The sequence below is a fragment of the Streptomyces sp. NPDC008121 genome, assembly GCF_042957155.1.
GTDB lineage: Bacteria > Actinomycetota > Actinomycetes > Streptomycetales > Streptomycetaceae > Streptomyces.
On record NZ_JBIBHT010000007.1, the window covers coordinates 226,087 to 283,757 of the forward strand.

The 57,671-nt window shown below is 73.7% G+C and carries 43 protein-coding genes (2 of these 43 only partly in view); 25 read left to right on the forward strand and 18 right to left on the reverse strand.

The features are described 5' to 3' along the window. The 3 genes from ACFZBD_RS23720 to ACFZBD_RS23730 all read right to left on the reverse strand — a co-directional run. Nucleotides 1–781 carry the 5' portion of a serine hydrolase gene (locus tag ACFZBD_RS23720; RefSeq protein WP_391142706.1) on the reverse strand. 380 nt of this gene lie to the left of the window's left edge, so only the first 781 of its 1,161 coding nucleotides appear in the window; its start codon is at nt 779–781; its stop codon lies beyond the left edge, outside the window. 90 nt (nt 782–871) lie between these two features. Then, a complete protein-coding gene (locus tag ACFZBD_RS23725) occupies nt 872–1,339 on the reverse strand; it encodes an NUDIX domain-containing protein (protein ID WP_391142709.1) in 468 nt (155 codons plus the stop codon). 69 nt (nt 1,340–1,408) lie between these two features. Then, nucleotides 1,409–1,957: an HPP family protein gene (locus ACFZBD_RS23730; protein WP_391142710.1), complete on the reverse strand. Its 549-nt coding sequence runs from the start codon at nt 1,955–1,957 to the stop codon at nt 1,409–1,411. 312 nt (nt 1,958–2,269) lie between these two features. On the opposite strand from ACFZBD_RS23730, the gene ACFZBD_RS23735 reads away from it, so the two are divergent. The 5 genes from ACFZBD_RS23735 (at nt 2,270) to pepN (ending at nt 11,600) form a co-directional block, all read left to right on the forward strand. Continuing rightward, nucleotides 2,270–2,812, forward strand: a complete 543-nt coding sequence (locus ACFZBD_RS23735; RefSeq protein WP_391142712.1) for a CGNR zinc finger domain-containing protein — start codon at nt 2,270–2,272, stop codon at nt 2,810–2,812. Nucleotides 2,813–3,007: 195 nt separating this feature from the next. Beyond that, a complete protein-coding gene (locus ACFZBD_RS23740; protein ID WP_391142713.1) occupies nt 3,008–6,328 on the forward strand; it encodes a S8 family serine peptidase in 3,321 nt (1,106 codons plus the stop codon). Between the two features lie 161 nt (nt 6,329–6,489). Continuing rightward, nucleotides 6,490–7,506, forward strand: a complete 1,017-nt coding sequence (locus ACFZBD_RS23745; RefSeq protein ID WP_391142716.1) for an aspartate-semialdehyde dehydrogenase — start codon at nt 6,490–6,492, stop codon at nt 7,504–7,506. A gap of 145 nt (nt 7,507–7,651) precedes the next feature. Continuing rightward, nucleotides 7,652–8,971, forward strand: a complete 1,320-nt coding sequence (locus tag ACFZBD_RS23750; RefSeq protein WP_391142718.1) for a TerD family protein — start codon at nt 7,652–7,654, stop codon at nt 8,969–8,971. A 52-nt stretch (nt 8,972–9,023) separates the two neighbouring features. After that, nucleotides 9,024–11,600 carry an aminopeptidase N gene (gene pepN / locus ACFZBD_RS23755; RefSeq protein ID WP_391142721.1) on the forward strand — a complete coding sequence of 859 codons (2,577 nt, stop codon included), beginning with the start codon at nt 9,024–9,026 and terminating at the stop codon, nt 11,598–11,600. A gap of 77 nt (nt 11,601–11,677) precedes the next feature. Here the strand turns inward: pepN and ACFZBD_RS23760 are convergent, their stop codons facing one another. The 5 genes from ACFZBD_RS23760 to ACFZBD_RS23780 all read right to left on the reverse strand — a co-directional run bounded on the left by ACFZBD_RS23760 (nt 11,678) and on the right by ACFZBD_RS23780 (nt 17,606). After that, nucleotides 11,678–13,426 carry an FG-GAP-like repeat-containing protein gene (locus ACFZBD_RS23760; protein WP_391142724.1) on the reverse strand — a complete coding sequence of 583 codons (1,749 nt, stop codon included), beginning with the start codon at nt 13,424–13,426 and terminating at the stop codon, nt 11,678–11,680. Nucleotides 13,427–13,522: 96 nt separating this feature from the next. Further along, the gene (gene alc / locus ACFZBD_RS23765; protein WP_391142727.1) at nt 13,523–14,656 is read right to left on the reverse strand and encodes an allantoicase; all 1,134 of its coding nucleotides are present in this window, start codon (nt 14,654–14,656) and stop codon (nt 13,523–13,525) included. 65 nt (nt 14,657–14,721) lie between these two features. Continuing rightward, nucleotides 14,722–15,636: a LysR substrate-binding domain-containing protein gene (locus ACFZBD_RS23770; protein ID WP_391142730.1), complete on the reverse strand. Its 915-nt coding sequence runs from the start codon at nt 15,634–15,636 to the stop codon at nt 14,722–14,724. A gap of 10 nt (nt 15,637–15,646) precedes the next feature. Next, nucleotides 15,647–16,600 carry an EamA family transporter gene (locus ACFZBD_RS23775; protein WP_391142732.1) on the reverse strand — a complete coding sequence of 318 codons (954 nt, stop codon included), beginning with the start codon at nt 16,598–16,600 and terminating at the stop codon, nt 15,647–15,649. Between the two features lie 25 nt (nt 16,601–16,625). Further along, nucleotides 16,626–17,606, reverse strand: coding sequence for an EamA family transporter (locus ACFZBD_RS23780; protein ID WP_391142735.1), 981 nt, complete (start codon nt 17,604–17,606; stop codon nt 16,626–16,628). Nucleotides 17,607–17,731: 125 nt separating this feature from the next. Between ACFZBD_RS23780 and ACFZBD_RS23785 the strand changes: the two genes are divergently transcribed. After that, nucleotides 17,732–18,241, forward strand: a complete 510-nt coding sequence (locus ACFZBD_RS23785) for a MarR family transcriptional regulator (protein WP_391142738.1) — start codon at nt 17,732–17,734, stop codon at nt 18,239–18,241. Nucleotides 18,242–18,345: 104 nt separating this feature from the next. On the opposite strand, the gene ACFZBD_RS23790 is transcribed toward ACFZBD_RS23785, so the two are convergent. The 3 genes from ACFZBD_RS23790 to ACFZBD_RS23800 are packed head-to-tail and all read right to left on the reverse strand — an operon-like array spanning nt 18,346 to nt 21,074. After that, nucleotides 18,346–18,573, reverse strand: coding sequence for a hypothetical protein (locus ACFZBD_RS23790; protein ID WP_361966042.1), 228 nt, complete (start codon nt 18,571–18,573; stop codon nt 18,346–18,348). Between the two features lie 20 nt (nt 18,574–18,593). Continuing rightward, nucleotides 18,594–20,792 carry a 4-alpha-glucanotransferase gene (malQ, locus tag ACFZBD_RS23795; RefSeq protein ID WP_391142740.1) on the reverse strand — a complete coding sequence of 733 codons (2,199 nt, stop codon included), beginning with the start codon at nt 20,790–20,792 and terminating at the stop codon, nt 18,594–18,596. Nucleotides 20,793–20,843: 51 nt separating this feature from the next. Beyond that, the gene (locus tag ACFZBD_RS23800) at nt 20,844–21,074 is read right to left on the reverse strand and encodes a hypothetical protein (protein ID WP_391142743.1); all 231 of its coding nucleotides are present in this window, start codon (nt 21,072–21,074) and stop codon (nt 20,844–20,846) included. A gap of 192 nt (nt 21,075–21,266) precedes the next feature. On the opposite strand from ACFZBD_RS23800, the gene ACFZBD_RS23805 reads away from it, so the two are divergent. Beyond that, entirely contained in the window at nt 21,267–24,287 is a 3,021-nt protein-coding gene (locus ACFZBD_RS23805; protein ID WP_391142746.1) for a beta-N-acetylglucosaminidase domain-containing protein, read from the forward strand. Nucleotides 24,288–24,332: 45 nt separating this feature from the next. Here the strand turns inward: ACFZBD_RS23805 and ACFZBD_RS23810 are convergent, their stop codons facing one another. After that, a complete protein-coding gene (locus ACFZBD_RS23810) occupies nt 24,333–24,896 on the reverse strand; it encodes an HNH endonuclease (RefSeq protein ID WP_391142748.1) in 564 nt (187 codons plus the stop codon). 248 nt (nt 24,897–25,144) lie between these two features. Between ACFZBD_RS23810 and ACFZBD_RS23815 the strand changes: the two genes are divergently transcribed. The 14 genes from ACFZBD_RS23815 (at nt 25,145) to ACFZBD_RS23880 (ending at nt 44,353) form a co-directional block, all read left to right on the forward strand. Beyond that, complete coding sequence (locus ACFZBD_RS23815; RefSeq protein WP_391142750.1) at nt 25,145–26,212, forward strand: mechanosensitive ion channel domain-containing protein; 1,068 nt, start codon at nt 25,145–25,147, stop codon at nt 26,210–26,212. A 252-nt stretch (nt 26,213–26,464) separates the two neighbouring features. Continuing rightward, nucleotides 26,465–27,679, forward strand: a complete 1,215-nt coding sequence (locus ACFZBD_RS23820; protein WP_391142753.1) for an ROK family protein — start codon at nt 26,465–26,467, stop codon at nt 27,677–27,679. Nucleotides 27,680–27,756: 77 nt separating this feature from the next. Beyond that, entirely contained in the window at nt 27,757–29,094 is a 1,338-nt protein-coding gene (locus ACFZBD_RS23825) for an extracellular solute-binding protein (protein ID WP_391142755.1), read from the forward strand. 20 nt (nt 29,095–29,114) lie between these two features. Further along, nucleotides 29,115–30,113 carry an ABC transporter permease subunit gene (locus tag ACFZBD_RS23830; RefSeq protein WP_391142758.1) on the forward strand — a complete coding sequence of 333 codons (999 nt, stop codon included), beginning with the start codon at nt 29,115–29,117 and terminating at the stop codon, nt 30,111–30,113. Between the two features lie 3 nt (nt 30,114–30,116). Then, a complete protein-coding gene (locus ACFZBD_RS23835) occupies nt 30,117–31,001 on the forward strand; it encodes an ABC transporter permease subunit (RefSeq protein WP_391142759.1) in 885 nt (294 codons plus the stop codon). Nucleotides 31,002–31,005: 4 nt separating this feature from the next. Next, nucleotides 31,006–32,271, forward strand: a complete 1,266-nt coding sequence (locus ACFZBD_RS23840; RefSeq protein ID WP_391142762.1) for a 6-phospho-beta-glucosidase — start codon at nt 31,006–31,008, stop codon at nt 32,269–32,271. Continuing rightward, on the forward strand, nt 32,262–33,242 hold the full coding sequence (locus ACFZBD_RS23845; protein ID WP_391142765.1) for a BadF/BadG/BcrA/BcrD ATPase family protein: 981 nt from the start codon (nt 32,262–32,264) through the stop codon (nt 33,240–33,242). Before ACFZBD_RS23840 ends, ACFZBD_RS23845 begins: the two co-directional genes overlap by 10 nt. A 228-nt stretch (nt 33,243–33,470) precedes the next feature. After that, a complete protein-coding gene (locus tag ACFZBD_RS23850; RefSeq protein WP_391142766.1) occupies nt 33,471–34,892 on the forward strand; it encodes a hypothetical protein in 1,422 nt (473 codons plus the stop codon). A gap of 11 nt (nt 34,893–34,903) precedes the next feature. Beyond that, nucleotides 34,904–35,956, forward strand: coding sequence for a transporter substrate-binding domain-containing protein (locus tag ACFZBD_RS23855; protein ID WP_391142768.1), 1,053 nt, complete (start codon nt 34,904–34,906; stop codon nt 35,954–35,956). Between the two features lie 15 nt (nt 35,957–35,971). Further along, nucleotides 35,972–37,270 (forward strand): hypothetical protein, encoded by a 1,299-nt coding sequence (locus tag ACFZBD_RS23860; protein WP_391142769.1) that lies wholly within the window; start codon nt 35,972–35,974, stop codon nt 37,268–37,270. A 41-nt stretch (nt 37,271–37,311) separates the two neighbouring features. Then, nucleotides 37,312–39,957: a tetratricopeptide repeat protein gene (locus ACFZBD_RS23865; RefSeq protein ID WP_391143336.1), complete on the forward strand. Its 2,646-nt coding sequence runs from the start codon at nt 37,312–37,314 to the stop codon at nt 39,955–39,957. 2 nt (nt 39,958–39,959) lie between these two features. Then, on the forward strand, nt 39,960–41,558 hold the full coding sequence (locus tag ACFZBD_RS23870) for a protein phosphatase 2C domain-containing protein (RefSeq protein ID WP_391142772.1): 1,599 nt from the start codon (nt 39,960–39,962) through the stop codon (nt 41,556–41,558). A gap of 183 nt (nt 41,559–41,741) precedes the next feature. Beyond that, nucleotides 41,742–43,088: a VWA domain-containing protein gene (locus ACFZBD_RS23875; protein WP_391142774.1), complete on the forward strand. Its 1,347-nt coding sequence runs from the start codon at nt 41,742–41,744 to the stop codon at nt 43,086–43,088. A 44-nt stretch (nt 43,089–43,132) separates the two neighbouring features. Then, nucleotides 43,133–44,353 (forward strand): FHA domain-containing protein, encoded by a 1,221-nt coding sequence (locus ACFZBD_RS23880; RefSeq protein WP_391142776.1) that lies wholly within the window; start codon nt 43,133–43,135, stop codon nt 44,351–44,353. A 15-nt stretch (nt 44,354–44,368) separates the two neighbouring features. Here ACFZBD_RS23880 and ACFZBD_RS23885 read toward each other — a convergent pair whose 3' ends face one another. Then, on the reverse strand, nt 44,369–45,349 hold the full coding sequence (locus ACFZBD_RS23885) for a methyltransferase domain-containing protein (RefSeq protein ID WP_391142779.1): 981 nt from the start codon (nt 45,347–45,349) through the stop codon (nt 44,369–44,371). 142 nt (nt 45,350–45,491) lie between these two features. Here ACFZBD_RS23885 and ACFZBD_RS23890 point away from each other — a divergent pair, with 142 nt between their 5' ends. The 4 genes from ACFZBD_RS23890 (at nt 45,492) to ACFZBD_RS23905 (ending at nt 52,682) form a co-directional block, all read left to right on the forward strand. After that, nucleotides 45,492–45,896, forward strand: a complete 405-nt coding sequence (locus ACFZBD_RS23890; RefSeq protein ID WP_391142782.1) for a globin — start codon at nt 45,492–45,494, stop codon at nt 45,894–45,896. A 167-nt stretch (nt 45,897–46,063) separates the two neighbouring features. After that, nucleotides 46,064–48,904: an FtsX-like permease family protein gene (locus ACFZBD_RS23895; protein ID WP_391142785.1), complete on the forward strand. Its 2,841-nt coding sequence runs from the start codon at nt 46,064–46,066 to the stop codon at nt 48,902–48,904. Continuing rightward, nucleotides 48,904–51,708, forward strand: coding sequence for an FtsX-like permease family protein (locus ACFZBD_RS23900; RefSeq protein WP_391142787.1), 2,805 nt, complete (start codon nt 48,904–48,906; stop codon nt 51,706–51,708). The genes ACFZBD_RS23895 and ACFZBD_RS23900 overlap by 1 nt, the downstream gene beginning before the upstream one ends. Further along, the gene (locus tag ACFZBD_RS23905; RefSeq protein ID WP_391142789.1) at nt 51,705–52,682 is read left to right on the forward strand and encodes an ATP-binding cassette domain-containing protein; all 978 of its coding nucleotides are present in this window, start codon (nt 51,705–51,707) and stop codon (nt 52,680–52,682) included. Before ACFZBD_RS23900 ends, ACFZBD_RS23905 begins: the two co-directional genes overlap by 4 nt. Nucleotides 52,683–52,720: 38 nt before the next feature. Here the strand turns inward: ACFZBD_RS23905 and ACFZBD_RS23910 are convergent, their stop codons facing one another. From ACFZBD_RS23910 to ACFZBD_RS23930, 5 genes are all read right to left on the reverse strand, one after another. Further along, nucleotides 52,721–53,221: a hypothetical protein gene (locus tag ACFZBD_RS23910; protein ID WP_391142792.1), complete on the reverse strand. Its 501-nt coding sequence runs from the start codon at nt 53,219–53,221 to the stop codon at nt 52,721–52,723. A 231-nt stretch (nt 53,222–53,452) separates the two neighbouring features. Beyond that, nucleotides 53,453–54,154 (reverse strand): hypothetical protein, encoded by a 702-nt coding sequence (locus ACFZBD_RS23915; RefSeq protein ID WP_391142794.1) that lies wholly within the window; start codon nt 54,152–54,154, stop codon nt 53,453–53,455. Beyond that, a complete protein-coding gene (locus tag ACFZBD_RS23920) occupies nt 54,151–54,573 on the reverse strand; it encodes a thioesterase family protein (RefSeq protein WP_391142796.1) in 423 nt (140 codons plus the stop codon). The genes ACFZBD_RS23915 and ACFZBD_RS23920 overlap by 4 nt, the downstream gene beginning before the upstream one ends. 2 nt (nt 54,574–54,575) lie before the next feature. Then, the gene (gene ettA, locus ACFZBD_RS23925) at nt 54,576–56,240 is read right to left on the reverse strand and encodes an energy-dependent translational throttle protein EttA (protein WP_391142799.1); all 1,665 of its coding nucleotides are present in this window, start codon (nt 56,238–56,240) and stop codon (nt 54,576–54,578) included. A gap of 232 nt (nt 56,241–56,472) precedes the next feature. After that, nucleotides 56,473–57,671: the 3' portion of a Cys-Gln thioester bond-forming surface protein gene (locus ACFZBD_RS23930; protein ID WP_391142802.1), read on the reverse strand. The gene runs 193 nt beyond the window's last position; the window shows 1,199 of its 1,392 coding nt (coding positions 194–1,392); its start codon lies beyond the right edge, outside the window; its stop codon occupies nt 56,473–56,475.

Genomic DNA, 57,671 nt, shown 5'->3' on the forward strand with positions numbered 1-57,671 from the left:
GGATCCGTGCCTCCGCCGGGTCCTGGCCGAGCGTGGAGTAGGCGCGTGAGCTGGGCCGGGGCATCGTCGCCTTCGTCCCGGGGACCGAGGTGCCCCGCAGCTTCAGCGGCTTGATGATGCGGCGCTCGACCTCCTTGCCGTACGGGCGGCCGGTCACCTTCTCGATCACCATGCCGGCCAGGACGTAGTTGGTGTTGGAGTAGTTCCAGCCGGTGCCGGGGGCGAAGTCGGGGCGGTGGGTCATCGCGAGGGCGACGAGCTCGCGCGGGGTCCAGGTGTCGTAGCGGTGCTCCAGGAAGTCGGGGCCGAAGACCTTCTTCTGGAATTCCGGGTCCTCGGTCACGCTGTAGACGCCGCTGGTGTGGTTGAGGAGCTGCCGGACCGTCATCGCGCGGCCGTCGTGGCCGTTGCCGCGGACCACGCCGGGCAGCCACTCCTCGACGTGGTCGTCGAGGTCGAGGCGGCCTTCGGCCTGGAGCTGGAGGAGGACGGTGGCGACGAAGGTCTTGGTGATGGAGCCGACCCGGTAGTGGTCCCGGCCCCCGCGCTCGCCGGCCGTGCCCGTCCAGGCGGTGCCTCCGACGCGGGCCTGGGCGACGGCTCCGGGAACGCCCGCCTCGACCGCCGCGTCGAGGGCCTGCCGGGTGGCGGCGTGCCGGTCCCGGTCCTGGGAGGCGGGCCCCGTCGCCGCTGCCGCGGGTGCCGCGAGCGCGGTGGCGGTGAGCGCGGCGACGGCGGTGGCCGCGAGGACGGTGCGGGCGGTGGTGCGGGCGGCGGACATGTGCGGCTCCCCTGTGTCGGTACTGCGGTCGGGGGAGGTGACCTCGGGGAGGCGCGGGGGGTTGAGCGGGTCCGGGGGGTTGAGCGTGTTTCAGCCGTTCGCGGGGTCGGTGAGCCGGGAGCGTCCGACCGGGGGGCGTTCGCGCCACAGGTCGAGCCCGATGTCGACCAGTCCGACGCGGGCGAGTCCGGGGACGTCGGCGAGGGGGTGCCAGGCGGCGAGGTCGGTGGAGCCGCCGGTCTCGGGGCGCAGGGAGCCGCCGGTGAGGCGGACTTCGTAGAGGATCCGCAGCCCCTGGAAGTCGCCGGGCGCGGAGAGCCGGCGCAGCCAGGAACGGCGGATGGAATCGATGCCGAGAAGGGCGGTGGGCTCGGCGAGGTAACCGGTCTCCTCCTCGACCTCCCGGACGACGGTGTGGGCCGGGTCCTCTCCGTGGTCCATGCCGCCGCCGGGCAGGGTCCATCTCCTGGTGCCGTCGCCGGCCACCCAGCGGGCGAGCAGGATCTCCTCGTCACGGACGCACACGGCGTAGGCCGCCACCCTCAACTCCTTCTTCATGAGCCGAGGTTAGGGGGTGCTCCGGCTCGACCCGGGCGGGATCGGCAGGGCGCCCCCTCCGGGCCGGTGTCAGAACCAGTACGTGGGATACGCGCGTCCGGTGGCGCGGGCTCCGGCGAGGCCGACCGCGACGAGGAGGAGGGCGGCGAGGGCGAGCAGGGCGAGGAAGAGGAGGAACGGCGGGCTCTGCAGGGCGACGATCACGGCGGTCGCGGCGGCGGGCGAGTGCGGGGTGCGGGCCAGCATCATGACGCCGAGCGCGAGGCCTCCGGCGACGGCGGCGCTCCACATTCCGGGTCCGGCGACGGCGAGGACCGCGAAGCCGGTGAGGGCGGAGAGGAGCTGTCCGCCGACGACCGAGCGGGGCTGGGAGAGCGGCAGGTCGGGCGCGCCGGCCACCAGGGCCATGCTCGCGGCGAGCGGCGGGATGAGCAGGGGCTCGTGGAGCACGGCGCCGGCGGCGACGACCACGAGGAGCGCGGTGACGCTGACGGCGGTGGCCAGGGCGACCACCCGGACCCGGGGCCTGGCCGGCGGCCGGGGGCGGGTGGGGGCGGGCGCGGGAGCCGGGGCGGCGCCGGGAGTCGGGGCCGGACCGGAGGGCGGGGCAGTCGTCATGAAGGGTCCTGGGTCAGGGGCGGAGGGGCCGGGGAGTGGTCGGGGGCGGACCATCGCAACGGGGTGGGGAGAAGCCGCGGGTCAGGCCGGTCTGAGGCGGGGGTCGGTGTCGGGGCCGGGCCTGGGGTCGGGGACGAGGCCCGTGCGGTGCCACGGTCGGGGCCGTGCCGGTCGGCGTGTCGGGGCGGGCCGGGGGCGGGTTACCCGCGACGCCGGGGGTAACCGCTCACGGCGAGTTTAGGGGTTAGCCATGGAGAGCGTCAACCGGTCACGTACCCTTGAGGGGTTAGCTCGAAGAGGAGGGCGCCCGCCATGACCGATTCGGATCCCCGGCCGCTCGTCGGCGAGCCGGTCTCCCTCGACCTGCTCAACACCCGGTGGAACGAGGACGGCGTCCGCCAGGATCTGCTCACGGGCACCGACGGCCTCGCGGTCTGGCTCGCCGCCAACGGGCTCGACGACCGCTTCACCGCGGACGCGGCCACCCTGCGGCACACCCTCGCCGCCCGGGACGCCCTCGCCGGCCTCGTGGACCGGCCCGGAGACCCCGTCGCGACCGCCCGCGTCGACGCCGTGCTCGGGCACGGCCGGATCCGCGCCACCCTCACCCCGGAGGGCCCCGGCGAGGAGGCGGAGTTCGCGGACGCGGCCTGGGGCCCCGGCTGGACGGCCGCCCGCGACTACCTCGACCTGCTGCGCGCGGCACCCGACCGCATCCGGGCCTGCGCCCACGACGCGTGCATCCTGCACTTCTACGACACCTCGCGGAACGGCACCCGGCGCTGGTGTTCGATGGCGATCTGCGGAAACCGGGCCAAGGCCTCGCGCCACTATGCTCGTACAAAAGACAACTAGGGCCGACCGGAACCTGCAACTCACCCCGGTTCAGGGCGATTCATCCTTCATGGCGCATGTCCCGCAGTGGCGGATGTGCGCCACGAGCACATCCCGCCGCCGGTTAACTCTCCCCAAACCCCTGTGTCGTACGAAAGGCTGAGCGGTCATCCGGTACCGAAATCCGGACCCTCTTCTTTCACACCAGGGATGTAAATGACCACCCCCGAAACTCAGAGCTCCATACCCGGGCGCTCGACCTCCGGGCACAGACGTGCGGCACGCATCGCCGCCGCCGCCGGACTGGTGACCGCTCTCATCGCGGCCGGTGCTGCTCCGGTCCTGGCCGCCGAGGACCCGGCGACCACTCCCCCGGTCAAGGCGTCCGACGCCGCCGACAAGCTCGGCGCGACCGACGCCCAGCGGCTCTCCGAGGCCGAGGCCACCGGCGAGAAGAACGTCACCGTTCTCGTCGCCACCGCCCCCGGCTCCACCGAGCAGGTCGCGGGCCAGCTCGACGCCGTCCCGGGCGCCTCGGTCGGCAAGCGGGAGGACAAGCTCGGCTACGTCCGCGCCACCCTGCCGACCGCCAAGGCCGCCGCCGCCATCCAGGCGGCCACGAAGCTCTCCTCCGTCCAGTCGATCGACCTCCAGGCCGAGATCAAGCTGGACGACCCGACCCCGGACGCGGGCACCACCGGCGCCGTCGAGGGCACGACCGTCTCCCGGACGTACCCGGCCCCCGGCAAGAACACGCCGGCGAAGAACCCGTACAACCCGTCCCACGAGACGGGCGCGGTCGACTTCGTCAAGAAGAACCCCAAGGCCGACGGCCGCGGGGTGACCATCGGCATCCTCGACTCCGGTGTCGACCTCGGCCACCCGGCCCTGCAGAAGACCACCACCGGCGAGCGCAAGATCGTCGACTGGGTCACCGCCACCGACCCGCTGACCGAGGGCGACGCCACCTGGCGCGCGCAGAACGCCCCCGTCGCGGGCCCGGTCTTCACCGCCTCCGCGCAGTCCTGGAAGGCGCCCGAGGGCTCCTACCAGTTCAGCCGCTTCCAGGAGTCGATCACCGCGGGCGGCGACCCGGCCGGTGACATCAACCGCGACGGCGACACGACCGACTTCTTCGGCATGCTGTACGACCCGGCCGCCGGAACCGTCCGCGTGGACTCCGACCAGAACAACGACTTCACGGACAACGCTCCGATGAAGCCGTACAAGGCCGATCAGCAGGTCGGCTACTTCGGCACCGACGACCCGGCCACCCCGGTCGTCGAGAAGACCCCGTTCGTCGTCGAGATCCGCAAGGACGTCGCGATGGACCCGCTCGGCGGCACCTGGGTCGGCAAGAAGCTCGACTTCGTCAACATCGGCGTCGTCGAGTCCTCGCACGGCACGCACGTCGCCGGCATCACCGCCGCGCACAGCCTCTTCGGCGGCAAGATGAACGGCGCCGCCCCCGGCGCGAAGATCGTCTCCTCGCGCGCCTGCACGTGGACCGGCGGCTGCACCAACACCGCGCTGACCGAGGGCATGACCGACCTCGTCGTCAACCGCGGCGTCGACATCGTCAACATGTCGATCGGCGGCCTGCCCGCGCAGAACGACGGCGACAACGTCCGCGCCCGCCTCTACACCCGTCTGATCGACGAGTACGGCGTCCAGCTGGTCATCTCGGCCGGCAACTCCGGCCCGGGCATCAACACGATCGGCGACCCCGGCCTGGCCGACAAGGTCGTCTCGGTCGGCGCGGCCATCTCCAAGGAGACCTGGGCCGCCAACTACGGCTCGGCCGTATCCAAGGCGTACGCGATGTTCCCCTTCTCCTCGCGCGGCCCGCGTGAGGACGGCGGCTTCACCCCGACCATCACCGGTCCCGGCTCGGCCGTGAACACCATCCCGACCTGGCAGGACGGGGCGGGCGTTCCCGAGTCCGGCTACGCGCTGCCCGCCGGTTACGGCATGCTCAACGGCACGTCGATGTCCTCCCCGCAGGTCGCCGGCGCGAGCGCGCTGCTGATCTCCGCGGCGAAGCAGCAGCGCGTCGAGCTCGACCCGCTCACCCTGCGCACGGCGCTCACCTCGACCGCCGAGCGGATCCCCGGTGTCGCCGCGCACGAGCAGGGCTCGGGCCGCATCGACATCGCGGACGCCTGGGACTCGATCCAGGACGGCGCCACGGCCCACGACTACAAGGTCGAGGCCCCGGTCGACACCGCGATCTTCCCGGCCCCGCACACCGGCACCGGTGTGTACGACCGTGAGGGCGGCCTCAAGGCCGGCCAGAAGAAGACGTACAACGTCACCGTCACCCGCACCTCGGGTCCGGCGTACGGCGTGCGCCACGACCTGAACTGGAAGTACAACGACGGCACCTTCCGCGCCGCCACCGCCTACGACTACATCACGCTGCCGCTGAACAAGCCGGTGACCGTGAAGGTCGAGGCGCTGCCGCGCACGGCCGGCGTCCACAGCGCCATCCTGGAGCTGGACGACGAGCGCACCGAGGGCGTGGACAAGCAGATCCTGTCCACCGTCGTCGTCGCGAGCAAGCTGGCCGCGCCCGGCTTCGGCCTCTCCGCCACCGGGTCGGTCCAGCGCAACAGCCACCGCTCGTACTTCGTGAACGTGCCGGAGGGCGCCAAGACCCTGGAGGTCGCGCTCGGCGGTCTCAAGGAGAAGAGCCAGACCCGGTTCATCGCGATCCACCCGTACGGCGTGGCCATCGAGTCCACCGCCTCCAACGTGTGCTACCCGCACTACAACCCGGGCAACGGCTGCCGCGCCGACCTCCGGTCGTACACCGACCCGACGCCGGGCGTCTGGGAGATCGAGGTCGAGTCGCGCCGTACGTCGCCCGACCTGGACAACCCGTACAAGCTGGACGTCGCGGTGCTGGGCGCCGACTTCGACCCGGCCGTGCAGACCGTCCCCGAGGCGAAGGTCGGCACCCCGGCCGCCGTCGAGTGGAAGGTGACCAACAAGTTCGCCGCGATCGACGGCAAGCTCAAGGGCGGCTCGCTCGGCTCGGCCAAGGTCGAGACGCCGACGATCAAGCACCACGAGCAGCAGACCAAGACCGTCACCGTCGGTGAGGGTGTGGACCGGCTGGACGTGGCCATCGGCAACACCTCCGACAAGGCCGCCGACCTCGACCTGACCGTCCTTCTGAACGGCCAGCAGGTCGGCCAGGCGGCGGACGGCGACTCGGAGGAGGCCGTCTCGCTGGTCAAGCCGGCGCCGGGCACCTACACGATCGTGATCGACGGGTACTCGGTCCAGGCGGAGGGTGGCACGACCTTCGACTACAAGGACGTCTACTACTCCGCCGCGCTCGGCAGCGTCCAGGTGGACGCGGCCCAGCAGGTGAAGCTGGCGAACGGCGCGAGCGCCCAGGTCGGCGCCTCGGTGCTGGTCGCCGGCGCCGCGCCCGAGGGCCGGCAGTTCTTCGGTGAGGTCCAGCTGGTGAACGCGCGCGGCACGGTCGCGGGCTCCGGCAGCGTCGTGATCGGCAAGGTCACGCCGTAACCACCGGTGAATCCCCGCTGAGCGGGTAGGAGGGCGGGCGCCGGAACCGGCGCCCGCCCTTCGCATGTCCCGACCCTTGGACAATGGATTGGACAAGGCGCCGGGTGCCATACGCATCATGGACCGGCAGCACCCCTGCACAAACGTACGGAGGAACCCCCGTGAAGGTCGGAATCGTCGGAGCCACCGGTCAGGTCGGCACAGTCATGCGCAGGATCCTGGCCGAGCGCGACTTCCCGCTCGACGAGCTGCGGCTCTTCGCCTCCGCCCGTTCCGCCGGCACGGTCCTCGACGGGGTCACGGTCGAGGACGCCTCCACCGCCGACTACACCGGCCTGGACATCGTGCTCTTCTCCGCCGGTGGCGCCACCTCCAAGGCCCTCGCCGAGAAGGTCGCCTCCCAGGGCGCCGTGGTGATCGACAACTCCTCCGCCTGGCGCCGTGACCCCGAGGTCCCGCTGGTGGTCTCCGAGGTCAACCCGCACGCGATCAAGGACCGCCCCAAGGGGATCATCGCCAACCCGAACTGCACCACCATGGCCGCGATGCCGGTCCTCAAGCCCCTCCACCAGGAGGCCGGCCTGACCGCGCTGGTCGCCACGACCTACCAGGCCGTCTCCGGCTCGGGCGTCGCGGGCGTCGCGGAGCTGGACGGCCAGGTCAAGGCCGTCGCCGACCGCGCCACCGAGCTGACCCACGACGGCGAGGCCGTCGCGTACCCCGAGCCCGGCGTCTACAAGCGCCCCATCGCCTTCAACGTCCTCCCCCTCGCCGGCAACCTCGTCGACGACGGCTCGCACGAGACGGACGAGGAGCAGAAGCTCCGCAACGAGTCCCGCAAGATCCTGGAGATCCCGGAGCTCAAGGTCTCCGGCACCTGCGTGCGCGTCCCGGTCTTCTCCGGCCACTCCCTCCAGGTGAACGCCCGCTTCGACCGCCCGATCAGCGTCGAGCGCGCCTACGAGCTGCTGAAGGACGCCGAGGGCGTCGAGCTCTCCGAGATCCCGACCCCGCTGCAGGCGGCGGGCAAGGACGCGTCCTACGTCGGCCGGATCCGGGCGGACGAGACCGTGGAGAACGGCCTCGCGCTCTTCGTCTCCAACGACAACCTGCGCAAGGGCGCCGCGCTGAACGCGGTGCAGATCGCGGAGCTGGTCGCGGCGGAGCTGAAGGGCTGACGCCGCTCCCGTACGGGACGAAGGGGCGGCCGCCCGGGTGGGACGGCCGCCCCTTCGGCGTGCCCGTCGTCGTCCCGTGGTCATGGTCCCGACGGAATTCGGACAACGCGTTCGAACCCCGGGCGGCCGGTGACAGGATCCGACCATGACCCAGATACCGAAGGGCGGCGCCGTTCCGGTCCCCGGCCGGGCCCTCCAGGTCGCGGTGGCCTGGCGGACCGGTCTCGGCGTGCCCGACGTGGACGTGTCGGCGCTGCTGATCGGCGCCGGCGGGCGGGTGCGCGACGACGCCGATCTGGTCTTCTACAACCACGGCGAGCACCCCTCGCGGGCGGTGAGGCATCTGGGCAGGTCGGCGCCGGGCGAGCCGGGCTCCCCGGCGGCGGACTGGCTGTGGCTGGACCTCGCGCGCCTGGAGCCGGCCGTGGAGCGCGTGGTGATCGCCGCCTCGGCGGACGGCGGCGCCTTCGGACAGGTGCCGTCCCTGGACATCCGGGTCACGGACACGACGGGCGCCCCGGCGGCGTACTTCGCGATCGGGGACGCGTCGACGGAGACGGCGTTCGTGTGCGGCGAGTTCCGGCGGAGCGGCGGGGGCTGGAGCTTCCGGGCGGTCGGCCAGGGGTACGTCTCGGGCCTGGCCGGCCTGGCGACGGACTTCGGCATCGTGGTGGAGGCCCCGCCGGCCCCCATCCCGGGCCCCGGCTATGTCCCGCCCCCCGCGCCGGGCCGGGGGCGCCTGGTGTCGTCCTGGTACGCCTCGTCCGACTCGTACGCTCCGAACGCCTCGCACGCCCTCTCCGACTCGTACGCCCCGTCGGACTCGTACACCTCCTACACCTCCGACACCTCCACGCTCTCCCTCGTCTCCCCCGCCCCCGCCGACCCGTTCGCCGCCGACCCGTTCGCCGCCGACTTCCGGCCCTCCGTCCACCAGGGCCGCGGCAAGGAGACCGTCGTCTGCGACCCCGCGCTGCCGCCCGGCTGGGCGCTCCTGGAGATCGAGTCGTACCACTCGATCTCCACCACCATCGAGTCCTGCGACGCCCACGGCCGCACCGAGGACTTCCTGCTCGCGGCCTACGAGGACGACGTCCGGGCCCGGACCGTCGCCCTCGTCCCGCCGGACCGGCCCCTGACCCTGCGGGTCGAGGCGGACGCCCCCTGGACCCTGCGCGTCCTCCCCCTCGCCCACGCCCGCCGCTTCGACAGCCACATCGAAGGGCACGCCCACGACCTCGTCGTCTACGAGGGCCCGCCCGGCGTCCTCGACTTCGTCCATCACGGCGAGTCCCCGGTCACCGTCCACCGGCACACCCCGCCGCGGGAGCCCCAGTACGACGCGGAGGACCAGGAGCTGCTGGTCGACGAGCGCGGCGGGGTCCTGGCCAGCGTGCCCCTGGCCGGGCCCGGCCTGCTGCGCATCAGCGGCGACGGGCCGTGGAAATGCTCGGTGCGCCGCTGAGGTACGCCGTGGAAGGATGAGCCAAACGTCACGAAACCGAGGAGTTGACCGGGTGCCTGGCACAAACCTGACCCGTGAAGAGGCGCAGCAGCGGGCGAAGCTGCTGACCGTGGACGCGTACGAGGTCGACCTCGACCTCTCCGGTGCGCAGGAGGGCGGCACCTACCGGTCCGTCACCACCGTCCGCTTCGATTCCGCCGAGGCGCACGCCTCGACCTTCATCGACCTCGTCGCCCCCGCCGTGCACGAGGTCGTCCTGAACGGTCACGCGCTCGACGTCGCCGCCGTCTTCCGGGACTCGCGCATCGCGCTGGCCCATCTGCACCAGGGCCCCAACGAGCTGAAGGTCGTCGCGGACTGCGCGTACACCAACACCGGTGAGGGCCTGCACCGGTTCGTCGACCCGGTCGACGACCAGGCGTACCTGTACACGCAGTTCGAGGTGCCGGACGCCCGCCGCGTCTTCGCCTCCTTCGAGCAGCCGGACCTGAAGGCGACCTTCCAGTTCACCGTGAAGGCGCCGAGCGGCTGGACGGTGATCTCGAACTCGCCGACGCCGGAGCCCAAGGACGACGTGTGGGTCTTCGAGCCGACCCCGCGGATCTCGACGTACATCACCGCCCTGATCGTCGGCCCGTACCACTCGGTGCACTCCTCCTACGAGAAGGACGGGCAGACGGTCCCGCTGGGCATCTACTGCCGTCCCTCGCTGGCCGAGTACCTCGACGCGGAGCACATCTTCGACGTCACCCGGCAGGGCTTCGGCTGGTTCCAGGAGAAGTTCGCGTACGACTACCCCTTCGCGAAGTACGACCAGCTCTTCGTGCCGGAGTTCAACGCGGGCGCGATGGAGAACGCGGGCGCGGTCACCATCCGCGACCAGTACGTCTTCCGCTCGAAGGTGACGGACGCGGCGTACGAGCGCCGGGCCGAGACGATCCTGCACGAGCTGGCCCACATGTGGTTCGGCGACCTGGTCACCATGGAGTGGTGGAACGACCTGTGGCTGAACGAGTCGTTCGCCACCTTCACCTCGGTCGCCTGCCAGGCCTCCGTGGAGGGCACCCGCTGGCCGCACGCCTGGACCACCTTCGCCAACGCGGAGAAGACCTGGGCGTACCGCCAGGACCAGCTGCCGTCCACGCACCCGATCATGGCCGAGATCAACGATCTCGAGGACGTGCTGGTCAACTTCGACGGCATCACCTACGCCAAGGGCGCCAGCGTGCTGAAGCAGCTGGTCGCGTACGTCGGCGAGGAGGAGTTCTTCAAGGGCGTGCAGGCGTACTTCAAGGCGCACGCCTTCGGCAACACGCGCCTGTCGGACCTGCTCGGCGCCCTGGAGGAGACCTCCGGCCGTGACCTCAAGGCGTGGTCGAAGGCGTGGCTGGAGACGGCCGGCATCAACATCCTCCGCCCGGTGATCGAGACCGGCGAGGACGGCGCGATCACCTCGTTCGCCGTCCGGCAGGAGGCCCCGGCGCTGCCCGCGGGCGCCAAGGGCGAGTCGATCCTGCGCCCGCACCGGATCGCGATCGGCTTCTACGACCTGGACGAGGCCGGCAAGCTGGTGCGGACCGAGCGGGTCGAGCTGGACGTCACGGCCACCGAGCTGACGGCCGTGCCGCAGCTGGCGGGCAAGGCCCGCCCGGCGGTCGTGCTGCTCAACGACGACGACCTGTCGTACGCCAAGATCCGGCTCGACGAGGTGTCGCTGAAGAACGTCACGGAGCACCTCGGGGACTTCACCGAGTCGCTGCCGCGGGCGCTGTGCTGGTCCTCCGCCTGGGACATGACCCGGGACGGCGAGCTGGCCACGCGCGACTACCTGGAGCTGGTGCTCTCCGGCATCGGCAAGGAGTCCGACATCGGCGTCGTCCAGTCGCTGCAGGGCCAGGCGAAGGCGGCCCTGGAGCTGTACGCGGCTCCGGAGTGGCGCGAGACGGGCCTGAACCGTTGGACCGAGGCGACGCTGGCGCACCTGCGGGCGGCCGAGCCGGGCAGCGACCACCAGCTGGCCTGGGCGCGGGCGTTCGCCGCGACCGCGCGCACGCCGCAGCAGCTCGATCTGCTCGCCGCGCTCCTCGAGGGCAACGAGTCGATCGAGGGCCTGGCCGTCGACACCGAGCTGCGCTGGGCGTTCGTGCAGCGGCTCGCGGCGACCGGGGTCTACGACGAGCCGGAGATCGCCGGCGAGCTGGACCGAGACCGGACGGCGGCCGGTGAGCGGCACGCGGCCACCGCGCGCGCGGCCCGCCCGTCGGAGGCGGCGAAGGCGGAGGCGTGGGCGTCGGTCGTGGAGTCCGACAAGCTGGCCAACGCCGTGCAGGAGGCGGTGATCGGCGGTTTCGTCCAGACCGACCAGCGCGAGCTGCTCGCCCCGTACACGGAGAAGTACTTCGCCTCCATCAAGGGCGTGTCGGAGACCCGTAGCCACGAGATGATCCAGCAGATCGTGGTGGGGCTCTACCCGACGCTCCAGGTCTCGCAGGAGACGCTGGACGCCACCGACGCGTGGATCGCGGCGAACGACCCGGCTCCGGCGCTGCGCCGTCTGGTGACGGAGTCCCGCGCGGGTGTGGAGCGTGCGCTGAAGGCGCAGGCGGCGGACGCGGCCGCCGCGCGCTGACGCCTCGACAGGGAAGGGCCCCCGGACGGATACCGTCCGGGGGCCTTTCAGCGTGTCTCGCCGGTCTTGCCGGCCGGTCAGCCCAGGGACCTCATCCACTGCCAGCCGCCGCTGCCGATGGTGGCCGGCGTCCCGAGGCCGGTGGTCGCGGGACCCGTGCCGGTCGTTCCGGTCGTTCCGGGCAGGAACTCCAGGTTCTCGGCCGTGCCGGAGGTGCGGGTCGTCCACAGGTCGGGCGTGCCGTCGCCGTTCACGTCGCCCGCCGAGACCGCGAGCCGCCGGTCCGCGACCGTCCACGGGCCGCCGTCGAGGGCCCGGGCCGTGGCGAGGGGCTGCGCGCCCCGGCCCGCGAAGTGCGCGATCGTTCCCGTGGCGCGGTCACGGCCCCAGACGTCGGCGCGGCCGTCGTGGTCGGCGTCGCCGGGCAGGAGCACGTCGTACCCGGCCCACTCCGGCTCGCCGATCCGCACGGCGGCGCGGGCCGCGAAGCCCGGTGTGCCGTCGACGGCGGGCGCGCCGCGGTGCAGCCACAGACCGGTGGCGCTGCGGGCGAGGACGTCGGGGTGTCCGTCGCCGTCGATGTCCCCGGCGCTGACCGGGGTGGCGTGGGACCAGCCGGTGGGCCGGCCGCCCATGGGCAGACGGGCGCCGAGCTCACCGCTTCCGGTGTTGGGGTAGACCCAGAGGGCGTCGCCGATGCGGGCGACCACGTCCTCGCGGCCGTCGCCGGTCCAGTCGCCGCGGTGGCTGACGACGGCGTCGGTCCAGCCGCCGGTGCCGATCTGGCGCGCGGTGCCGAGGCGGCCGCCGCCGGTGCCGGGGTAGAGGCGCAGGTCGCCCTCGTCCTGGACCGCCAGGACGTCGGGGCGGCGGTCGCCGGTCAGGTCTCCCGGCACGCCGGAGCCCGCCCGGGGTTCGGGATGGGCGGCCGCCCGCAGCAGCAGGTGGTCGGAGAGCGGGGCGGTGCCGGCGGGCTGGGGCTCGAAGGCGTCGGCCCGTACGGTGTGGAAGTCCCCGGCGGAGAAGAAGACGTGGTCGAACTTCGGGCCGGCGGGGACCGTCGCCTCGCCCGACTCGCACTCGCCGGCCCCGGCGTCGAGGCACTCCCGGGTGAAGTGGTCGCGGTCGTTCTCGTCCGCCTCGGCGAACCGGCCGGTGCCGGGCAGCCCGGCGCGTACCGGGTCGAGGGCGGCGTAGGCCGGTCCGGCGTTGAAGTCGCCGCCGAGGATCACGGGGACGCCGGCGGCCCAGGTGTCGATGTGGGCCAGGGCCTCGGCGGAGCCGTTGTCCGGCTGGATGTACTGCGCGAGGTGGGTGGTGCAGGCCAGGGTGGTGCGTCCGTCGACGGGGCCGCGCGCGCAGAGCACGGCGCGGGGCTCCTTGCCCGCCGGGACGGTCAGTGCGGCGGTGTACCGCTCGACCGCGGGCGCCTTGACGAAGACGCCGAGGCCGAAGCGCTCGTCGCCGGTGGCGGACCACTTGGCGCAGCCGTTCGAGGTGGTGGTGCTCGTCCACACGGCGGTGTAGTCGGGCTTCAGGGCGTCGCGGAGCGAGGCCCACTGGCCGATGCACAGCTCCTGGAGCATGACGGCGTCGGCGTCCCAGGAGGTGGTCTGCTCCCGGAGTTCGGCCGTCCAGGTCGGCAGGTCGAGCGCGCTCTGGCAGGTGTGTCCGCCGCAGACGTTGTACGTGAGGGTGCGGACCGGCGGCGCGGTGGCCGGGTCGACGGTGTCGGCCGCCGCCCCGGTCACCGTGCCGGTGAGCAGTGCCAGGACGGCGGTGAGCCCGACTGTCCAGCGCCGCAGCGTTCTTCGCGGGTCGTTCATGTGTCGTGTCCCCCCAGGGATCGCAGGTCCGGCCAGCCTAATGATCAGCGGACCGGGCCCCGCGGGCCGGGGCACGGGACCCCGCGCCGCGCGGGTTCAGCCGCCGAGTTCCCGGTGGCGGCGGCGCAGGGCGGCGGCGCCGGCCTCCGTGAGCGTGCCGTGCAGGCGCATCCGGGCCACGCCGCCGTCCGGGAAGGCGTCGAGGCGGACGTGGGTGACGACCGCGGGGGCGGGGAGCGCGAAGCGGTGCGGGGTGTCGGGCTGCAGCCGGGTGCGGGGGATGATCTCGAACCATTCGCCGGTCTCGCCGTCGCGGCCCTGGAGGGCGATCCAGCCCGCCGAGTTGCCCTTGAGGTAGGCGGTGTCGATCTCCACGGCCCGTACGACGCCCTGGGCGGCGAGCCGGAAGCGGACCCAGTCGTTCGTGCCGCGGACTCGGCGGCGCCGGTTCTCCCAGCCGTCGTCCATCTTGCGGGAGGTGCCGGGCAGGATGATCTGCGTGGGCGAGGAGTAGAACCTGTCCGACGCGTCCTCGTACACGCCTCCGTGGAGTACGGAGAGGAGGTCGAGGGTGCCGAGGAGTTCCAGCCACTCGGGGTCGGGCACGACCTCGCCGTGGACGCGGAGGCGGGCGATGCCGCCGTCGGGGTGCTGGCAGAGCCGGACGTGGGTGAAGCGGCGCTCGACGTCGATCGCGAAGCCGTTGGCGGCGTGGCCGCGGACGGGGGTGGGCGGGACGATCTCCTCCCACTTCACGTCGTCGGCGAGGAGCTGTTCCGGGCTCGGCGAGCCGTCGACGGCGGCGGCCTGGACGGAGACCCGCTGGGGGTAGTTGCCCCGGAAGTGGGCGGTGTCGACGATGATCCCGCGGATGACGCCGGGGGCGCCGAGGCGGACGATCGCCCAGTCGTGGTCCTCCGGGGCGGGGAAGACGTTCTCGGCGTCGGCGCCCCGGCGGCGGCGGGTCTCCCAGCCGTCCATGATCTTGCCCTTGTGGCCGAAGTGCTCGGGGTCGAAGACGGCGCGCTCGCGGACGAGGAGGTTCTCGCGTTCGGCGAAGAACTCGTCGTTGGCGGCGACGACGCCGGCGCCGAGGCGGCGGTCGGCCAGATCGACCAGCTCGGTGAAGGGGAAGTCACCGGTGCGGTAGTCGGCGTACGGGTCGCCGCCGCCGTAGGGCGCTGCGTCGTTGGCGTGCGGGTCCTGGTCCGGGTGCGTCTCGAAGGTCATGCGTCGACTGTGCCGCGACTCGAGCATCCCGGTCCATCGAATGTTTTCGACGGGCCTTTTCAGTTCTACTGAACGGTTTCGCGGGCGGCGGCGGCCTGCCGCAGCGCGGCGAGGACCCGTGCGACCGCCGGTCCCTCCTCCGCGCCGCGCCGTACGGCCGCGACGACGTGGCGGCGCGGCTGGTCGGCGGAGAGGACCCGCATGACGACGCCGGAGCGGCGTTCGGCGGAGGCCATCCGGGGCACCAGGGCGACCCCCATGCCCGCCTCGACCATGGCGAGGATCGCGGTCCAGCCCGAGGCGCTGTGAGCCTGTTCCGGGACGAAGCCGGCAGCCTCGCAGGCGGCGGTGGTGATCTCCGACCAGGGGCCGGACCCGCCGAAGATCCAGGGTTCGGCGGAGAGGTCGGCGAGCCGCAGCCCGGGGGCCCCGGCGAGCGGGTGCCCGCTGGGCAGGGCGACGTCGAGGGGGTCGGCGAGGAGCGTGACGCGGCTGAACTTGGGGTCGCGTACGGACGGCGCGTGGGCGGCGAGGGAGAGCGCCAGGCCGACCTCGCCGGCGGTGAGGAGTTCGTACGCCTCCCCGGCCTCGGCCTCCCGGACACGGACGGCGAGACCGGGGTGGGCGGCCCGCAGGTGCTGCACGGCGGGGACGACCAGCGCGGGGACGGCCGTGGAGAAGGCGGCCACCCTGACCTCTCCGGCGTCGCCCCGCAGATAGCCGGCCAGTTCGGCGTCGGCGCGCTCCAGTTGGGCGAAGACGGCCTCCGCGTGGCGCAGGACCAGGTGCGCGGCGTCGGTGAGCCTGACCCGCCGCCCGTGCGCCTCCAGGAGGGTGACGCCGAGCTGGCGGGCGAGGTTGGTGAGCTGCTGGGAGACGGCCGAGGGGGTCATGAGCAGCGCCTCCGCGGTCGCGGTGACGGTGCCGCGGTCGCGGAGGGTGCGGAGGATCTGGAGCTTCTTGATGTCCCACTCGGTCATGGGGCGCAACCTACCGGGCGGCCCGCCCGCCCCCGGCCGAGGCCAGGCACACGCCGCCCAGGATGAGGGCCGTGCAGAGGGCCCCGAGCAGGCCGAGCTCCTCGCCGAGGAGGACGGCGGAGAGGAGGGCCACGCAGACGGGCTGGAGGTAGTAGACGACCCCGGCGCGGGCGGCGCCGATCAGCGCGATCGCCTTGTTCCAGGCGAAGAAGGCGAGGGCGGAGGAGAGGACGCCGACGTAGACCAGCGGCCCGACGGTGGCGACGGAGGGGTCGAAGCCGCCCTGGACGGCGAGGCTGATGCCGTACGCGGGCAGGAGCATCAGCGCGCCGAGGGCGAAGGTGGCGAAGAGGAAGGCCGGTCCGCCGAGTTCGGCGGGCCGGCGCTTGAGCAGGGCGCTGTACGAGGCGAAGCTGACGGCGGCCGCGAGCATCCACAGGTCGCCGGCGGCGAGCGTCGTGGGCAGCGAGCCCCCGCCGATGAGGAGCAGGACACCGGCGCAGGCGATCAGCATGCCGGTGACGCGCCGGGCGCCGAGGCGGGCGCCGCCGAACCTCTCGTACAGCGCCATGAGGACCGGCGAGGCGGCCATGATCATGCCCATGTTGCCGGCGGAGGTGGTGAGTCCGGCCTGGTTGACCAGGGTGTTGTAGACGCTCACGCCGAGCAGGGCGGCGAGGGTGACGAAGCCGAGGTGGCGGCGGATCAGCCGGCGGCGGCGCCAGGCCTCGCGGGCCGCGAAGGGGGCGACGGCGAGGAGGGCGACGATCCAGCGCCAGAACGCGGCCTGGACCGGCGGGACGGAGTCGTGCAGGGCGCGGGAGGCGACGAAGCTGCCGGACCAGACGACCGTGGCGGTGAGCGCCAGGAGAACGCCGAGGCCGGCTCCGCGCGCGAGGTTCTTCGCGGGGGCCGGCTCGTCGGTCGTGCTCGGTGCGGTGCGGACGCGGTCCAGGAGTGCCACGGGGTTCCTTTCGGTGGGATGCCACCTACCGTCGCACCACCGAACCCTCCAGGTCCATCGAAAGTTCCCGACTATTCCTTTCAGTTGAACTGAAAGGTGCAGCCGTGAGCGAAGAGGCGGAGGCAGAGGCGGCGGAGGTGCGGGCAGCGGGGGTACGGCCGCCCAGCTGGCCGGCCAGGGTGGCGGCGAAGGCGATCGCCATGCCGAGGAGCTGCACCGGCCCGAGCGCCTGGCCGAGCGCGGCCCAGCCGATGACGGCGGCGGTGAGTGGCGACAGCGGGCCGAGGAGGGTGACCGAGGAGGCGCTCATCCGCTCGACGCCGCGGAACCAGAGGAAGTAGGAGACGGCGGTGTTGCCGAGGGCGAGGTAGGCGTAGCCGAGCAGGTTGCGGGAGTCGAGGGCCGGCGGGGCGCCTTCGAGCAGGAACGCCACCGGCAGGATGATCAGGCCGCCCGCGGTGAGCTGCCAGCCGGTCAGGGCGAGCGCGCCCACCCCCTCGGGCCGCCCCCAGCGCTTGGTGAGGACCGTCCCTGCGGACATGGACAGGGCGGAGAGGAGGCCGGCGAGGACGCCGATCAGGTCCAGCGCCGCCCCCGCCTTGAGGACGACCAGGCTGACGCCGAAGGCGGCCGCGACGGCGGTCAGCAGGGAGCGCACCGTGGGCCGGTCGCCCAGGAAGAGCGCGGCCAGGCCGACGACGAAGAGCGGGCCGACCGAGGCGACGACGGCGGCGACGCCTCCGGGCAGCCGGTAGGCGGCGAGGAAGAGCAGCGGGAAGAAGGCGCCGATGTTGAGGCCGCCGAGGACCGCGGACTTCCACCACCAGGCGCCCCGCGGGAGCTTCCGGGTCAGCGCGAGGAGCATCAGCCCGGCGGGCAGGGCCCGCATCAGGCCGGTGAAGAGCGGCCGGTCGGGGGGCAGGAACTCGGTGGTGACGAGGTAGGTGGAGCCCCAGGAGATCGGGGCGAGCGCGGTCAGGGCGACGACGGCGGCCTTGCGGGACATGACGGGTCCCCCCGGTTCGGAACGGTGCGGCCGGATTGGCTTGGCGATAAGTAGCTTACCGCTAAGCTACTTACTTGCAAGTGACTTTCTTGCCATCGAGTCCTCGGGGAAGGGACACTGCGGACATGGAGACCTCCGGCCCCGGCGCCCACGACGCCGTCGACGCCATCACCGATCAGTGGGCGGCCGTCCGCCCCGACCTCGACACGCTCCCCATGGCCGTGTTCGGGCGGATCTACCGCCTCGCCGCCGCCATGCGGGGCCGGGTGGACAAGGCGTACGCGCCCTACGGCATGGCGCTCGGGGAGTTCGACGTGCTGGCGACGCTGCGCCGCTCGGGGGCGCCCTACACGCTCTCGCCCCGCGAGCTCACCGCGACGCTGATGATCACCACGGGCGGGATGACGGGGCGGCTCGACAAGCTGGAGAAGGCGGGGCTGCTCAGCCGCAGCCCGGACCCGAACGACCGGCGCGGGCTGCGCGTGACGCTCAGCGAGCGCGGGCGCGAGCTGGTGGACGAGGCCGTCGCGGCCGGACTCGCGCAGCAGCGCGAGGCGCTGGAAGGGGCGCTCGACCCCGAGGAGCGCGAGCAGTTGGCCGGTCTGCTGCGCAAGCTGCTGACGACCACGGTCTGAGGACGGGGCGCCCCGGGAGCGGACGCGCGCGAGGGCGCCGTACGGCACGCGTCACCCGCGTGCCGTACGGCGCCCTCGGAAAGCTGGGGGCTTGAGGCCGGTGGTCAGGCCTTCTTGGACTTGTCGAGCACCATGACCAGGCCGGCGATCACCAGGAACAGCACGATCGGCGCGGCCACGAACAGGCCGAGGGTCTCCACGACACTCAGCTTGGGGGCCGGGTCGTCACCGTCGTCGCGGGTGAGCGCGAGCGCGGGGGACGACATGAGCAGCATCATCAGCGTCGTACCGGCCGCTACAGCACCGGCGCGCAGGGCGTTCTTCTTGTCCACGGTGCAAACGTAGCGAACCCCTAAACAGGGCGCGCGTCCGGGGGTGCCGTACGGGCGCCGAACACGCCGAGGAGGCGGTGCAGCCGCGGCGAGGCGGCCAGGTCCTCCAGGGTCAGCGGCTGCCCGTCCGGTCCGGCCACCGGCAGCCGCCAGTTGGGGTACTGGTCCCAGGTCCCCGGCAGGTTCTGCGGGCGCCGGTCGCCCACCGCGTCCGGCAGCCACACCCCGACCATCCGGGCGGGTGTCCGCAGCAGGAACCGGTGCACCGCCCTGACTTCGGCCTCCTCGTCGCCCGGGCCCTCCGGGAGCAGCCCCAGCCGCTGGAGCAGGGCCAGCCACTCCCGGGTGTCGGCCGCGTCCTGGTTCCGCTCCCGCTCCAGGTCGCCGGTGAGCAGCCCGAGGCGGTGGCGCAGGGCCACGTGGTCGCCGCTGAGGCGGGCGGCCGTGGAGGGCAGGTCATGCGTGGTGGCCGTCGCGACGCAGTCGGCGCGCCACCGCTCGGGCGCCAGCGGGCGGCCCGTGCCGGTCCAGTCCCGCTCGAACCAGAGCACGGAGGTGCCGAGCACCCCGCGCCGGGAGAGCCGTTCGCGCACGCCCGGCTCGACGGTGCCGAGGTCCTCGCCGATGACCAGGGCGCCGGCCCGGTGGGCCTCCAGGGCGAGGACGGCGAGCATCGCCTCCGCGTCGTAGCGGACGTACGTGCCCTCGGTGGGCGGCCGGCCCTCGGGGACCCACCAGAGCCGGAAGAGACCCATCACGTGGTCGATGCGCAGGGCGCCCGCGTGGCGCAGCAGCTCCGCCAGGAGGCCTCGGTAGGGGGCGTATCCGGAGGTGGCGAGCGCGTCGGGGCGCCAGGGCGGCAGGCCCCAGTCCTGGCCGAGGGCGTTGAAGGCGTCGGGCGGGGCGCCGACCGACATGCCGGCGGCGAAGGCGTCCTGCTGGGCCCAGGCGTCGGAGCCCTCGGGGTGGACGCCGACCGCGAGGTCGTGGACGACGCCGACGGCCATCCCGGCCTCCCGGGCGGCCGCCCCCGCGGCGGCGAGCTGCCGGTCCGTCAGCCAGGCGAGCCAGCAGTGGAAGTCGATCCGGTCGAGCAGCCCGGCGCCGGGCCCGGTCTCCGCGCGGACGGCCGCCTCGGCCGAGCGCGGGTCGCGCAGCTCCGCCGGCCACGACCGCCAGTGGTGGCCGTGCCGCTCGGCGAGGGCGCTGTAGGTGGCGTGGTCCTCCAGGGCCCGGCCGCGCTCGGCCAGGAAGTCGAGGTAGTCGGCGCGTGCACCGGGGCCCGGCTCCACGGTCCGCAGGAGCTCCAGGGCGCGCCGCTTGACCTCCCACACCGCGTCCCGGTCGATCAGCGCGCCCTTGCGCAGCACCTTCTCCCGCTGTTCGGCGGCGTCGGTGAGGACGGAGTCCAGCTCGGCGCGGTACTCCGGGGCCACATGGGCGTATGCGGGGATGTCCTCGATCCGCAGATGGACGGGGTCGGGGAAGCGGCGCGAGGAGGGGCGGTACGGAGAGGGGTCGGTCGGCGCGCCGGGCACGGCCGCGTGCAGGGGGTTGACCTGGACGAACCCGGCGCCGTGCGTCCGGCCGGCCCAGCTGATCAGCTCCCGCAGGTCGCCGAGGTCGCCCATGCCCCAGGAGCGGGTGGAGAGGAGCGAGTACAGCTGGACGAGCAGGCCGAACGAGCGCCGCTCGGGCCGGGGCACGCGCGCGGGGGCGACGATCAGGGTGCTCCGTCCGCCCCGGCCGTCGGGGGCCAGGGCGTCGAGCGTGTGGACGCCGAGCGGCAGCAGGTCCCAGTCCGGGTCCTCCGCCTCCTCGCCCGCCTCGGTCGTGACGCGGAGCCGGGTCCCGGGCGGCAGCCCCAGGAAGGCCTCGTCCGCGCGCGGCGGCTCGGCGCCCGCGGAGGTGGCCGCCGGCCCGGCCCCGGCGCGCGGCGGGCCACCGGACCCGGGCTCCGCGCCGGGCGCCGCCGCCGCGTCCCCGTCCGCCGGGTCCGGCGCGCGCCACCGCACCACCGTGGCCGGTAGCAGCCGCTCGCGATCGGCCCGCAGGGCCGCTTCGAGCGAGCGCTCGACCGCCTCCGGCGTGGACGCGTCCACCTCCAGCGCGCCGAGCACCGCCACGACTGTGGCGTCGGGCACGCGCACGGTGACGCCCTCGGAGGGCGCGTACTCGGTGGCGACGCCATGAAGGGCGGCGAGGCGGGCCAGGGTCACTTCACACTCCGAGGGGCTCCGGGGCCGGGGAAGGGACGGCCCGAGGGGGAGTCAGACTCCCGGGGACTCCGTGCCGCCCGCGGTGCCGTGGGCGGTGGGCTCGCTGGTCAGGGGGGCCGCGTCGGTCAGGGGCGGCTCGCTGGTGAGAGGTGCGGCGTCGGCGAGGGGCGGCTCGCTGGTGAGCGGGCCCGGGATCTCACCGGTTTGCGGGCCCGGGATGAAGACCGGTATCCGTTTGGAGCGGGGGGTCGTCACGTCGGAGTGGGGGGTGGTCACGGACATGGGGGCTCCCGTTTCGTGTCTCGTCAGGTGGGACAACGACAGAGCCCTACCCAGCCCACCCCGTTTTACCGGCCGAACTTGGCGAAGGGGTGCCACCTCGCCGGGCAAAGGCGACACATCGACCACGCGCATTGACACCTCAGCCGGACGGGTGGTGGGGTCGTAACCCACTCGTGACAAAAGGAGTCCCTCGTGCACCTCGGGCGCAGGCAGCGGACCGCGTCGGCCGTGGCCGCCGCGGTGATCGGCGGTCTCCTCGGCGGCGGTGTGTCCGGTCCGGCCCAGGCCGTACCGGTCTCCCCCGTCACCGTCCCGGACGCCCAGCGCACGGCCCCCTCGGTGTGGCCACGGCCCCAGTCCCTCAGGGAGACGGGGCCCGCCGTTCCGCTCGGCGCCGAGGTGACGCTCCTCACGGACGCCGACGCGGACCCGTACGCCGTCGCGGCGCTGCGCGAGACGCTGCGGGCGGCGGGGGTGCGGACGGTCCACTCGACCCTGCCGGGCTTCGGGCCCGTGATCCGCGCGGGCTCGGTGTCCGGCGGCGAGGCCCTGCGGGCCCTGCGCGTGCCCGAGCGGGCGGACCTGCCGGCCGGCGGCTACCGCCTGGCGACCGGGAAGCTCCAGGGCCGTGACACGGTCGCGCTGGACGGAGTGGGCGCGGACGGCCTCTTCCACGCCGTCCAGACCCTGCGTCAGCTGACGGGCACCCGCGGCGAGGTGCCGGGCGTGGTGGTCCGCGACTGGCCCGGCACGGCGGTCCGCGGCCTCACCGAGGGGTTCTACGGCCGCCCCTGGAGCCGGGAGCAGCGCCTGGCCCATCTCGACTTCATGGGCCGCACCAAGCAGAATCGCTACCTCTACGCCCCCGGTGACGACCCGTACCGCCAGACGCAGTGGCGGGACCCCTACCCGGCCGACCAGCGCGCGGCCTTCCGCGCGCTCGCCGAGCGGGCGCGCGCCAACCACGTGACCCTCGCCTGGGCCGTGGCGCCCGCCCAGTCCATGTGCCTGGCGTCCGACGGCGACGTGAAGGCGCTGCTGCACAAGATCGACGCGATGTGGGCGCTGGGGGTGCGCTCCTTCCAGCTGCAGTTCCAGGACGTCAGCTACAGCGAGTGGCACTGCGGGAAGGACGCGGACGCCTTCGGGCGCGGGCCCGAGGCGGCCGCGGCCGCCCACGCGCGCGTGGCGAGCGCGGTGGACCGGCATCTGGCCGGACGGTACCCGGACGCCGAGCCGCTGACCGTGATGCCGACGGAGTACTACCAGGAGGGCGCGACCGACTACCGCACGGCGCTCGCCGCCGCGCTCGACGACCGGGTGCGGGTGGCCTGGACGGGCGTCGGGGTCGTCCCGCGCACGATCACCGGCCGCGAGCTGGCCGGGGCGCGGGACGTGTTCCGCCACCCGCTGGTGACGATGGACAACTACCCGGTCAACGACTACGCCCAGGACCGGCTCTTCCTGGGCCCCTACCGGGGCCGGGAGCCGGCCGTGGCGGCCGGTTCGGCCGCGGTCCTCGCCAACGCCATGGAGCAGGCGGCGGTCTCCCGCATCCCGCTCTTCACCGCCGCGGACTACGCCTGGAACCCGAAGGGGTACCGGCCCGAGGAGTCGTGGCGGGCCGCCGTCGAGGAGCTGGCCGGCCCCGACCCGGCGGCCCGTGCGGCGCTGGGGGCGCTGGCCGGCAACGACGCCTCCTCGATCCTCGACCCGACGGGCGAGTCGGCGTACCTCAAGCCGCTGATGACGGCGTTCTGGAACAGCCGGACGGCGGCCGACCCGGCGGCGCGGGAGCGGGCGGCGCGCGAGCTGCGGGCGGCGTTCACCGTGATGCGGGAGGCGCCCGGCCGGCTGACGGCGACGGCCGGCGGCACGCTGGACGACGAGACGCGGCCGTGGCTGGAACAGCTGTCGCGGTTCGGCCTGGCGGGCGAGACGGCGGTCGACATGCTGCTCGCCCAGACCCGGGGCGACGGTGCGGCGGCCTGGCGCGCGCAGCTGCGGCTGGAACCGCTGGCCGACTCCCTGCGGGCGGGCGAGGTGACGGTCGGCGACGGCGTCCTCGAACCCTTCCTCACGCGCGCGGTGGCGGAGTCGGCGGCCTGGACGGGCGCCGCCCGCGACCGGCGGACGGCGCGTACGGCGGACCGCGCGCCGGACTCGTACACCCTCCGGCTCGACCGGTCCCGCCCGCTGGAGACGGTGACCGTGATGACCGAGCCGGCCGCGGCGGGCCGGGACGCGCGCGTGGAGGCGTACGTCCCCGGCGAGGGCTGGCGGAGCCTCGGCCCGCTGGACGCGTCGGGCTGGACGCAGACGGAGCTGAAGGGGCTACGCGCGGACGCGGTGCGGATCGCGTGGAGCGGGTCGGCCCCCGAGATCCGCTCCCTCGTGCCGTGGTTCGCCGACGAGCCGCGCGCCGAGCTGGAGCTGTCCCGCGCCGAGACGGACGCCGAGATCGGCGGGCCCGCGCAGCGGGTGGACGTCCGGCTGGCGGGCCGGCGCGCCGGCGAGGTGCGCGGGGAGCTGTCGGCGAAGGCGCCCCGGGGGATCACGGTCCGGCTGCCGAAGGAGGCGCGGGTGCCGCGCGGCACGAACACGGCGGTCCCGCTGCTGGTCTCGGTGGCGGCGGACGTGCCGGCGGGGTCGTACCGCGTGCCGGTGTCCTTCGCGGGCGAGGAGCGGGTCCTGACGGTCCGCGCCTTCCCGCGCACCGGCGGCCCCGATCTGGCCCGCACGGCGACGGCCTCCTCCTCGGGCGACGAGACCCCCGACTTCCCGGCGGCCTCGGCCCTGGACGGCGACCCGGAGACCCGCTGGTCCTCGGAGCCGGAGACCGGCGCGTGGTGGCAGCTGGAGCTGGCGAAGCCCGCGCGGATAGGGCGGGTGGTGCTGCACTGGCAGGACGCGTACGCCTCCCGCTACCGCATCCAGGTGTCGGCCGACGGCCGGAACTGGCGTACGGCGGCCACGGTCGCCGACGGGCGCGGGGGTCGCGAGTCCGTGCGCATGGACGCGACGGACACCCGCTTCCTGCGGGTCCAGGGCGACGCCCGGGCGACGGAGTTCGGCTACTCCCTCTGGTCGGTGGAGACGTACGCGGTCACCGCGCCGACGGCTCCGGAACCGCCCGCGAAGCCGGCCGTGCCGGCCCCGGGGACCGGGACCCCGGCGGACCCGGACGGGCCCGCCGGGGAGCAGCCGGAGTAGCCGCCCCGGTAAGGGGAGCGGGCAGGCGGACGACGAAGGCCCGGCTCAACCCGTTCTCACGGCCCCCGTGGGGGCGTGCGAGACGGCGTCGATCCGGGCCATCACATCGTCGGCGCCGTACGGCTGGAGGTAGGGCAGCCAGCGCGGGTCCCGGTGGCCGGTCCCGATGATCCGCCACGCCAGGCCGGTGGGCGGCGCCGGTGGGTGGCGCAGGCGCCAACCCAGCTCGCGCAGGTGCCGGTCGGCTTTGGTGTGGTTGCAGCGGCGGCAGGCCGCCACGACGTTGTCCCAGGCGTGCGTACCCCCGCGGCTGCGCGGAACGACGTGGTCGACGCTGGTTGCGACGCCACCGCAGTACATGCAGCGTCCGCCGTCGCGGGCGAAGAGCGCTCTGCGGGTCAGAGGAACGGGCCCCCGGTAGGGGACCCGCACGAACCGCTTGAGCCGGACCACACTGGGTGCCGGAACCACGCGGGTCTCGCTGTGCAGGAAGGCGCCGGACTCCTCGAGGCAGAGTGCCTTGTTCTCGAGGACGAGGACGAGCGCGCGGCGGAGCGGTACGACGCCGAGGGGCTCGTACGACGCGTTGAGGACCAGGACATGCGGCACGGATGCCTCCTATAACGCCGGCGGCGCGTGGCTCGCGCCGGGACGATCTGCTCTCAGTCTCTCCTCATGCCTGGTCGGAGCGCCACCATGTACCGGTAACGGCCTTGGGGTGTTCTCGACCACATCGGCATCCTGCCCCCGTCCTTCCCGGGTGAGGTCCGTCTCTCCCTCGAACAGGACAACGGGAGCACAGTGAATGCCCCGTTAGTGTGGATGTTCTGCGTACGCGATGCCTGGAGGTTTCTGCCGTGTCCTGGTCCGCCCTGGCGACCGCCGCCCCTCCGCAGCCCGTTCCGGTGACCCTGGACGAGGCTGCCGAGAAGGCGACGAACGCCGCAGGCTGGGTGGAGGAGAACTGGTCCACCTGGCTGAACACCGGCCTGCGCATCCTCCTCATCCTGGTCGTCGCCCTGCTGCTGCGGATGGCGATCCGCCGCGCCCTGACAAAACTGATCGAGCGGATGAACCGCTCCGCGCAGGCGGTGGAGGGCACCGCGCTGGGCGGCCTGCTCGTCAACGCCGAGCGGCGCCGGCAGCGCTCCGAGGCGATCGGTTCGGTGCTGCGTTCGGTGGCGTCCTTCGTCATCCTCGGCACGGCCGGTCTGATGATCCTCGGCGCCTTCAAGATCGATCTGGCCCCGCTGCTGGCCTCGGCCGGTGTCGCGGGTGTGGCGATCGGCTTCGGTGCCAGGAACCTGGTGACCGACTTCCTCTCCGGCGTCTTCATGATCCTGGAGGACCAGTACGGCGTCGGCGACTCGGTCGACGCGGGCGTGGCGTCCGGCGAGGTCATCGAGGTCGGCCTGCGGGTGACGAAGCTGCGCGGCGACAACGGCGAGATCTGGTACGTGCGCAACGGCGAGATCAAGCGGATCGGCAACCTCAGCCAGGGCTGGGCGACGGCGGCGGTCGCCGTCACGGTCCGCCCGACCGAGGACCTGGACCGGGTCCGCGCGGTGATCATCGAGGCGACCGAGGCGATGGCCAAGGAAGAGCCGTGGAACGAGCGCCTGTGGGGCCCGGTCGAGGTGCTGGGGCTCGACGAGGTGCTGCTGGAGTCCATGTCGATCCGGGTCTCGGCGAAGACGATGCCGGGCAAGGCGCTGGCGGTCGAGCGCGAGCTGCGCTGGCGGATCAAGCGGGCGCTGGACGCGGCGGGCATCCGCATCGTCGGCGGCGTCCCGGCCGTCGCCGAGGAGACCGCGGCCGACCCGACGGCGGGCATGGCGGCCCCCTCGGCCTTCGCCTCGGCGACCTCCCCGCAGTCGGCGGCGGCGACGCCCCTCCCGCCCTCCTCGCCCAACCTCTCGAAGTAGCCCCCGGGCCGGCCCCGGGGCATTCGCCCTCCCCCGGCCCCCGTTCCGTACAAACCCTTCCGCACCGCCCCCGCGGGTAACGCTTCGGTTGCCTTCGGGGGCTTCGTGCGTCGCCGGGTCTTGACGCCCCGGTGACGGCCGTCCTACCGTCCTCCCACCGAATAGGAAACTTTCCTAACAGTGCAGTTGGGGGAGCGGGCACCGGGGCAGCAGAATGACCCCGACCAGAGCCGAAGGGCAGGTGCATCCGTCATGGCCGGTACGACCCCGGGGACCCCCGGCACTCCGCGCGTCCTGCGTGCCATGAACGACCGTGCCGCGCTCGATCTGCTGCTGGAGCACGGGACCCTGTCCCGGACCCGGATCGGCAAGCTCACCGGGCTCTCCAAGCCGACCGCCTCCCAGCTGCTGGCGCGCCTGGAGGCCGCCGGACTCGTCGTCGCCACCGGCACCACCGCCGGGCGGCCGGGACCCAGCGCCCAGCTGTACGCGGTCAACGCCCGGGCCGCCCACGCCGCCGGACTCGACGTGACCCCGCACCGGATCCGCGCCGCCGTCGCCGACATCACCGGCGAGGTCGTCGGCGAGCACGAGCTGAAGACCACCGGCCGCCCCGCCGAGGGCGTCGTCCGGCAGGTCACCACCGCCCTGGACGGCGCCGTCAAGGACGCCGGCATCACCCGTGCCGAGGTGCACCGGCTCGTCATCGGCACCCCCGGCGCCTTCGACCCGGCCACCGGCCGGCTGCGCTACGCCTCCCACCTCCCCGGCTGGCACTCCCCCACGCTCCTGGCCGAGCTGGCGGCCGTCCTCCCGATGCCGTTCGAGTACGAGAACGACGTCAACCTCGCCGCCGTCGCCGAGCAGCGCCTGGGCGCCGCCCGCGGCCACGAGGACTTCGTCCTGCTGTGGAACGAGGAGGGGCTCGGCGCCGCCCTCGTCCTCGGCGGCCGGCTCCACCGGGGCTTCACCGGCGGCGCCGGCGAGGTCGGCTTCCTGCCGGTGCCCGGCACCCCGCTCGTACGCCAGGTCACCAAGGCCAACTCCGGCGGCTACCAGGAGCTGGCCGGCGTCCAGGCGATCCCCCGGATCGCCCGGGCCCTCGGGATCGAGACCGCCGAGCAGCCCTACGTCCCCACCGCGTCCCGGCTCCTCGCCCACGCCGCCGCCCACCACACCGACGACCCGCGGTACGCCGCCCTCCTCGACCGGTACGCCGAGCGCCTGGCCACCGGTCTCGCCTCGCTCGTCGCCGTACTCGACCCCGAACTCCTCGTCCTCGCCGGGGACGTGAACGCCGCCGGCGGGGAGCCCTTGCGCGAGCGCGTCCAGTCCGAGCTGGCCGAACTCGCCGCCTCCCGGCCCCGGCTCGTCCTCGGAGCCGTCCAGCGGCAGCCCGTGCTGCGCGGCGCGCTCGAACGCGCCCTCGCCGCCACCCGCGACGAGGTCTTCGACACCGCGCGCTAGCCGCCCGGGCGGACGCCCGCCGCACACCCGTCGCCCCACCCCCTTCACCCGCCCCTTCGCCACAGGGAGACTTCGCCATGCCCGTGCGCCCCCGCAGGACCGCGCTCACGCTCGCCGCCACCGCCTCCATGGCGCTCCTCGCCACCGCCTGTACGGGCTCCGCCGGGAACACCGCGGCCGACGACCCGAAGGCCCGGACCACGATCACCTTCTGGCACGGCTGGTCGGCCCCCGCCGAGGTCAAGGCGATCCAGGAGAACGTCGACCGCTTCGAGAAGGCCCACCCGAACATCACGGTGAAGGTCGTCGGCAACATCAACGACGACAAGCTCAACCAGGCGCTGCGCGCGGGCGGTTCGAACGGGCCGGACGTGGCCGCCTCCTTCACCACCTCGAACGTCGGCAAGTTCTGCGCCTCCGGGGCGCTCGCGGACCTGAAGCCCTTCCTGGAGAAGGACAAGGTGGACCTGGACGCGACCTTCTCCAAGGTCCTCCAGGACTACACCCAGTTCGAGGGCAGGCGCTGCTCGCTGCCGCTGCTCTCCGACGCGTACGGGCTCTACTACAACAAGGACGCCTTCGAGGCGGCCGGCATCACCGCCCCGCCGAAGACCTGGTCGGAGTTCAGGAAGGTCGCCGAGAAGCTGACCAAGGAGAAGGGCGATAGCTACGAGCAGCTCGGCTTCATGCCGAACTACCTCGGCTACGAGACCGTCCCGAGCCACTACATGTCGCAGTGGGACCACACGTACTTCGGCGCGGACGGCACCTCGAACCTCGCCAAGGACCCGGCCTTCGCCGAGATGCTGACCTACCAGAAGTCGCTGGTCGACACCCTGGGCGGGTTCGCGAAGCTGGACAGGTACCGCACGACCTTCGGTGACGAGTGGGGCGCCAAGCACCCCTTCCACACCGGGCAGGTCGCCATGCAACTCGACGGCGAGTGGCGGCTGAACTTCATCAAGGACGCCAAGGTCGACTTCGAGGTCGGCGTCGCGCCGCTGCCGGTCGCCGACGACGAGGTGGCCGAGTACGGGAAGGGCTACCTCTCCGGCACGATCATCGGCATCGCCCCGCAGAGCAGGAAGCAGAACGCGGCCTGGGAGCTGGTGAAGTACATGACCATGGACACCGAGGCGGTGGTGGAGTTCGCCAACGGCATCGGCAACGTCCCCTCCACCCTGGCGGCGCTGAAGTCCCCGAACCTCAAGGTCGACGAGCGCTTCAAGGTCTTCCTGGAGATCGCCCGGCACCCCGAGTCCTCCACCTCCGACGGCGCGGTGAACGGCTCCACGTACCAGGACACCTTCCAGGACTTCGCCCAGAAGTACGAGAAGGGGCAGGTCAAGGACTTGAAGAAGGGCCTGGAGGAGACGGCGGCCCAGATCGACCGCGACATCGCCCAGGCGAAGTGACGGGCCGGAGCGCCCCCGTCATGAGCACCGGCACCCTGCCCACGAAACGGCCGGCCGGACCGGCCGCCGCCTCCCCGGACGGACGTCCCACGCTGCGGTCGAAGCGCAGGCGCAACGCACTGCGCACCCTGGCGTTCATGTCGCCCTGGCTGGTCGGATTCGGCGTCTTCTTCGCCTATCCCCTCGTCTCGACCCTGTACTTCTCGTTCATGAGGTACGACGGTCTCAACCCGCCGACCTGGCGGGGCCTGGACAACTGGACGTACGTCTTCGCCGACCTGCCGAAGTTCTGGCCGGCGATGCAGAACACCCTCTGGCTGGCCGTCGTCATGGTCGCCTGCCGGGTGGTCTTCGGCCTCGGCGTCGGCCTGCTGATCACCAGGATCAAGACGGGTACGGGAGTCTTCCGCACCCTCTTCTACCTGCCGTACCTCGCGCCGCCGGTCGCCGCGACCCTGGCCTTCGTCTTCCTGCTCAACCCCGGCACCGGCCCCGTCAACTCCCTCCTGGAGGCGGTCGGCGTCCCCGCCCCCTCCTGGTTCAACGACGCCGACTGGGCCAAGCCCGCCCTCACCGTCCTCGCGGTCTGGGGGGTCGGCGACCTCATGGTCATCTTCATGGCCGCGCTGCTCGACGTACCGAAGGAGCAGTACGAGGCCGCCGAGCTGGACGGCGCCTCCGCCGTCCAGCGGTTCCGGTACGTGACCCTGCCGAACATCTCGCCGATCATCCTCTTCGCGGTCGTCACCGGGATCATCGGCGCGATGCAGTACTACACCCAGCCGATCGTGGCGGCGAAGGTCGCCTCGGGGGTGATGGGCGGCTCCGGGCAGACCTTCGAGCCGGGCTATCCGGACGACTCCACGCTGACCCTGCCGCAGCTGGTCTACAACCTCGGCTTCGGCCGCTTCGACTACGGCGCCGCGTGCGTCGTGGCGCTCGTCCTGTTCGCCCTCTCCATGGCCTGCACCGCGCTGCTGATGCGCAGGCGCGGCGGCCTGATCGGCTCGGGTGACTGATCCGTGACCACCGCATCCGCCTTCGACCGCCGCCCGGTGGGCCCCGCCGAGAAGCGGGCCCGCCGCAGGGCCGCCCTGCACTGGATCGCCGTGCACTCCCTCGGGATCGCGGCCGCCCTCTTCTTCGTGCTGCCCTTCTTCTTCGTCTTCCTCACGTCCCTGATGAGCGACCAGCAGGCGCTCACGCGGGACCTCACCCCGAACTCCTGGCACTGGGACAACTACGTCCGCGTCCTGGAGACCCCCGGCTTCCTCACCTGGTGGCGGAACTCCCTGCTCTACGCGGGGCTCGGCACCGTGCTCGTCGTGGTGTCCTCGGTCCCGGTGGCATACGCGCTGGCCAAGTTCCGCTTCCGCGGCCGGCACCTGTCGCTGCTGCTCGTCATCTCGATGATGATGCTGCCGCCCCAAGTGATCATCATCCCGATGTACCTGTTCTGGGCCAAGCAGATGGACCTCTCCGGCACGCTGTGGCCGCTGATCGTCCCGATGGCCTTCGGCGACGCGTTCGCGATCTTCCTGCTGCGCCAGTTCCTGCTGACGATCCCCGACGAGTACATCGAGGCCGCCCGGATCGACGGGTGCGGGGAGTTCCGCACCCTCCTCAGGATCGTGCTCCCGATGGCCAGGCCCGGCATCGCCGCCGTCGCGCTGTTCCAGTTCTTCTTCTGCTGGAACGACTACTTCGGGCCGCAGATCTACGCCTCGGAGAACCCCGGCGCCTGGACCCTGAGCTACGGCCTGGAGTCCTTCAAGGGCGCGCACCACACCGACTGGAACCTGACCATGGCCGCGACCGTGCTGGTCATGGCCCCTGTGATCCTCGTGTTCTTCTTCGCCCAGAAGGCGTTCGTCGAGGGAGTCACACTGACCGGAGTGAAGGGCTAGACACATGAAGCTCGCTGTCGTGGGGGGCGGCTCCACCTACACCCCCGAACTGATCGACGGATTCGCGCGGTTGCGCGACACCCTGCCCCTCGCCGAACTCGTCCTCGTCGACCCGGCCGCCGACCGGCTGGAGCTGGTCGGCGGACTCGCCCGCCGGATCTTCGCCAAGCAGGACCACCCCGGCAGGATCGTCACCACCTCCGACCTCGACGCGGGCGTCGAGGGCGCCGACGCCGTCCTGCTCCAGCTGCGGGTCGGCGGGCAGGCGGCGCGCGCACAGGACGAGACATGGCCCCTGGAGTGCGGCTGCGTGGGGCAGGAGACCACCGGCGCCGGCGGCCTCGCCAAGGCGCTGCGGACCGTCCCGGTCGTCCTGGACATCGCCGAGCGCGTCCGGCGCGCCAACCCGGACGCCTGGATCATCGACTTCACCAACCCGGTCGGCATCGTCACCCGGGCGCTGCTCCAGGCCGGCCACAGGGCCGTCGGCCTGTGCAACGTCGCCATCGGCTTCCAGCGGAAGTTCGCCGCGCTGCTCGGCGTCTCCCCGGCCGAGGTCCACCTCGACCACGTCGGGCTCAACCACCTCACCTGGGAGACGGCCGTCCGCCTGGGCGGCCCGGACGGCGAGAACGTCCTGCCCCGGCTGCTCGCCGAGCACGGCGACGCCATCGCCGACGACCTGCGGATGGACCGCGCGATCGTCGACCGGCTCGGCGTCGTCCCCTCGTACTACCTGCGGTACTTCTACGCCCACGACGAGGTGGTGCGGGAGCTGGGCACCAAGCCCTCGCGGGCCGCCGAGGTCGCCGCGATGGAGAAGGAACTCCTGGGCCTGTACGGCGATCCGGCGCTCGACGAGAAGCCGGCACTGCTCGCCAAGCGCGGCGGGGCCTTCTACTCGGAGGCCGCGGTGGACCTGGCCGCCGCCCTGCTGGGCGGCGGCGGCTCCCCGTTCCAGGTGGTGAACACGTACAACAACGGCACCCTGCCCTTCCTCGCGGACGACGCCGTCATCGAGGTGCAGGCCGCGGTCGGGGCGCGGGGCGCCGTGCCGCTCCCGGTCCCCGAGCCGGACCCGCTCTACGCCGGGCTGATCGCGAGCGTCACGGCCTACGAGGACCTGGCCCTGGAAGCGGCGCTGCGCGGCGGCCGGGACCGGGTGTTCAAGGCGCTCCTCGCCCACCCGCTGGTCGGGCAGTACGCGTACGCCGACGGGCTCACCGACCGGCTGATCGCCCACAACCGGGAGCACCTCGCGTGGGCCTGAACGGAGTCCTGCTGGCCGTCGACGCCGGAAACAGCAAGACGGACGCGGCCGTCGTCGCGTGCGACGGGACGGTCCTCGGCGCGGCGCGCGGCGGGGGTTTCCAGCCGCCCGTGGTGGGGGTGGAGACGGCCGTGGACGCGCTCGCGGAGATCGTCGGGCGGGCCTGGCGAGCCGCGGGAGGCGCGGGCCTCCCGCCCCGCTTCGCGCACGTCTCCGCCTGCCTCGCCAACGCCGATCTGGCGGTGGAGGAGCGGGAGTTGGAACGCGCTCTGTACGAGCGGCACTGGAGCCGCTCCGTCCGCGTCCGGAACGACACCTTCGCCATTCTGCGCGCCGGCGTCGACGAGCCCCGGGGCGTCGCGGTGGTGTGCGGGGCCGGGATCAACTGCGTCGGGATGACCCCGGACGGGCGGACCGCCCGCTTCCCCGCGATCGGGAAGATCTCCGGGGACTGGGGCGGCGGCAGCGGCCTCGCCGAGGAGGCCCTCTGGTTCGCGGCCCGCGCCGAGGACGGACGGGGCGAACCGACGGCACTGGCCCGGGCGTTGCCCGCGCACTTCGGCCTGGACACCATGCACGCGCTGATCGAGGCGCTCCACCTGGGCCGGATCCCCTTCGAGCGGCGGCACGAGCTGACGCCCGTGCTGTTCCGTACGAGCGCCGGGGGCGATCCCGTCTCCCGTGCGCTGGTGGACCGGCTGGCCGAGGAGGTCGTCGCCCTGTCGACGGTCGCCCTCGGGCGGCTCGGGCTCCTCGACGAGCGGGCCCCGGTGCTGCTGGGCGGCAGCGTGCTCGCCGCGCGCCACCCGGACCTGGACGACCGGATCGCGCGGCTGCTCGCCGCGAAGGCGCCGAAGGCCGAGATCGGGGTCGTCACCGCTCCCCCGGTCCTCGGCGCGGCGCTCTTCGCCCTCGACGAGCAGGGCGCGGACCCCGAGGCCGCCGGGCGGCTGCGCGCGCACTACGCCTGACACGGCTCCCCCGGGGGGGCGCTCGCCGCGCGGCGAGCGCCCCGTTCACCCGTTCGGGGTGGAACCAATCCCCCTCGGCCGACGTATTCAAGAAAGGGGTTCGCCCGCGGGGGTGGCGAAGGCATGGGGCACGATAGGAACAAGATCGAGTCGTTTCCGCTGTGCGGGTGGGGCCCCTGAGGCCATACTGCTGGCCGGGCAGCCGTCGTCGACCATGGGGGAGGTCACGTGACATACCCGCCGAACGCGCCCGCCGCCCCGGCGCCGGGCCTCGCGCCCGCGCGGCCGGACTCCGGCGTGCCCGCGCAGCCGTCGATGGCGCCCGCCGCCCCGCCGCCCGCCGGCCCGAGCCCCTGGGACGAGGCCACGGCACGGCTGCGCAAGGCCGCGACCACCGAGCCCGGCCGGCTGCGGATCCTCGGCGCCGTCCTCGCCCTGCTGGTCGTCGCCTTCGGCACCGTCACCGCCTTCGAGGTCGCCGACCGGGCCTCCTCCGCCGACGACGTCGTCAGCCGCAGCCAGCCCCTGAGCGCCGACGCCGCCGACGTCTACCGCTCGCTCGCCGACGCCGACACCGCCGCCGCGAGCGCCTTCCTCGCCGGGGCCCAGGAGCCCCCCGAGGACCTGAAGCGGTACGCCGACGACATCACCACCGCCTCCCGGCTCCTCGTCAAGGCGGCCGCGAGCACCGACGGTTCCACCGAATCGGGCCGCGCGATCGCCACGCTCAACGCCCACCTGCCCCGCTACACCGGCCTGATCGAGCGCGCCCGGGCCGCCAACCGGCAGGGCCTCCCCCTCGGCGGCGCCTATCTGCGCTACGCCAACCAGCACATGACCACCGAACTCCTCCCGGCGGCCGAGCGGCTGTACGAGCTGGAGACCGCCCGGCTCCACCGGGACGAGACCGACGCCCGCGACCGGCCGCTGCTCTCCCTCGCGCTCGGCCTCCTCGCCCTCGCCGCCCTCCTCTGGGCGCAGCGCCGCCACTACACCCGTACGAACCGGGTCTTCAACCACGGGCTGCTCGTCGCGACCGCCGCCTCCCTGACCGTGCTGCTCTGGCTCGCCGCCGGCCACACCGTCGCCCGGTCCGGTCTCGACGAGGCCAGGAACCACGGCCAGGACTCGCTCCAGGTCCTCAACACCGCACGGATCAACTCCCTGAAGGCGCGGGCCAACGAGATCCTCACCCTGGTCGCCCGCGGCGCCGTCCTCACCGAGGACGGCAAGAACGACAAGTATGAGACGGACTACGCCACCAGCATGGCGGGGCTGACCACGGCGCTCGCCGAGGCGCGGGAGCTCGCCGACGACGACGCCGGACGGGCCCCGCTGGCCGAGGCCGCCGACCGCACGGCCGCCTGGCAGGGGCACCACAAGGACGCCCGCGCCAAGGACGACGCGGGCGACTTCGAGGGCGCTCGGCTGCGGGTGGTGAACCCGCGGGAGTCCACCGGACACTCCTTCGACCAGGTCGACGCGGCCCTGCGCCGGGCCCTGGCCCACGAACAGACCGAGTTCACCCGCGCCGCCGAAGGCGCCCGGGGCGCGCTCGGCGCGCTGCCGCTCGGCGCGGCCGGGCTCGGCGTGCTGGGCGCGGCGGGCGCCGTGCTGGGGATCAACCGCAGGCTGTCGGAGTACCGGTGAGAGGGGGCGGGATGCACAACGGCGTCGACGGCACGAGGACGCGCGGCCCGGCCGGCCCCGGCCGGCGTCCGCTGGCCCGCTTCCGGGGCTGGGGCGGGGTCGCGGCGATGGCCGTGGCCTGCGGCCTGACCGCCTCGCTGACCCTGCTGCCGCTGGCGCGCGGCGGCGACCAGGCCGGCGCCTCCACCGCCACCGGCCCCGGGGTCGGCGTCGGGGTGCCCGTCCGGGCGGACACCTGCGAGAACCCGGAGGCCTCGCTCACCCCCTCCCGCGCCGACGGACCGTCGATCGCCGCGATCAAGGCGCGCGGGAAGCTCGTCGTGGGCGTCGACCAGAACAGCTACCGCTGGGGCTACCGCAACCCCGACAAGCGGACCCTCGAAGGCTTCGACATCGACCTGGCCAAGGCGATCGCCAAGGACATCCTCGGCGACGAGAACGGCATCGTCTTCCGGGCCATACCCACCAACCAGCGGATCGCCGCCCTGGAGAGCGGCAAGGTCGACCTCGTCGTGCGCACGATGACGATCAACTGCAAGCGGATCCAGCAGGTCGCCTTCTCCACCGCCTACTTCCAGGCCGGCCAGCAGGTCCTCGCCCCCAAGGGCCCCGGCATCACCGGCTACGACTCCTCGCTGAGCGGCAAGCGGGTCTGCACCGCCGAGGGCTCCACGGCCTACGAAGCCCTGGAGCGGAACTCGTTCGGCGCCGTCTTCAAGGACGACGGGGACGGCACCGAGGCCGACAAGGACCTGCTGACCGTGCCCAACCAGCTGGACTGCCTGGCCCGGCTCCAGCTCGGCGAGGTCGACGCCGTCGTCACCGACAACGCCCTGGCGGCCGGTCAGGCCGCGCAGGACCCGGCGGTCGAGCTCAAGGGCCGGCCGTTCACCACCGAGTACTACGGAGTCGCCGCCAGACTCGGCAACGACGACCTGGTCCGCCGGGTCAACCAGGTCCTCGTCCAGTACCGCCAGAGCGGCGCCTGGACGGCGGCGTACGACAAGTGGCTGAAGGCGGACCTGCCCGGGATAACCGGGCCGCCCGCACCGAAGTACAAGTAGAGCGAGAGGTGATCGATGGGCGTCACGGGACCCCCCGGGCCGGTGATGGACCGGGACGAGGTGGACCGTGCGCTGGCGCGGCTCGGCGCGGAGCACAAGGCGATCGAGGACTCCCTCCTCGCGCTCCAGGACCACGCGGGCCGCAGGCTGCTCGAAGGGGCCGAGCTGACCGGCGCGACCCGGGAGCGCTGGCAGACCACCGAGGAGACGATCACCCGGCTCTGGACGTACTTCGACGCGTACACCGCCGCCGTGCACGGCGCCCGTGAAGTGCGCTCCCGCCGCCGCTGGCCAGGCCGGGAAGAGCTGGCGGAGCTGACCGACCGGCTGCGCGGCGAGAGCGTGCACCTCTCCGACGGGCAGCAGCGGATCCCCGACTCGGTCTCCGGCCCGGCCCGGCTCTCCGAGAGCTTCACCCTGGAGCGCCTGGTCGACCGGATGAACGAGCTGTACGCCGCCTCGCTCGACGTGATCGTGACGGCCGACGCCGTCTGGTCCGCGCTGCCCGCCCGGATAGACCTGCTCGCCGCCGAGCTGGGCCGCACCCGCTCGCTCGCGCACTCCGTCGGCGTCCGGCCCGGGGAGCATCCGGCCGGTGACGAGCTGGAGTCGATCACGGCCGAGCTGACCGCGCTGCGCTCCCAGGTCGTCACCGACCCGCTGTCCTTCTGGCGGCCCGCCGCGGGCAGTTCGGCGCCGGGCGGCGGCCGGCCCGACACCGTGCGGTACGACCGGGCGGCGCTCGCCCTGGAGGACGTCCGGCGTGAGATCGAGGCGGTCCTCGCGGTCCGGCAGGACTCCGAGGAGCGGTTGCTGCGGCTGCGGGACGTCCTCTCGCGCGCCGACCGGACCCTGGCCGAGGCGCGGTCGGCGCGCGGCGAGGTCCTCGCCAAGATCGCCGCCTCGGAGGTGCCCGCCGTCAGCGGTCCCCCGACGGCGCTCCAGGAACGGCTCGCGACCGCCGCCGAGTACCGCAGGCACGCCCGGTGGCACCGGCTGTCCCCGCTCCTGGAATCCCTGGAGCGGGAGGCCGAGGACGAGCTGATGCGGGCCCGCGAGTCCCTGACCGCCGTCACCGCGCCGCTCGCCGTCCGGGCCGAACTGCGCGGCCGGCTCGACGCGTACAAGGCGAAGGTGGCCCGGCTGGGCGCGGCGGAGGACCCGCTGCTGATCGAGCGGTACGACGCGGCCCGCCGCATGCTGTGGAGCGCGCCGTGCGACCTGCGCGTCGCCGAGCAGGCCGTGCTGCGCTACCAGCAGGCCGTGGCCGAGGTCCTGTCCGGTCCCGGAGAAGCCAGGGGGAGTCAGTGGTGAGCACCTGTCAGCGTCCCTCGTGCGACGGTTCGTACGAGGACATGGGCGGCGGCGAGCTGTACTGCGGCACCTGCGGGCTCGCCCCCGTGGTCGCGCCCGGCGGACTGCTCCAGGCCACGCCGACCGGCATGGCCGTGGCGGGCCGCGGCGCGGACTCCGGATCCTCCCGGAGCGGTTCGCGCGCCTCCTCGCGCGCCTCCTCCCGCTCGTCACGCTCCTCGACGTCCCGGCGGTCGGTCTCCGGCCGCCTCTCGCAGGGTCTCTCGGGGGCGGGCACCGCCCGCTCCGTCTCGGTGCGCAGCTCCGGCTCGTCGACCGGCCAGTCCGGGCGGAACCGCCTCGGCGCGGGCCTGGTGTCGATCCCCGAGGTGCCGCGCCCCGATCCGCGCGGCGCGGTGATGGAGAACCCCGAGGTCCCCGAGCGGAAGCGATTCTGCTCGCGCTCGGACTGCGGCGCCCCGGTGGGCCGTGCGCGCGGCGACCGGCCGGGCCGGACGGAGGGCTTCTGCACCAAGTGCGGTCACCCGTACTCGTTCGTACCGAAGCTGCGCGGCGGGGACGTCGTGCACGGGCAGTACGAAGTCGCCGGCTGTCTCGCGCACGGCGGCCTCGGCTGGATCTATCTGGCCGTCGACCGGGCGGTCTCGGACCGCTGGGTCGTCCTCAAGGGCCTGCTCGACACCGGCGACCAGGACGCGATGGCCGCAGCGATCTCGGAGCGCCGCTTCCTCGCCGAGATCGAGCACGCCAACATCGTCCGGATCTACAACTTCGTCGAGCACCTCGACCAGCGCACCGGCTCCCTGGACGGCTACATCGTCATGGAGTACGTCGGCGGCAAGTCGCTCAAGGACATCGCCAACGACCGGCGCACCCCGGACGGCCGGCGCGACCCGCTGCCGGTGGAGCAGGCCTGCGCGTACGGGATCGAGGCGCTGGAGGCGCTCGGCCACCTGCACAGCCGGAACCTCCTCTACTGCGACTTCAAGGTCGACAACGCGATCCAGACCGAGGACCAGCTCAAGCTGATCGACATGGGCGCCGTCCGGCGCATGGACGACGACGAGTCCGCGATCTACGGCACGGTGGGCTACCAGGCGCCGGAGGTCGCGGCGGTCGGCCCGTCGGTGGCGAGCGACCTGTACACGGTGGCGCGCACCCTGGCCGTGCTGACCTTCGACTTCCAGGGGTACACCAACGTCTTCGTCGACTCGCTGCCGGAGCCGGACCACATCGAGGTCTTCCGGACGTACGAGTCCTTCTACCGGCTCCTGGTCCGGGCGACGGATCCCGACCCGGCGCGCCGCTTCGCCTCCGCGCAGGAGATGGCCGAGCAGCTGACGGGCGTCCTGCGCGAGGTCGTGGCCCTGCAGTCGGGCCGGCCCCGACCGGCGCTGTCGACGCTCTTCGGCACGGAGGTCCGGGTCACGGACACCGAGCTGTTCGCCGAACTCGCGGAGGACGTCTCGGCGCTGGGCGCCCGGGACACCCGGGGGAAGCGGCGCGGAGGACGGGCGGGCGTGGCGGCCGGCGCGGCGGTGTCCGGTGGCGCGGGTGGTGCCGGTGGCGCGACGGTGTCCGGTGGGGCGGTTGGTGCCGGTGGGGCGGCTGTGCCCGGTGGCGCGGTTGTGTCCGGTGGCGCGGTTGGTGCGGGTGGTGCTCCGGCCGTCGGTCCGGGGCCGCGGGCCGGGGGCGCCGTCGTCGCGGCGCCCGGCGGTCCGGAGCTTGCTTCCGGCGGCGTACGCCCCGGGCAGGGACCGTTCCTGCGGCCGCTCGACGGGCGGTCCGCGGCGCTCGCGCTCCCCGTGCCGCGAGTCGACCCGGGGGACCCGAACGCCGGTTTCCTGGCCGGTCTGATGGCCTCCGCGCCCGCCGAGCTGCTCGGCGCCCTGCACACCGCGCCCGCGCCCTCCCTCGAACTGCGGTTGCGGGAGCTGCGGGCACGCCTTGAGATGGGCGACCTGGGCTCCGCGGGGCTCGCCCTCGCCACCCTGGAGGAGCAGTACCCGGACGACTGGCGGGTGGTGTGGTACCGGGGCGTCGCCTCCCTGGTGACCGGCGACCACCGGAACGCCGCACTGTCCTTCGACGCCGTCTACGACGCCTTCCCCGGGGAGCCCGCGCCCAAGCTGGCCCTCGGCATCTGCGCCGAGGTGCTCGGCCAGTTGGACAACGCCGCGGAGTACTACCGCCTGGTGTGGGCGACCGACCCCGGCTTCGTCAGCTCCGCGTTCGGGCTCGCCCGCGTCCGGCTGGCGGCCGGCGACCGGGCCGGGGCCGTCCACACCCTGGAGTCCGTACCGGAGGCGTCCATCCACTACACCGCGGCCCGGGTGGCGGCCGTGCGGGCGCGGCTGCGGCGGCGCCCGGCGCACGAGCCGCTCGGGCAGGACCTCACGGCCGCCGCGGCGCAGGTCTCCGCGCTCCGGAGCTTCGGTCTCGACGCGGTGCGCCGGGAGCGGTTGTCGACGGAAGTGCTCGGCACCGCCCTGGACTGGGTACTCTCCGGTAGTCCCGGAGCGGCGCCGGGCGGCACGCGGCTGCTCGGCAGTGAACTGGACGAGCGCGGACTGCGCTTCGGCCTGGAGCGTTCGTACCGGGTGCTCGCCCGGCTCGCTCAGCAGGGCGAGGAGAGGATCGAACTGGTGGAGCGGGCCAACCGTTTCCGTCCCCGGACGTGGGTGTGAGAATGTCCCAGAAACCCCAGCAGCAACTCTCCGCCTGCCCCGGCTGCGCGGAACCCCTGGAATCGGGCGACCGGTTCTGCGGAGCGTGCGGCTACGACCTGACGTTCGTGCCGGCCTCGCAGCCGGGGGCCGACCGTCCGACGGTGGCAATCGGCACGCCCGTCGCCTGGCCGGACCCCCCGCCCCGGGACCCGTACGCGCTCTCCACCTCGACCCAGCACCCCGGCGACCTGCCGGGCCGGGACTCGGGCGGTCACGACCTGACGGAGGAGACGCCTCCGCACGGGACCCCGGACCGCGGCGCGCCGGTCGCGGCGGCGGAGGCGGCGGCCTCGCCGGCTTCCGCCCCGGCTTCCGCTTCCCCTGCCAGGGACCTGCCGACGATCCCGGTCCGCACGGACGGGCCGCACGCGGCGGCCACCTCGGGCGACGGCTTGGCCGCCCTCGCCGGCGCGGCGCCCGCGCCCCACGCCTCGGCGTCGGCCTCGCCCGCCGCGCCCTCCGCTTCACCCTCCGCTTCCGCTTCCGCCGACGGGGACTTCCCGCTGGCGGCGCCGGACCCGCGGACCGCGGCGGCGCAGCCGCCCGTGCCGCCGATGCCCGCCGCCCCGCCCCTCCCCGCGCAGGCACCCGCGGAGGCGGCCGCGCCGGCTCCGCGGCCGGCCGCCGCGGGCGGGGGCAGGGTGTGCGTGGCGTGCCGGGCCGGGCACGTGGATCCCGACGGGTACTGCGAGAACTGCGGGCACGCCCAGCCGCGCGAGCGCGACCACATGGAGCAGGAGCTGTCGACGGTCGCCGCCGTCAGCGACCGCGGGCTGCGCCACCACCGCAACGAGGACGCCTTCGCCCTCGCCGTCGCCGCCCTGCCCGACGGCTCCCCCGCCACCCTGGCGGTCGTCTGCGACGGCGTCTCCTCGGCGACCCGCCCCGACGAGGCCTCCGCCGCCGCGGCGGACGCGGCCGGCCGGTCGCTGCTCGCCGCCCTGCCCCGGGGCACCCACCCGCAGCAGGCCATGCACGACGCGATCGTCGCCGCCGCCGAGGCGGTCGACGCGCTGGCCGAGGAGCAGGGCCGGGACGCCATGGAGCACGATCCGCACCGCCACCAGAACGCCCCGGCGTGCACCATCGTCAGCGCGGTCGTCGCCGACGGGCTGCTGATCGTCGGCTGGATCGGCGACAGCCGGGCCTACTGGGTGCCGGACGACCGCTCCGCCCCGCCGGCCCGGCTCACCCAGGACGACTCCTGGGCCGCGCAGATGGTCGCCGCCGGTCTGATGAACGAGGCCGAGGCGTACGCCGACGAGCGCGCCCACGCCATCACCGGCTGGCTGGGCGCCGACGCGTACGAACTGGAGCCGCACACGGCCGCGTTCAAACCGGACCGCCCCGGGGTGGTCGTGGTCTGCACCGACGGGCTCTGGAACTACGCCGAGGGCGCCGAGGAGATGGCCCGGGTCGTGCCGCCGGACGCGGCCGGGCGGCTGCTGCACGGGGCTCAGGTGCTGGTCGGGCACGCGCTCGACGGCGGGGGCCACGACAACGTAACAGTGGCGCTCCTCCCGTTCGACGTCCCGCCGCAAGGGGCAGGATCGGCCTGAGCGGTCCGCCGCTCCCCGACCTCGCGCCCCCGACAGCCTCGTCCCCGTCCACCCGGACCACCCGTCCCGCCGCCCGCCCGCCGTGACCCGACACGACCCGCGCCCCCGCCCGTCCGCGCCCGTCGTGGCGACGTCCCGCGCTTCCACGCTGTTGTTCCCGCTGTTGTCGAGGAGCCGAATCAGATGGCGAACTTCTCCAAGTCGACCGTGCCGCAGTTCTCGGTGGACGTGTACCAGAACGAGTTCCTGCCGGAGGGCGGCCGCGAGGTCAGCGCCATCGTCACGGTCACCTCGACCGGGGGCGGCACCAGCGGGGGCGCGCTCATGGACGCCCGCCCCGGCGGCCCCGGGCAGGGGGGCGCGGCCGCCGTGGTGATCATGGTCGACTGTTCGGGCTCGATGGACTATCCCCCGGCCAAGATGCGGGGCGCCCGGGAGGCGACCGCCGCCGCCGTCGACGCCCTGCGCGACGGCACCTCCTTCGCCGTCGTCGCCGGTACGCACGTGGCGAGCGAGGTCTACCCAGGCAACGGCGGGCTCGCCGTCGCCGACGACTCGACCCGCGCCCAGGCCAAGGAGGCGCTGCGCAGGCTGACCGCCGGCGGGGGTACGGCGATCGGCACCTGGCTGCGGCTCGCGGACCGGCTGCTGGCCTCCGCCGACGTGCCGATCCGGCACGGCATCCTGCTCACCGACGGCCGCAACGAGCACGAGTCGCCGGAGGACCTGCGGGCCGCGCTGGAGGCCTGCGCGGGACGCTTCACCTGCGACGCGCGCGGTGTGGGCACGGACTGGGAGGTCAAGGAGGTCACCGGCATCGCCTCGGCGCTGCTCGGCACGGCCGACATCGTCGCCGACCCCACGGGCCTGGCCGCCGACTTCACCACGATGATGGAGCGGGCCATGGGCAAGGAGGTGGCGGATGTCGCGCTGCGCCTGTGGACGCCGGTCGGGGTCGAGATCACGTACGTGAAGCAGGTGGCGCCGACGGTCGAGGACCTGACCGGCCGGCGCACCGAGGCCGGCCCGCGCGCCGGGGACTACCCCACCGGTTCGTGGGGCGACGAGTCCCGCGACTACCACGTCTGCGTCCGGGTCCCCCAGGCCCAGATCGGGCAGGAGATGCTCGCCGCCCGCGTCTCGCTGATCGTCCCGGACGAGACGGGCGAGGCCCCGCGCACGCTCTCCCAGGGGCTCGTACGCGCGGTCTGGACGGACGACATGGCCATGTCGACGTCCATCAATCCACAGGTGGCCCACTACACCGGCCAGGCCGAGTTGGCACGGGTCATCCAGCAGGGGCTGGACGCCCGCAAGTCCGGCGACCACGACGGCGCGACCGCGAAGCTGGGCCGGGCCGTGCAGTTGGCGGCGGCGTCCGGCAACGCGGACACTGCGAAACTCCTTTCGAAGGTGGTGGACGTCGTGGACGCGGCGACAGGTACTGTGCGTTTGAAGGCGAAGGTCGCGGAAGCGGACGAGATGACTCTCGAGACGCGCTCCACCAAGACCGTTCGCGTGAAGAAGTAGCCCGCCGGCCAGGGAGCCGGACGACGAGAGGGGGAAGCACCGACATGCCGACCTGCCCGAACGGACACCAGTCGGTCTCCGACGACTGGTGCGAGGTCTGCGGCCATCGCATGGCCGGGGCGGGTGCGCCGGCGGGTGCCGTACCGCCGCCTCCCCCGCCGCCGCCCGCCTACGGCTATCCCGGCCCCTCGGTGCCCGGTGGCCACGGTGGGCCGCCGCCCGCCTCCGGCGGCTTCGGATCCGGGGGCGATCCGAACGCGACCGCCCAGGCAGAGCTCTGCCCGCAGTGCCGTACTCCGCGTGAGCACATGGCGCCGTTCTGCGAGGAGTGCCGCTGGAACTTCCTCACGAACTCGGCGACCTCCTACACGCCGATGGCTCCGCCTTCGCAGCAGCAGAGCCCGCCGCCCGGGATCAGCCTGCCGCAAGGGTTCCAGCAGGGCCCGCCGAGCCGGCAGCCGGATCCGTACGAGTACCAGGGTTCGCGGCCCTCGCAGATGAACCGGCCCGCGGAACCGCTGTCGGCCGACCCGACGCATCACCAGGCGCCTCCGCAGCACCAGCAACAGCAGCAGCCCCAGCAACAGCCCCCGCACCACCAGCAGCATCCTCAGCAGCAGGCCCCGCAGGGGTTCCAGCAGGGGCCGCCGCCGTCGTTCCAGCAGGCCCCGCCGCAGGCTCCGCCGGCGCAGGCGCCCGGCCGGGCGGACGACGACTGGATGCTGCCGCCGCCTTCACACGCCCAGGGGCACCAGCAGCCGCCGCAGCAGCACCAGCAGGCCCCGCAACAGCAGTACCAGCAGCAGCCGCCGCAGCAGCAGTACCAGCAACATCAGCAGCCACAGCAACAACAGCAGCCGATGGGCTGGTCGGCGTATGTCGGGCCGGACCGTGAGTACTTCATGGCGATGATGCATCGCAGCGGCCCGGAGGCCTCGGGCCTGAACCTGCCCGCGTACTCGCCCGAGCAGCATCTGCCCCTTCAGGGCAACCAGATCAGCATCGGCCGGCGCCGGCAGTCCACCGGCGAGTCCCCCGACATCGACCTGTCGGTGCCGCCGGAGGACCCGGGCGTCTCGCACCAGCACGCGGTGCTGGTGCAGCAGCCGGACGGCTCGTGGGCGGTGGTGGACCAGAACTCCACCAACGGCACCACGATCAACGGCGCCGAGGAACCGATCCAGCCCTACGTCCCCGTCCCGCTGCAGGACGGCGACCGGGTGCACGTCGGCGCCTGGACGACGATCACCATCCGGCGCGGCTAGGACGTCGTCCGGAGGTCATCGAGGCTCGCCGGGCAGTGGCCAGGCGTACGGCCCTGCGGGGTCGTCCAGCCAGGCCCACTGCCGGCCCTCGCTGACCGTCACCCCGAAGCGCTCCCGCTCAGGCCGCCCCTCGCGCTGCCAGAACGAGAGCGCTTCGCGCGTGTCCAGGCTCTCCTCGGCCAGCGTGAACAGGAAGCGGAACCGGTCGTCCTCGTACGCCTGACGCGGCAGCCCCGTCGGCCGTGCGGGCGGGAAGCGGGCGTTGCCGCCGCGCAGGGCGACGAAGTACGCGGGGGTGGCGAGGAACCGTCCTTCGGCGTGGGCGCCGTCCCGCACCCGCAGCAGCGCCAGGCCCGTGGACAGCGGTGTCAGGACGAGCGCTCCGGGGCGGCACTGGGAGAGCCAGGCGTACGGGACCGAGGGCAGGGTGCAGGTGGCGACGACCCGGTCGAAGGGGGCGCGCTCGGGGCAGCCGCGCGCGCCGTCGCCGGTGATCACGGCCGGTCCGTACCCGGCGGCGGCGAGATGGGTGCGGGCGGACTCGGTGATCTCCTCGTCCAGGTCGACGGTGGTGACGTGCCCGTCGCCGAGGCGGTGGCAGAGCAGGGCGGCGTTGTAGCCGGTGCCCGCGCCGATCTCCAGGACGTCGTGCCCGTCCCGTACCTCCAGCGCCTCCAGCATCTGCGCCATGAGGGAGGGCTGGCTGGAGGAGGAGACCAGCTCCCCGTCGCGTACGCGGGTGGCCAGCGGCTCGTCCCGGTACGCGCCGCGCAGCCAGCGGTCGCGGCGCCCGGGGTCGGGGTGGCCGGACCAGAGGCGGTCGTAGCCGGCGGCTCCGGCGACGTAGTAGAAGGGGACGAAGAGATGGCGCGGCACGGCGGAGAAGGCGGCGCGCCAGGCGGGGTCGCGGAGCACTCCGTACGCCTCGATCTCCCGCACGAGGGCCCGGCGCGCCCTCGCGCCGTCCCCGGCGAAGACATCCCGCTGCGCTCCCATGCCTCCACTCTCCTGCGCGGCGCGCGTCCGCGCAGGCTTCGCAAGCCGGATGTTCCGGGCGAGGGGGGACCTTGCGGGCAGGACCCTGCGGACAGGACCTAGACCTCCGGTCCTCGGCCGGGGCATCTGAGACGATGGAACGGTGAACGAGATTCCGCGCGGCACGCTTCAGGAGCAGACCTTCTACGAGCAGGTGGGTGGCGAGGAGACCTTCCGGCGCCTCGTCCACCGCTTCTACGAGGGCGTCGCGGGGGACCCGCTGCTGCGCCCGATGTACCCCGAGGAGGATCTCGGCCCGGCGGAGGAGCGGCTCGTCCTCTTCCTGATCCAGTACTGGGGCGGCCCCCGCACCTACAGCGACAACCGCGGCCACCCCCGGCTGCGGATGCGCCACGCTCCGTTCACGGTCGACAGGGCGGCCCACGACGCCTGGCTGACGCACATGCGCGCGGCGGTGGACGAGCTGTCCCTGGCTCCCGAGCACGAGCACCAGCTGTGGAACTACCTCACCTACGCGGCCGCGTCGATGGTGAACACCGCCGAGTGAGCGCGGGGGCGCGGGGGCGGGGTCGTGCATTCCGGAGCGCGCGCCCCGGATAACGGTCACGATCCAGTCAAGGTCCCGGTGCAAGCGGTTTCCAGCCCCCGTGCACTCTGAAAGCATCCGAAGGCATCCGACGAACGTTCGATGCGTGCGGGGCTTCAGGGGGATGGGTGACGGGGTTCGTACTTCTGCGCGTCAGAGCGCACCGGCTGCTGCTCGCCGCCGCCCTCCTCGCCGTCCTGCTGACGACGTCCGTCCTCGCCTCGCTCGCCGCCTTCTCCGGCTCCGTCGGCGACGCCGCCCTCCAGGGAACCCTGCGGGGCCGCTCCGCCCCCGCCGCCGCTCTGGTCGTCACGGCCCAGGTCCCGCCCGCCCAGCGGGCGAGCGCGGACGCGGCGGCCCGGGACGCGGCCCGGCGGACCTTCGACGACCTGCCGGTGAGCGTACGGAAGCTGGAACGGTCCGGGCCGTACGCCCTGCCCCGGAGCCTCCAGGACCCCGCGCGGCGCCTCGGCGAACCGGACCTCACCCATGTCGCCGCGCTGGACCGCTCGCGCCTCGCCCTCGTCGAGGGCGCCTGGCCGACCGCCGGCCCCGGAGCGGCGGGCGAGGGCGGCCGCGGGGCGGCCGGCGCCGTCACGATCGAGGTCGCGCTGCCCGAGGAGGCGGCCCGGCGGCTGCGGACCGGCCCCGGGACGGTCCTCGACCTCGCCGACCGGCTCGGCGGGAAGCCGGTGCGGGCCCGTGTCACCGGGATCTACCGCCCCCGCGACCTCACCGACCTGTACTGGCAGCTCGACCCGGCCGGCGGCCGCGGGGTCAGGACCGTCGTCTTCACCACGTACGGTCCGCTGCTCGCCGACCCCGCCGTCCTCGGCTCCGGCCGGCTCACCTCGGGCGAGACCCGCTGGCTGGCCACCGCCGACTTCACCGGGGTCACCACCGGCCGGATGGACGCGCTGAGCGCCTCGGCCACCGCCGTGCCCCCGGCGGTCGCCGCCGACACCGCCCGGTTCGGCGGCACCGTCAGCGCGCGCACCTCGCTGCCGACCGTCCTCGCGCAGACCGACCGGGCGCTGGTCGTCTCCCGTTCCACACTGCTGATCGTCGCCGTGCAGCTGGTCCTGCTGGCCGCCTACACCCTGCTGCTCGTGGCCCGGCTGCTCAGCTCCGAGCGGACCGGTGAGACGGAGCTGCTGCGGGCGCGGGGCGGTTCCCGCCGCCGGATCGCCGGTCTCGCCGCCGTCGAGGCACTGCTGCTCGCCCTGCCCGCGGCCGTGATCGCGCCGCTGCTCGCCGGTCCGCTGACCCGGCTGCTCGCCGAGCGGTCCGCGCTCGGTTCGCTCGGGGTCCGGCTGGACGACGCGCCGGCCGGGCAGGTGTGGCTGGTCGCCGCGCTCGTCGCCGTATGCTGCGCGGCCGCCGTCGTGGCGCCCGCGCTGGCCGCGCGGGACGGCGGGGTCGTCTCCCTGCGGAGGGGGCGCGCGGCGGCCCTGCCCGCGCCCGTGCGGGCCGGGGCCGACATCGGGCTCCTCGTCGTCGCGGCCGTCGCGTACTGGCAGCTCGACCGGCAGACCGGCGCGGGCGGTCCGAACGGGGCGGCCGGGTCCACGGCCGACCCGGGGTGGGCGGACCCCATGCTCGTCGCCGCGCCCGCCCTCGCCCTGCTCGCCGGCACCGTCCTGACGCTGCGGCTGCTGCCGCCCGCCGCCCGGCTCGCGGAGCGCCGCGCGGCGGGCGGGCGCGGACTGCCGGCGGCCCTGGCGGGCTGGCAGTTCAGCCGCCGTCCGCTGCGGGGCGCGGGCCCGGTGCTGCTCCTCGTCCTGGCGGTCGCCATGGGCATGCTCGCGATCGGGCAGAGCGCCTCCTGGGACCGCTCGCAGCAGGACCAGGCCGACTTCCGCACGGGGACGTCCGTGCGGGTCCTCACGCACGGCTCCGCCGACCCGGCCGCGGCGCGCCGCTACACCTCGCTGCCCGGCGTCCGCTCGGCGGCGCCCGCCCACCGCGCGACGACGGACTTCGCCGACAACCGCACCGCGACCGTCCTCGCCCTGGACACCCGGAGCGCCGCCGGGGGCGCCCTCTTCCGCTCCGACCTCGCCGACCGCCCGGCCTCGTCCCTGCTGACCTCCCTGGCCCCGAGGGCCGGTGCGCGGCCGGGGCTGCCCGGCACGCTGCCCGGGGTGGCGACCGACGCGTTCCTCGCGGCGGCCGGGGCGAAGAAGGGCGACCGCGTCGAGGTCTCCGTCGGCGGCGCGACGCTGAAGGTCACCCTCGTCGACACCGTCCGGCAGCTGCCGACCACCGGCGTGGGCGCCCAGGCGGTCTCCGCGACCGAGCCCGCCGCCACCCCCGACGACGGCGGGGCGCTGCTCGTCGATCTTCACGCGGCCCAGCAGTACCTCGCCGCCGCCGACCCCGCCGCGGCGGCGGCCCTCGCGCCCACCGAGTGGTGGCTGACCACCGCGCCGGGCCGCACCGGCGACGTCACCGAGGCGCTGCGCGCCCGGCCCGACGCCGACCCGGCCCAGGTCCTCGTACGGGACGAGGCGGCGGCCGAGCTGCTCGGCGACCCCCTCGGCGCGGGCCCCAATTCCGCGCTGATGGCGGTGGCGGGCGCGGCGGCCGCGCTCGCCGCGGTCGGCTTCGCGGTCAGCGCGGCCGGCTCGACGCGCGAACGGTCGGCGGAGTTCGCGGTGTTGCGGGCGCTCGGCGCCCCGCGCCGCCAACTGGCCCGGCTGATCGCCGCCGAACAGGGCCTGCTCGTCGGCATCGGCCTGCTGGTGGGCGTGGCCCTCGGCACGGTCCTGACCCGGACCGTGGTCCCCCTGGTCGTCCTGACCGGCCAGGCGACGCAGCCCGTCCCCCGGGTCCTGGTCCAGCTTCCGCCCGGGCACGTGGCCCTGCTCCTCGCCGGGGTCGCCCTGCTCCCGCTGCTGATCGTCACCGCGATCGCCCTGCGCCGCACCGACCCGGCGGTCAGCCTGCGCCACCAGGGAGACCACTGATGCCCCGCCCCACCCCCCTCAGGAAGGCGACCGCCCCCATGTCCCGCAAGCCCGTCGCCGCCGTGGCGCCCTGGGTGCGGACCCGGCTGCGGACCGCGCCCGGGGCGGCCTGCGCCTTCGCCCTGCTCGTCCTGGTCACCGCCTTCCTCGCGGCCGCGCTGCCCCGGGCCGTCGAGCGGTACGAGACGGAAGGGCTGCGCCACGACATCGGCGCCGCCGCCCCCCGCGACACCGTCCTCGACATCACCAGTGCCCCGCCGTCGCTGGAGCTCTCCGCGAGGGCCCGCGCCGCGGAGATGGGACCCGGCCCGCTGGCGCGGAAGCGCGCCGCGCTGGAGCGGCTGCTGCCAGCACCGCTGCGGATCGACGGGACGCAGTCGGCCCACGGCGTCCGCACGACCAAGCGGGTCACCGGCCTCGACCCCTGGCTGCCGCGCCCCTCCGGCCTGCCGCCCGAGTTCGTGCTCACCACGATGACGGACCTCGACAAGCGGGCGACCCTGCAGGCCGGACGGCTGCCTTCGCGCGCGGAGGCGGCCACGGGCAGCGAGGCCGCCGTGACCGCGGCGACGGCGAAGGCGCTGCGCCTGAAGGTCGGTTCGGTGCTCCACGTACCCGCCCTGTTCTCCCCGACGCCCCTCGCCGTGACGATCACCGGCATCGTGGAGCCGCTCCGCCCCCAGGGGAGCTACTGGTCCGTCGAGCCGCTCCTGCGCACCCCCGCCTACACGGTCAAGCCGAACCCCTCAGAGACGCTGTACTACTGGCAGGCGGCGCTGCTCCTGCCGCCGTCCGCCGGACCCGTACTCCTGGCGAGCACGGGCGAACCCGAGCCGTTCTGGCGGTTCGCCCCCTCCGCCGGGCATCTGCACGCCCAGGACGAACCCCGGCTGAGCGGTGCGATCGCCTCGCTCTCCGGCGGACCGGACCTGGTGCGGGTCCGCGGGGCGATCGGCCCGACCGGCGCGGTCACGACCCATCTCGACGACGTGGTCGACTCCTACCGCTCGATGCGCGACGCCATCGCGCCCGTCGTCACGGTCGCCATGTTCGGCATCGCAGCCGTCGCGACGGCGGTGATCGTCATGACGAGCGGCCTGGTCACGGCCCGGCGTCGGGCCGAACTGGGCCTGCTGCGTTCCCGCGGCGCCTCGCTGACCGGCATCGGGGGCCGGCTGCTCGGCGAGACGAGCGTCCTCGCGCTGCCCGCCGCCGGGCTCGGCCTGCTGTCGGCGACACTCGCCCTCCCCGTGGCCCGGCCGCTGCCCTCCCTCGCCGCCGCGGGCGCCGTCGCGCTGCTCGCCTGCCTGGCCCTGCCGCTGCGCGCGGTGTTCGCGCACCGCAGGCCGCTCACGCACGGCGGGCGCGAGGACCTGGTCGACGCCCGGCCCTCCCGGGGCCGTACGGTCGCCGAGCTCACCCTCCTCGTCCTCGCCGTCGCCGCCGTCGCCGCGCTGCGCCGGCGCGGCACGGACGACGCCGGCGACCATCTGGTGAGCGCGGCCCCGGTCCTCGTGGCCCTGATCGCCGCCCTGGTCCTGGTCCGGCTCCACCCCCTGCCGCTGCGGTGGGCGGCCCGCCCCGCGCGCAGGCTGCGCGGCGCCGTCGGCTTCCTGTCGCTCGCCCGGGCCGGGCGTTCCTCGGCGACCGGCGCGCTGCCGCTCCTCGCGCTGCTGGTGGCGCTGACGACGGCGGCGTTCGGCGGCTCGGTGCTCGCCGGGGTCGCGGACGCCCGCGACCGGGCGGCGCTCCTGGAGACGGGCGCTGACGCGCGGGTGGCGGGCCCGGTGGAGGCGGCGCCGGTACCGGCCGGGCTCGCGCGGAAGGTGCGCGGTGTGCCGGGAGTGCGGGACGTGGCCCCGGTCCAGGTCGAGTACGGGGTGGCGCTGCCGGCCGGGTCGGGACGCTCGGCGCTGCGGACGCTCAGCACGACGATGGTCGGGGTCGAGCCGGGGTCGTACACCCGGCTGGCCCGCCAGACCGGCTTCGGCCCCTTCCCCGCCGACCTGCTGAGGTCCACCGGCACGGGGGGTAGTACAGACGCCGCACGGGTCCTTCCGGCGATCGCCTCCCCTGGGGTGGCGGAGCGGCTCGGGGCCCGGCCGCAGGACCTTTTCACGGTCGCGGGCCGGTTCAAGGTGCGGATCGTGGCCGTACGGGCCATTACTCCGGCCCTGACCGGCGCGGACTTCCTCCTGGTCAACGCCGCCGACCTGACCCGCCGGGCGGACACCGCGCTGCTGGTCACGGGCGCGTCGCTGGACGGCGCGGCGCTGCGCGCGGTCGTCGCCGCCGAGACGGACGGCTTCACCACGCGGCTGCAAACGGAACACCGCGCCGCCTATGTGGACTCGCCGATGCAGTCGGGCGCGGAGCAGATCTATCTCGCGGCGATCGGCGCGGGCGCCGGCTACGCCGTCCTCCTGTCGCTGCTCCAGTCCTCGCCGGAACGGGCCGCGCTGCTCGCCCGGCTGCGGACGATGGGTCTGACCCGGCGGCAGGGGCGCCGGCTCCTCGGGCTCGAAGCGCTGCCGCAGGCGCTGCTCGCGGCGGTCGGCGGCATCCTCGTCGGCTGGGCGACGATCCTGCTGCTCGCGCCGGGCGTGGATCTCGTACGGCTGGCCCTGGCGGCGACTCCCGGGCTCGTCACGCTCGACAGCGCCCCGCTGCGGGCCGATCCGTGGTCGCTGGCCCTGCCGGCGGCGGGTGTGGTGCTGCTGGCGGGGGCGGCGGCGACGGTGCAGGCCTGGTGGTCCGCGCGGCGCGGCTCGATCAAGGAACTCAGGGCAGGAGACGCACGATGACGACGACCACCCACACCGGCGGCGCCGCGACCGGCACCACGCTCGCGGAGCTGGAGCGGCGGGCCGCCGCGCGGCGGGACCGGCCTTCGTACGGCCATGACGCGCTGATCGCGTGCGACCGGCTGGTACGGATCTTCACCACCGACGGGGTGGAGGTGCAGGCGCTGCAGGGTCTCGATCTGCTGGTGCGGGAGGGCGAGTTGATGGCCCTGGTCGGGGCGTCGGGTTCCGGCAAGTCGACACTGATGAACATCCTCGCGGGGCTGGACGTGCCGACGGCGGGCGCGGCGAAGGTCGCGGGCCGCGACCTGCTGGCGATGGACGCGAAGGCGCGGCTCCGCTACCGCCGGGACGTGGTCGGCTTCGTCTGGCAGCAGACGGCCCGGAACCTCCTCCCGTATCTGACGGCCGCACAGAACGTGGCGCTGCCGATGCAGTTGCGGGGCGGCGGGGGCCGGGCGCGGCGGAAGGGCGAGCGGGCGGAGGAGCTGCTCGCGATGCTGGACGTCGCGGACTGCCGCGACCGGCAGCCGCACCGGATGTCCGGCGGTCAGCAGCAGCGGGTGGCGATCGCGGTGGCGCTGGCCAACTCCCCGGCGGTACTGCTCGCGGACGAGCCGACGGGCGAGCTGGACTCGGCGACGGGCGAACAGGTCTTCGCGGCCTTCCGCCGCGCCAACGAGGAGCTGGGCACGACGATCGTGATCGTCACCCACGACCAGGCGGTCGCCTCGGAGGTCCGCCGCACGGTCGCCATCCGCGACGGCCGCACCTCCTCGGAGGTCCTGCGCCGTACGGAGGTCGACGCGGAGGGGCAGGAGTCGGTGGTGGCGCGGGAGTACGCGATGCTCGACCGGGCGGGGCGGCTGCAGCTCCCGGCGGAGTACACGGAGACGCTGGGCATGGAACACCGCGTGATGCTGGAGCTGGAACAGGACCACATCGGAGTCTGGCCGGACGACGCGGACCGCTGAGAGGGAGGGCGGGGGCGGCGGCCCATGCAGTTGCTGCCTTATGGCCGAGCCGCCTGAGCCCCGGAGCTACTGGCCGTTTCTCCCTGGGTGGACTCCCGGCTCCAGCGCAGTTCGTTCACTGCCTCTGCCGCCTCCCTGCGCGCCTCGGGGCGGGGGTGGTGAAGGAACCGCTCGACGATCGGCAGCGCCGCCTGGTCGTGAGTCGAGCCGAGGATGGCCAGGACGTAGTCCAGGAGCAAGGGTTCGAAGACATCCGCAGCGACGGCGAGCGGCTCCACCACCCGGTAGGGAAGTTCGTAGTGCGTGGAGGCGGTGCAGGCTGCGTGCAGCGCGGACTCCCGCACCGAGTAGCCCTCGTCGGAGAGCGCGACCATGACGAGGCGCTCGACAGTCCGCTCTGCGTCGTCAGGCGTCAGGCGGCCCGTCTCCAGGACGTCGCTGACGACATCGAGGCAGAGGTCCCGGCGGCCCGCATCGGAGCCGCTCAACTCCTCCCAGGCCGATTCGATCGATGCCGTCAGGGCCTGATATCCGTCCACGGCCAGAGCATAGGAGACGGTCGCCCGAGCCGTCCGGAAGTTCTGCCTGGGCCGTGCCAAGGTGGTCGGACTGGATCCTGACCACCCTCGCGACGGCCCGGCTGACCGGGATGCCACTGGTCAGCACCCGCAGCATCCTCGTACGACTCCGGGACAACGATCCCCGCCACTCGAAGGCAACTGCATTGGCGCCTGGGCCTCTTGCCGCCCCTGGGACTCTTCCGGCGGAGGTCAGTGCCGGGACGTGCGGTGGGATGGCGAGCCGTGGCGGGACGTGGGCACGGCGGGGGCGACCGGCAGGGAGGAGGGGGCGGTGCGGAGGGCGATCGAGCCGTACGGCGTGCGCAGCCGCAGCCACGGGCCCGCGGCCAGCAGCGCCACCGGCACCTCGTGAGGGGGCAGGAACCCGAGAGACTGGGCCGCGTGCACGGCCCGTAGGGGAAGCCCCGTGTCGGCGACCGTCCGCGACCAGATCTCGCGGCCGATACGGTCCCGCTCGGACCGTGTCCGGCGCTCCTCGGGCAACTCCTCGTCCCGCGCCCGGAATTCGGCGACCGCCGCCGCCACCGCGCCGCGCAGGTCGGCGACTCCCGGCACTCCGACGACCGGCTCCCAGCCGCCGCGCGGCGGCAGCACCCCTGCCCAGGGCGGCCCGGTGACGGTGTCGGGGACGACGGCCTTGCCCGCCGCCTCCTCGATGCCTTCGAGGAGTTCACCGGCGGAGACGGTGACGTCGAGATCCACCGCGTCGACCAGCCGCGCCGTCCGGATGGCGAGCACCTCGAACGACGGCGGCCGCCCGAACACCGCGAGCGCCCCGCCGCCGGCCTGGAGGCGGACGGCGGCGGCACGGTCGTAGTGGATCAGCCGGGCCAGGAAGGCGGCGAGGTCCGCCGCCTCCCGGGCGTCGGCGAAGTGCAGCGGCGCGATCATGCGGCGGCCGTCATCCCGTCGTCGACGTACTCCTGGAGGAAGGACCGCTCCTCGGCGGAGATGCGGCGCGGACGCTGCGCCTCCAGGTCGAACGGCACGACGACGGTCGAGGCCCGTACGTACACGACGTCCGGGTCCTTGATCTCGTACGCAATCGTCAGCGACGCCGCGCCGATCTTCGTGACCCAGGACTCGATGGTGACCGGCTTGTGCCGGTGCACCAGCGGCCGGACGTAGTCGATCTCGTGCCGGGCCACGACGGACCCGCCGGAGAACGACGGCGAGCCGTCTCCCGGCGCCAGACGGAACATGAAGTCGATCCGCGCCTCCTCCAGATAACGGAGGAAGACGACGTTGTTGACGTGCCCGAAGGCGTCCATGTCCGACCAACGCAGGGGACAGCTGTAGATATGGCGCACGGTCAGCCTCGGGTCAGCTTCTTGTACGTGGCGCGGTGCGGACGGGCCGCGTCGGCGCCCAGGCGCTCGATCTTGTTCTTCTCGTAGGACTCGAAGTTGCCCTCGAACCAGTACCACTTCGACTCGCCCTCGTACGCGAGGATGTGCGTGGCGACCCGGTCCAGGAACCAGCGGTCGTGGGAGACGACCACGGCCGCGCCCGGGAACTCCAGGAGCGCGTTCTCCAGCGAGGAGAGGGTCTCGACGTCGAGGTCGTTGGTGGGCTCGTCGAGGAGCAGCAGGTTGCCGCCCTGCTTGAGGGTGAGCGCGAGGTTGAGGCGGTTGCGCTCACCGCCGGACAGGACGCCGGCCGGCTTCTGCTGGTCCGGGCCCTTGAAGCCGAACGCGGAGACGTAGGCGCGGGACGGCATCTCGACCTGGCCGACGTTGATGTAGTCCAGCTCGTCGGAGACGACGGCCCACAGCGTCTTCTTGGGGTCGATGTTGGCGCGGCTCTGGTCGACGTACGAGATCTTGACGGTCTCGCCGACCTTGATGTCGCCGGAGTCCGGGGCCTCCAGGCCCTGGATCATCTTGAACAGCGTGGTCTTGCCGGCGCCGTTCGGGCCGATGATGCCGACGATGCCGTTGCGGGGCAGCGTGAAGGAGAGGTCGTCGATGAGGACCTTGTCGCCGAAGGCCTTCGAGAGGTTGTTGACCTCGACGACGATGGAGCCCAGGCGCGGGCCCGGCGGGATCTGGATCTCCTCGAAGTCCAGCTTCCGCATCTTGTCGGCCTCGGCGGCCATCTCCTCGTAGCGAGCGAGACGGGCCTTGGACTTGGCCTGACGCCCCTTGGCGTTCGACCGCACCCACTCGAGCTCTTCCTTGAGGCGCTTGGCGCGCTTGGCGTCCTTCTGGCCCTCGACCTTGAGGCGGGTCGCCTTGTTCTCCAGGTAGGTGGAGTAGTTGCCCTCGTAGGGGTGGGCGCGACCGCGGTCGAGCTCGAGGATCCACTCGGCGACGTTGTCGAGGAAGTACCGGTCGTGGGTGACGGCGACGACGGTGCCGGGGTACTTCGCGAGGTGCTGCTCCAGCCACTGCACGGACTCGGCGTCCAGGTGGTTGGTGGGCTCGTCGAGGAGCAGCAGGTCGGGGGCCTCGAGCAGCAGCTTGCAGAGCGCGACGCGGCGCTTCTCGCCACCGGAGAGGTTGGTGACCGCCCAGTCGCCGGGCGGGCAGCCCAGCGCGTCCATGGCCTGCTCCAGCTGCGCGTCGAGGTCCCAGGCGTTGGCGTGGTCCAGGTCCTCCTGGAGCTTGCCCATCTCCTCCATCAGCGCGTCGGAGTAGTCGGTCGCCATGAGCTCGGCGACCTCGTTGAAGCGGTGAAGCTTCCCCATGATCTCCGCGGCGCCGTCCTGGACGTTCTGGAGAACGGTCTTGGACTCGTCGAGCGGGGGCTCCTGGAGGAGCATGCCGACGGTGTAGCCGGGCGACAGGAAGGCGTCACCGTTGGACGGCTGCTCAAGACCGGCCATGATCTTGAGGACGGTGGACTTACCGGCACCGTTCGGGCCGACCACACCGATCTTCGCACCGGGCAGGAAGCTCAGCGTCACGTCATCGAGGATGACCTTGTCGCCGTGCGCCTTGCGCGTCTTGCGCATCGTGTAGATGTACTCAGCCAAGAGAAACCGTCCGGCAAAGAGTGAGTGGGCAGATACACCCCATCTTGCCTGACCGCCACCCTCGAATGAAAACGAGTAGGTCTCCGGGGCCCGCGCGGGGGCCGGGCGCGGGCGGGTGCGGGGGAACGGGGACGGCCCCGGTGCGCGCGGGGCGCGTCCGGGGCCGTCGGTGACGAAGGGTCGACCCTCGTCACTCACCGTTCATGGTGACCGTTCATCGTGGGGCCGCTGCCTACTGGCCGACCGTCTTCTTCTTGCGGAGGAAGAAGACCGCGCCGCCGCCGAGGACCACGAGGAGCGCGGCGATGCCGGCGATCATCGGGGTGGCGTTGGAGCTGCCGGTCTCGGCGAGGTCACCCGAGCCTCCGGTGGATCCGCCGGTGGTGCCCGCCGGGGTGCTCGGCGAGGGCTCGGTGGACGGGGTCTCCGACGGGGCCGGGCCCGGGGTGGCCGTCTTGCAGTCGAAGACGCCCTTGAAGTTCTTCTCGAAGCCGTTCGGGCCGGTGATCGTGAAGTCGTACGCCTGGTCCTCGGCGAGCGGGATCGTCACGGTCTCGGACTTGCCGCCGGGGATCGTGACCTTCTTGCCCTTGAGCTCGAAGGTGAAGTCCTCGTCGCCCTCGTTGGAGGCCGTGACCTCGAGGCCGCCCTTGGCGCAGTTCTTCACCGCGGAGACGGCCGGGATCGCGCCCTTCTTGGCCCAGGTCGCGGTCGCCTTGGCGCTGACCGTGGAGGTGCTGGTGCCGGCCAGGATCAGGGTCTGGCTCTTGACCTTCGTGGAGACGAAGGCGCGGCCGATCGGGATGTTCGTGTCGGCCTGGACGGTCAGCTCGGCGGCGCCGTCGGCGGCGCCGGCCGGGACGTCGAAGAAGACCTGGCCGCCGTTGGCGACGCTGGTGACGACCTTGCCGTCCTTGTCGACCAGCTTGACGCCCGCGGGGGCGCCCGGCACGAGCGAGACGGCGGCCGAGGCGGCGTTGGTGCTCACCGTGATCGGGCCGAGGCGCTCGCCGGTCTTGCCGGCGACGGAGGACGGGGAGAGGCTGAGGGAGGCCTTCGGCTCCTCGAGGTCCTGCGCGTTCTTCTCGAGGTACTCGGTGAGGGCCTTGGCGCTCGCGTCGTTCGGCACCGCGTCGATGTTGTCGGAGAACTGCCAGATCGCGGCCTGGGTGGCGGCGGCGGCGGTCTTCTCGGTGAGGCTCGGGACGCCGGCCTTCTTGGCCAGCTCGGCGAGGTCGTTCTTCTGCGGGTAGGAGTTCTGCAGGATCCAGCGGATCTTGCCCGCGTTCTCGTTGTCGTGGAGCGAGGACTGGTCCCAGCCGACCTCCTTGTACTCCTTGCCCTTGAGGGCGTTGGTGTGGAAGTCGATGCAGTAGGTCTGCAGCGCCCCACCGGGCGTGACGTCCATCTCGAACAGACCGGCGGAGACCT

Excerpts from the sequence above, each read along its gene's own strand:
- ACFZBD_RS23800 (WP_391142743.1), bottom strand. The coding sequence starts at position 21,074 with ATGTCCGTGACCACCCCCCACTCCGACGTGACGACCCCCCGCTCCAAA.
- ACFZBD_RS23860 (WP_391142769.1), top strand. The coding sequence starts at position 35,972 with ATGGGCGTCACGGGACCCCCCGGGCCGGTGATGGACCGGGACGAGGTG.
- ACFZBD_RS23870 (WP_391142772.1), top strand. The coding sequence starts at position 39,960 with ATGTCCCAGAAACCCCAGCAGCAACTCTCCGCCTGCCCCGGCTGCGCG.
- ACFZBD_RS23855 (WP_391142768.1), top strand. The coding sequence starts at position 34,904 with ATGCACAACGGCGTCGACGGCACGAGGACGCGCGGCCCGGCCGGCCCC.
- alc (WP_391142727.1), bottom strand. The coding sequence starts at position 14,656 with ATGACCTTCGAGACGCACCCGGACCAGGACCCGCACGCCAACGACGCA.
- ACFZBD_RS23785 (WP_391142738.1), top strand. The coding sequence starts at position 17,732 with ATGGAGACCTCCGGCCCCGGCGCCCACGACGCCGTCGACGCCATCACC.
- ACFZBD_RS23825 (WP_391142755.1), top strand. The coding sequence starts at position 27,757 with ATGCCCGTGCGCCCCCGCAGGACCGCGCTCACGCTCGCCGCCACCGCC.
- ACFZBD_RS23840 (WP_391142762.1), top strand. The coding sequence starts at position 31,006 with ATGAAGCTCGCTGTCGTGGGGGGCGGCTCCACCTACACCCCCGAACTG.
- ACFZBD_RS23760 (WP_391142724.1), bottom strand. The coding sequence starts at position 13,426 with ATGAACGACCCGCGAAGAACGCTGCGGCGCTGGACAGTCGGGCTCACC.
- ACFZBD_RS23875 (WP_391142774.1), top strand. The coding sequence starts at position 41,742 with ATGGCGAACTTCTCCAAGTCGACCGTGCCGCAGTTCTCGGTGGACGTG.
- ACFZBD_RS23905 (WP_391142789.1), top strand. The coding sequence starts at position 51,705 with ATGACGACGACCACCCACACCGGCGGCGCCGCGACCGGCACCACGCTC.
- ACFZBD_RS23900 (WP_391142787.1), top strand. The coding sequence starts at position 48,904 with ATGCCCCGCCCCACCCCCCTCAGGAAGGCGACCGCCCCCATGTCCCGC.
- ACFZBD_RS23830 (WP_391142758.1), top strand. The coding sequence starts at position 29,115 with ATGAGCACCGGCACCCTGCCCACGAAACGGCCGGCCGGACCGGCCGCC.
- ACFZBD_RS23880 (WP_391142776.1), top strand. The coding sequence starts at position 43,133 with ATGCCGACCTGCCCGAACGGACACCAGTCGGTCTCCGACGACTGGTGC.
- ACFZBD_RS23740 (WP_391142713.1), top strand. The coding sequence starts at position 3,008 with ATGACCACCCCCGAAACTCAGAGCTCCATACCCGGGCGCTCGACCTCC.
- ACFZBD_RS23865 (WP_391143336.1), top strand. The coding sequence starts at position 37,312 with ATGGGCGGCGGCGAGCTGTACTGCGGCACCTGCGGGCTCGCCCCCGTG.
- ACFZBD_RS23770 (WP_391142730.1), bottom strand. The coding sequence starts at position 15,636 with ATGACCGAGTGGGACATCAAGAAGCTCCAGATCCTCCGCACCCTCCGC.
- ACFZBD_RS23730 (WP_391142710.1), bottom strand. The coding sequence starts at position 1,957 with ATGACGACTGCCCCGCCCTCCGGTCCGGCCCCGACTCCCGGCGCCGCC.
- ACFZBD_RS23735 (WP_391142712.1), top strand. The coding sequence starts at position 2,270 with ATGACCGATTCGGATCCCCGGCCGCTCGTCGGCGAGCCGGTCTCCCTC.
- ACFZBD_RS23820 (WP_391142753.1), top strand. The coding sequence starts at position 26,465 with ATGGCCGGTACGACCCCGGGGACCCCCGGCACTCCGCGCGTCCTGCGT.
- ACFZBD_RS23915 (WP_391142794.1), bottom strand. The coding sequence starts at position 54,154 with ATGATCGCGCCGCTGCACTTCGCCGACGCCCGGGAGGCGGCGGACCTC.
- ACFZBD_RS23750 (WP_391142718.1), top strand. The coding sequence starts at position 7,652 with ATGACCCAGATACCGAAGGGCGGCGCCGTTCCGGTCCCCGGCCGGGCC.
- ACFZBD_RS23780 (WP_391142735.1), bottom strand. The coding sequence starts at position 17,606 with ATGTCCCGCAAGGCCGCCGTCGTCGCCCTGACCGCGCTCGCCCCGATC.
- ACFZBD_RS23725 (WP_391142709.1), bottom strand. The coding sequence starts at position 1,339 with ATGAAGAAGGAGTTGAGGGTGGCGGCCTACGCCGTGTGCGTCCGTGAC.
- ACFZBD_RS23885 (WP_391142779.1), bottom strand. The coding sequence starts at position 45,349 with ATGGGAGCGCAGCGGGATGTCTTCGCCGGGGACGGCGCGAGGGCGCGC.